We start from the raw sequence: 57411 nt of genomic DNA on the forward strand, positions 1-57411 counted from the left end.
CGATATGCAAGCTCCAGCAGTAGCAGAAGAAAAACTTAATTCACTGTCCGGAATTAGTTGACCACTACAGTTAAATTTACTTTAAACAAAGTTCAGCCATTTGACGTCAGAATTTATAGTTCTCAGTGGAAACTTGTGTTCAACCCATTTTCTTAACCGTTCTTACTGCACCATATTCGATGATTACTTCTCGCTCATTGTCCGAAGCATCAAAGTAGATAACTTTGTCTCTTGAAACAACAGTTTTAACAACTATGCCTTTAATCTTATCTTTATATATTTCATGAGCAAATCGTCTAGCTGTTTCTAAGTCTATAGTCCAAGACTGTGCGAAGTTTTTACTTGCAAACTCATCTGGTGATAAACCACGATATATTGTTACTTCTTCTTCAAGCATTTCAATATCTGAGTTAGGAGGTACGTCTTCGCGTTTAATTCTGATTGGTGGTGCTCCCCACTCAACCTGCTTGGTTTTGAATAGTTCAAATACACCTCCTGAGTAAAACCGTTTTAAATTGTTAAAAAGCTCAAAAGCCGAATTACACAGTTCTGATTCTATGGGGTAAGAAGCGTACTTTTGTTGCCAAAAATCTCCAAAAGCGGATTTTGGCTCCGTTTTTGACTTGCAATCAAAGTTATCTAAAATGTCCGCGAATACCTTATAGTCATCACCAAACTTTTTATGTAAGCTATTAAAGTATTCATCAGAGTCAATTCTCATTTGTTCAAGAAGTTTTTTTGATTTGTCGCTAATCATATTGTTTGCCTTAACCAATTTTAATAAGTTGACCGCAAGATGGGCATGTCGTTTCATCAACTGAGTAAGGAGCTTCTGTACTTGAGCGTTGCCACATATTCGTACAGTATTCACATCTAAACCACCTTGTTTCGTATTGTTTTGGTGCGGGGTTTAGATCAATAATTTCCCTAAAAGCACGTGTCGGTTTTCTTTTATAGCGAGGGCTTTGCTGAAACCCAAAAACAGGGTCATATAACGGCTCGGTCTCTGCTGCCAATTGCTGTTGTTCCTCCCACTTACGTTGTGCTTGTTCCTTTTTAGCGAGTTGTATTTTTTGATTTTTACTACGATAAAACTCTGTAAACCTTTGTGTTTGCTGTGGGTGGAAATGCCAATGCTTGATGCTTAACTTCTCAAGTAATTCAGATTCAACTTGATTTCTGTAGCCATTTACTTTGCCTTCAACATACTTTCTAAAATCCTCAACGTCGACAACTACAATGGCGGACTTTTGGTTGTATGTTGAGCTAAATTGGTAAGCACTACTTTCTAGTGTTAAAACAAGGGTGATGTCGAAGTCATTGGTGTGTAGGATAGCAATTTCGTTTTGCGCGCTTTCAATGGCTGGATTCAATGTTACTTTAGATTGATATTCGTATACCTTTTCTTCAGTGATCAACACGCCCTCATCGGATTTATCACTGTTTGGATAACCGATATATCTAGGAAGACGAATGCTAGAATTGGTAGCAAGTATATTACGGCACAACCAAAAAATAGCGCGTTTATAACTTATCTCACATGGCTTATCTTTGGAGTTTACCTTCGGTGCATGTTTGAAGTGATCGCGTCTTATGTTCGTTTTATACTTGTGCGCGGAAAGAGGCATATCGCAGCTGATGCAAAAACAATTGCACTCTAAACCGTTTTCTACTTCATCGACAAATGCGAGAGAGCCATTTTTATCTTTAGCAAATGGTATCAATACTTCCACTGTTATTCCTTTTCACAAGCAGATAGCAAAGCTCAATATGTTATACCTAGTTAATTCATTTGTTAATATCTTGATTGATAACTTTATAAACCGTGTTTCTTGAAACGTTCACCGTGCTTGCTATTTGGCTGACTGGTGTAGCTTTTGCGCGTAGCGATAAAATGCTTTGTTTGGTGTTGTCGGATATTGGCTTGCGGCCTTTGTATTTACCCGCTTTTTTAGCGGCTTCGATCCCTTCAAGCTGGCGCTCTTTTCTGATATTGAGTTCAAATTCAGCAAATACGGCGAGCATATCTAAAAAGGCTTTACCTGAAGCTGATTCGGTTGAGATGGGTTGCTCTAGCGCTTGTAGTTGAATATCGTTGGATTTTAGGTGGTTCACTAAGGTTTGTAAGTCGAGTACGGAGCGAGCGATGCGGTCGACTCGAGTCACTATTAAGGTGTCGCCAACACGAAGGTAGCTAAGTAGGGCTTGAAACCCATCGCGTTTGGTATTCGACGCTGATGCCATATCGGTAAACACCTTGTCACAGCCCGCTTTTTCAAGTTTGGCTATCTGTATTTCTAAAGATTGATCAGTAGTCGAAACTCGCGCATATCCAATCTTACTCATGGCAATTGTTCATTTAGCATCTAGACTGAATAATCATAGTGCGTACTAACGCCTTAAACCACCCTAAATGAACACTTTTAATCGGTATTGGTGATGTTCAACTAGGGTATACGCTATTTGAACTTATGCTTTACCGTCGTTTTAGGAAACGCCACCACAATGGACTTGCAAAACCCCGACCTGATTTTAGTAAAACGCCTATCGGAGCATTCATGCTCCTACTTTGCGGTTGAGAGTATTGTGGGGAGTGATGTGGTGTTGACGGATATTGAAAGCGGTGGGAGGTTCAATTTTGAAAAGCCAAAGCTTGAACAACTGCTTTCAAACGGCCAGCTCAGAACCATCGCGCGGCGTGAGCTACCGACCAAGTTAACCTTTAAACCACTCAGTAACGTTAAAACGCCAAAAGCTGAAACTACGGAAGATGTTGAATCCAAAAAAGAAATGCAGCGACGCTACAAGTATGTGCAAGGCGCAATTGAGCAAAGCGTTCCAGCTTATACTGAGAAATGGTTAACCCCATTTATTACTCAAAAGGCGGGGGAGATAAACGACAGCAGCCCACCGTCATGGCGCACGCTAGCCTATTGGAACAAAACCTTTGTGGAAAGCGGCTGGGATAAACAAGCACTGGTGCCCAAACATAAAGCCAAAGGCAATCGAACCAAGCAACTGCCTCAAGAAGTACATGACTTAATTGATGAAGTGATCAATGAATACCTGCGCACGCATACGGTGGTGAGGTATCAGAAGGTGTATGATCTGTTTTTAGGGCAGCTTGAGAAGCTTAATGCTGAAAGGCGTGAAGCTGATTTAAGTGAGCTAAAACCATGCAGCTATAGATGGATAGTGAATAGGCTTCAAAATAGATAGAAATGTAGTCAGGGGGCGGAATGTGGAACTTACGTTACTATGTTATGAATCAGGAAGTTCATTCTTTTTTTTCTATTTCGAAAGAGTTTTAAGTGTATATATGCTTTACAAAATCAATGAATTATACTGCTTTTGATATAGTGTTGATGCGAGGTTTGAAAAATTTGCTCATTAAACATTAATTAGTTGTAATAGAAAAATAAAAAGCAAATACCCACAGCATGAAACAATCCAAGTGTGTATAGCGTCAGTCCAATAAACTATTGTGTGGAAGACAATATAACCTAGAAATACTAAATTGTTACGTTTTCTCCTTGCTGAATCATAATGATAAACGAATTATTTAGGCTGCAGCAGGGGGCTATCAATGCCCGTTTGTAGCGAGACAAAAAACATGAATTTTGAAAATAGAATCAAAGGAAATATCACTGAAACTATAGTAAAAGCTCTATTGGTGGATGAGGGGTATCGCGTCGTTGATAGTGGTATTGAGCATATGATTAGAGAAGTATCTTGTCTTGGCCGTCAAGAGTATTTGAACTTATCTTTTGCAGATGCTCTTAGAAAGTTACCTGATCTGGTCGTGATGAATAAAGATCAAACGAAATCTCATTTAGTCGAAGTTAAATACAGGCAAACATGGAATGGTAATCTAATTAAAGATCTTCGTGAACAGGTTATATTTTTCAATCAAATCGTGCTCATTTGTGTGAATGGTTCTCCAGTCACAGAGTCCAAGGAGGTGTCAGGCGCAACTCATTTGCGAGCTATAGAGTTGAAATATGAGGATGGTGAATACCTTGCCAATAAATACACTTCTAAAAATTCGGACACTCAAGAGTCATTTGAATGGGTCTCTATTACTAATGGCTCTGAAATAGATTGGTGGAACTTGGCTCCACTACAGTTTGTTTTTAATGAAATGACTTCAGCAGCTCATCCTAAAGAGCATCCCAAACACGGTACAAACATAAATACGTTATTGGCATGTAGAGCTGTTAAGTCTCTAATGGATAAAACTATTTGGGACGTGAGTTAGTAGTTATAAATTTAAAAAAACAGGCACTAAGCTATTTTCCAATAAGATTTTTAGTGTAATTATACTTTGATAGAGTTAAAGGGTTTATGTGAGTAACGAAGAAAGTTTGAAAGGTGTAAAGAATATAAATATTCAGGTAAGTGGAAGTTATCCTGTAATTAGCGCATATGAATTTGAAATTCTTAAAGAACTTCCAGAAGTTCACCATTTATGGCGTGAAAGTACCATTTACTTAATAGTTCAGCGACCATTGATGTACTTTAATAACCTTAGGATAAATGACCAAGGCGTTGTAAACTTTGAAATATCCGATATGAGGGGAAATGAGCCTCTGACTGGAACACTTGATCCTTATGAAAGCGGGCTGGCTAAGGAAGGAGAAAGTTATTCATTTAGCTTTCATCTTTATAAAGGTGAGGTCAAAGAAAATAAGTCTGTAGATTACGCGGCTTGCTTTTTTATAGAAACGGAGTCCTCAGAGCATTTAGCCAGTATTACCCCTCAGAAAGTAATTCACTTGTCATCTTTAAATAGTCCAGGTTATAAAATATCAGGAAACTTATACGACTATATTGACTATAGAGTCCATTATGTCGGCCAAGCTTTTAGTCAGGACATCTGGTCGAGATTAACAGGCCACGAAAAAATGCAATCAATTTTAACTAGGGAGGCTGCGATTGATAGCCTGAGCAACAGAAATTCGCTCGAAATATCACTTATTTTGCTCGAAATCGTTGGCTTTAGTGAAGCACAATTTCTTCCTTTTCAACCTTGGCAACTTAGCTCGAATACAACCCCTATTTTACATGATCTAGGGGATGACGATGATGTTGAGTCATATATGAACTTCCATAAGCCACTGGTGGAATTTAGTGATCAAGAGCTAACGAATGAAGTTGAAGCCATGTTGATTAATAGGTTTGATCCAGACTATAACAAAATCAAGTTCAAAAATTATCCGAACATCAAAAATGGAACTAGATCAAAAGGCTACTCAGAATCAAGTCTAGTGCTTGAGTCCAACCCAACTATTCTAGAGTCAGACAAGTTTAAGTTAAATGCTATTTTTAGAAAAGGCAGCATATAACAAGCCAATGTAGCTGGGCCGCCGAATGTTCGTTTTGGTACATCGGAAAGTCAGTATGGCCAATATAGTCGAAGGCCATGTTTTTAACCTGTTAATTCAGGTTATTAAAATTTTATGATTGTACTTTATTGTTTTCTTTGTTTTTTCTAGATTTAGTACACTTTTCACTATAAATTTAACTTACACTACAAACTCCACCATTGTTGTTGTTTGAAGTGTAAGTCTTATTAATAGTTACCAAAACTATACTAATCTGTACTAATTCCTTTATAAATCCAATTAAAAACTAATTCTCAGTTCATTAGATCAATAGTACTTCTTATATTAATCTACTAAAACTAATCAGCACTAATTGGTTTAGTTACCGTGTTAGTCAAAGTTCTTGCGCAAGTTAAAACAGATAATTCAGGCTTNATTGATTGAAGTACCTGTGTTGCTTAGCGAATATGGTGTATTCGATCCCTTACTTGATTACGTTATAAGNCCAGTCGCACATTAAAAGTTTGCCATGGATGAATCGCATTACGTTTGCTTGCCAACTGTTACTCGAGTACATGGAAGCCAACACAGGGTTATTTTCAGACGCCAGTAAATTATTTCAATCATTTGTTATGCGTTTGTCACTGGGTAAAAATATGGCAAATCCCATCAGTACTTTTTGTAATGCGCTGTAATGTCCTTACTCATTTTTCGTTTCTATACTTTGTGCGCAGCTTGAGGGAAGGCCTTCAAGCACAAGTTCGAAAGAAGGAGTTTGTTTATGTCCAGTCCAGCGAATGTCACAATTAAGAATAGAACAAATCAATCAATTACTACGAAAGTCACTCGAGACTCTTGGGTTGAGGGTGATGGCAGTTCAATTGATGGTAAAGTCATCCCTCGAGGTGAACATGGCGTCTTTCAGGTGGTCGCCAAAACAGGCCACCATGGTGAGTTAGATATTGACTTTATTGGCGGAGACAGTGGTAACGTACTCGGTACTTTGGAAATATTGAGTATTAAAGATCCTCAAGAAGGCGTAAAGAGCCTTGCAGTAAATGCAAACCAAAGCGAAATAGATGTGTCAGCAATGGGATATAGAAGTTCGCCCAATGATGACGAATTACGAAGAATTAATTTCTTAATTGTCTAGCCGTTAATATTGAAAAGAGTAAGGTAGTTTTTTGTCACCAAAATCTGGTTTGTGTAGTGAAAATATCATAACTGACCTATACCTTAACTTCCTCATTAAAGTGGCATAGAGTTAGCTTTCTCTATGCCAATATGTTTTATACAGTATTTTAGTCTTTTAAAGGCGGTTACAAATGTTGTTTTCTTTTCTCCTTGAGAAAATCAGCACAAATGTTAATGTTTTCTAAATTAGGTATTTACCGCTATCAAGGACTGAAATAGTGAAGATTAATTCACCACTAGTTAATTCACAGGTCAATTTAACCAGTAACTTAACCGCTAAAAAGGAGGCTAAGACGCATAACATCGAACCTCAAGCACCAGAGAAGGAGATGAACGCTGCGGCATTGTCAGCCGAAAATACGCCAGTATTAACTGAAGAAGAAATCCAAAAATTAAAACAAGAAACTTTTGAGATTAGTAAACAAAATTATAAAGTGATGGGAGAGACGCAAGAGGCGTTTGCAACCACCTTAAGCGAGTTTGAAAAATTTAAAAAAGAACAAATTAGCTTAAATCCAGGAATTGATTTGAGTTCTTTAGATTTATCGCAAGAGGAAGATGGCACACTAAAGCTCGTTGGTGGAAGTGTAGACGATAAATTGCGTGAGGATCTTGAGTCTATAATTAACGAAAACAATAAGCTAAAAAATGCCTATGAACAGGTACATGAAGGACTTGCACAAATTGTTCGATTCTCTGGTGCAGATCGGCAAGGCATCGAAGCAAAGGACCTTTATGGCAATATTAGGTTGAATGAGTTAAGTAAAAGCTTCGAAAACCAATTCCATGATACGGGCTTTGGTCAGGATTATCATACACTTGAGGAAAAAGTGAATAGCCACCCAATGCTGTTTGCAATGAAAATGAACGAGGCAATATATCCTAGAATTAACATAAATGTGTAATTGAGTATCGAATAGGTTGGGTAAGTCTAACCGTTTGCACAACGCTCAGTGTTAAGCATGAATGTCAGGCCTTACCCCATCAAAATTGTTATCTTGCTTGCTTAAATGTATCTAATTGCGGAGAAAATAAAGTTCAGACTGTTTTTACTCGCTGGCAGGGTGGGTGTTTTTCTATCCATCAACCCCAAAGCTTGTAACTACTGTATATAGTCATCAATTAGCTGGCGCCAAGCATCGGGCTTACCGTAATAGGCAGTATGCGGAAGCTTTATCTGTTTCTCATGCTTTTCAAGGATAAGGGTGGGGTAGCCAGTAACTTGAAGCTTTTGCATTAATAGACGGCTTTGCACGATTTTTGTTTGCTCAGCACCTTGATTTGCCAGCATAGCTCGTTGCCAGTGGTTTTTATCTAGCCCAAGCTCAACGGCTAGCTCCTCTATAGCCTCAGCTCGGTTAACCTGTTTGCCCTCTACATAGTGTGCGTGCTGAATAGTTTTAAGCATGTTAAGTGGCGCTATGCCCAATTGCTCAGCGGTTATGATGGCACGAGCGGTGATGTATGAGTCAAGGATCATCGACTCGTTACTATTCACCCTTTGGATGTAACCTTTGCCAAACTGCGCGCCTGTTATGCTGGCTATACGCGTATCGCTTGTGAGAATGTGGTTGCGGAACGCTTTCTCTATAGATTGGTTGGCAATCATACCTCCAGGATGCAGTTCAAGCTTGAGGTCACTGTTGGCTGCAATCGCATCCAACAGTGAAGTCGCACCGTAACACCAGCCACACATGGGGTCGAAGAAGCAGTGCACTTTTACCATTTCATCTCTCCCATATGTACCTTAGCACCAATACCCAACGCCATAGGTAATCCTGCATCAGGGTAGCGAGCAGAGATACTATCAATCAGTTCAGCGCTATTTTTGCTGCTGCTTTTTGCCTGACTAAAGTCGCTTAAATACTGCTGCGAGTAGCTTATGGTACTTGAATCAAGTTTGGTGCCTGCTTTCATGTGACCAGGTATTACAACCTCTGGCTTCAGTGCTTTTAACTCTTTTAATTGGCGACTCCACGCTTGCTGACTGCGTTGGGATTGCGCATCGGCCATCCATAAGTGCACATTACCGTAGACTGCAACATTGCCCAGAACCGCTTTACTTGACGGGATCCATAAGTAGGGGCGGTGTGCCAGCTCAGATTGCGTGCCGTGGATCTCTATTTTGTGCCCATCTACAAAGAGTGTGTTTCCCTCTACAACTGTTGGGATGTATGGCTTAACAGGTGCATTTTCCCCCATTTTTGGTGTCCAGAATGCTAATTTACCCGCGAGTTTTTCTTCAATCACTGCTTTTACGGCAGCTGTGGTTAGGATCTTAGCTTCTGGGAACAAAGCATGTAGCACTTCTGCGCCAAAATAATAGTCCGGATCGGCTTGGCTGATAAAAATCGTCTTTAAGGTTTTGCCGCTGTCGAGTACTTTGGCTGCTATGCGTAGAGCATCCGCTTTGGTAAAACCTGTATCTACGACCATTACTTCACTCTCACCAATCACCAGTGTTGAGTTAACGTGGAAGCTGTTTTTGTCAGCGTTATAAACATCCAGTGTAAGTGGGGCGGTGTTTGCTGCCATCGCATTGCTTGCTAATAAAATCGATGCTGCTATCAACGTTAGGTGTTTCATATCTTTTGCCTCAATAGGTTTAGTACGGAGCAGATGATATGAAATTGATAGGCTCAGAAAAACATGCCAAACTAAACATCATTGTTTCATAAATCGAACAAATAAATGGATAGACTCATCGCTGCTAAGGTCTTTGCCGACGTTGCAATCACGGGCAGTTTTACCGCGACGGCTGATAGGCTAGATATGTCTCGCCCTATGGTAACTCGGTACATTGAAGCAATGGAGAGCTGGCTAAACATTCGTTTATTACATCGCACCACGAGAAAAGTGTCTTTAACGACAGCAGGGGAGTCCTGCTTGGAAGAAGTAAGACAGTGGCTGAGGCAAGCTGACACCATAACCGGCTTGGCGAATACTAGCGGAAAACTGTCTGGTACGGTTCGACTAGCAACCAGTATGTCTTTTGGCTTTTCTCAACTTGTGCCCGCTATTCAACAGTTTATGTCAGCACATCCTGACGTAAATATTGACATTGATTTGCAAGATTCTGTGGCCGATCTCACTGAGAGTCAGATAGATCTGGCTATCCGTATTGCCTCTGTACCGGACCCTTCTTTGATTGGTAAATCAATTGCAGTATGTAGCTCAGTAATCGTGGCGTCGCCGCAATACCTTGCGAATGCAAGTGAAATCAAAAAACCAGATGACCTAGCTGAGCACTCGTGCCTTGGGTATAAGAATTTTCAGCAGCATATTTGGCATTTGCGCAAAGGTAACTCACAGCAGTCGGTAGCCGTAAACTGCCGTTTAACTGCGAACGAAGCAACGGCCTTATTGCACGCAGCGTTAAATGGGGCTGGTCTGGCAATTCAACCCACTTATTTGGTTAACCGCTACATCAAATCTGGTGAGCTTAAGTCGGTATTGCCTGATTGGAAGCCAAGCGATATGAATATATACGTGCTCTATTCTTCGAGAAAGTATATGTCTCCAACCGTGAGGGCATTGATAGACTATTTGTCTCACTATTTTGCCAAAACGCCATGGTGAAACTGCAAGTATCTTATAGAGTTACATCTTAATGTTGTTGCGTTACTAGCTCGTTTGATCAGGGGAGTAGCTAACACGATTAATGTTTTATTATCGCTATATTTTTCTCAATTACTTTTTACTTAAAACTAAGCCCAGCTAGTTGCTGAGCTTGACATACTTAACCTGAGGTTTGGATAAGGAATGTTCCAACTCATTGTTTCTAAAGAACAGCTTAGTTTTTTCCTTTTCTAGCCAGAGAGTTTTAGGGGAAAACACCGCTTCCGCGTCCTGCTCTCGCTAAGGTACCTACACCCTTTAGGCAAGGCGAATTTACGCACCAATAGCTGGCTATTGGAAGTGAATTCAACGCAGTTAGCGTTAAAACTGGCTGCTAGAAAGGCATTAATTATCCGCAGCTCAGGTTACTTAGCAAATGTAAACTGTTGGGCAAAATTCAGGAGCGGTATAACATGCGCCGTAGTTTTTACTGTAAGCGCCGGTTCCACCTGCTATTTCTTTCGTTTGTTTAGCATCTATCGCTTTATTTGCGTTAAGGCTTTTTAATTTTACTTTTTTCAGTTTCACGTTGTATCCAGTTATTTTGTTATCTTTGATTATTCGGTAATGTAGATAAATACCTATTTTTAAGTACTTATCTGTTAAATAATGCGTTTCAATTTTTGTGCATATCAATTTTGTTGATTGTGCAACCTATATTCGATCAATTGTTGCAGCAATAGCTGCGTGCGCCTTACACATTAAAAGAAGTAATGCTAGTATCCAAGTTAGAATCACAATCGAGTTGATAAAAAGTAGAGGAGATAATGGCATTATCATTTCAGACCTTAAGGTTGCATATTATTGAGGTTAACGACGATTTTCCGGCACTCGATCGTGAACGGCTGATAGAGCAAATTCCCCATATCCTGAGTTCTAACGTGGTTGAAAACCTTCCCCCTTATTTTCATGGTATTGATTCAACAAAACAGGCCGAAAACTGGTTTCAGCGCATGTGTTCAGAGAGCCGCTTACTGCAAGTTAAGCTTGGGCAGCATGAGACAATTGGCTTTTTGTTTGTTTACGTTGAAAACGAAAGTGATGCGCATATCGGTTACTTATTGGCTGAAGAACACTGGGGCAAAGGTTACGCCAGTGAATTGCTGCAAGGGTTTATCCATGCAGTTACCAATGTAGAGCTTTGGAGTACCCTAATTGCGGGAGTGGATCAATCCAACCATGCGTCCATTCAGTTGCTCAAAAAGCTGGGATTTTCACAGCATTTGCATGATGAAAGCAGTCCACTTTTCTTTGAGTATGAGATCCATCGTACCTGTTGACCTCAGCGGTTTGACTTTTATTTCCCTGAGTGTGCTTTGGTCGCAGCGCTCGATTTGTCGTTAGTCCATCAATTGATAAAAGTAAAAAATATTACAGTTGTCGTTATTTTCTTGTTGATATAAGCGCTCAAATTTCTGTGGTTTATGAAGTGATTAAAGGGATCTGTGTTTTAGTGGTTGAACACTGGGGCTGTTTAATGATAAATCAACCGTGTTGGCATTTTTAAGCTCACTGTAAATTTGTAAGTTTTCAATATCGTATATTTTGGCCAGATACAGCTACAGGCAGAATGTTGAAATCAATTTGTGCATCAAAGATCACGAAAGCCATGAGCTTTGATGCACTTGAAGTTGTTATTACAGTGCTTAGTCTTACAGTGTGTAATGGAAACCGATGGCGATACCGTCGTCTTCGGTTTGTGACATTTGTGCTTCTTGCACTGCATCGGCGCTAGAGAAGTCGCTAAAGTCCTTACGCGCTTCAATGTACAAAATGGTGTCTTCAGACATAAAATAGTGTGTACCTATAACGGCAAACTGACGCTTAAAAACATCATTAGGATCAGCATTAAAGTTTGGTTGGATCACATAATCATCGCCCGCATCAAATACGTTGTAAGCGATAAATGTACGCACGTCATTGTCAAAACGGTAGCTAACAAGCGACTCTAATCCAACGGCATCCTTGATTAAGCGGCCTAAGTTATCTGTATCGTGGTTTTCGTTTTTATTGATGTTTGCAGCTGCATACCAACCTGGCTTAGAGAAATCGCCATAGGTAATACCGACGCCATAAATTAAATCTTTAACCGATTGATTTCGGCCACCAGCGTACACAATATCAAACGCGCCGCGGTTAATGCCGGCTGTGAGGGTTAAGTCTTCGGTCGCAGCATAGGTAAGTGAGGCACCATAAGTTGAATTAAACTCTACTTTTTGTGCCGCGTTGTTCCCTTGATTAAACTGGGTTTCGCAGGAGCTGTTCGAAATATCAACGACATCACAAGTATAAAAATCATCAGATTTTAGCTGAGCTTGTACCGCAAAGCTGAGCTTGCCAAATTGATTACGGTATTGCAGCACTTTATCACCACGACCAGTACCATTGATCGCGCCGTCGTCTTTGTTATAGGTGTAAACACCAGCAGCATTACCATCCCAAACTAGGCTGTAGTTGGTGCTGTATACCACGTCGTACCATGCGCCCCATTGTTTTCCTAGGGTAATTTGGCCGTATTTATCATGCTTAACCCCAACATAACCGAGTCGGTTATATAAAAACTCATCTTGTATTGATTCGAAGCGGTTGCTGTAAACAATATCACTACTACCAACAGGGTTTACACCCCATTCAAGGAGTGCGAAAGCCTGCCAGTTGTTTTTCAACTGACGTTTAAAGTCAAAGTTAATACGCGATGCACCGTTTACTAACTCAGTCTCGTCTTGAGTGTTAATAACTCGAGCATCGATAAAGCCGCCAACCGTAACACTATTCTTTTCATCTTTGAATATCTCGATAGCGCTTACCGTTGGAATAGTAGTCACGCTAGCAATAAGAGTGGCAGCAAGTGTTCTTTTCATGAATTACCTTGTTTCAATGTTGTTGCTAAATAGGGTTAAGTTAGCTAAAAAATTCAGATTATCAAAGCTAAAATACAGGCAAAAGTGAAAAAACATCAAGAAAATAACGTGGTTTTTGGTAAATTTATTCATGAATGGTTCATTAACTATGAATATCAATGAGTTATGATAAGGTGGTTTTTGGGGTGATTGATTTGTTTTACGCAATAAATGGAAGGGTTTATGGCAACAACTGCATTCTGTTACAGCAAGATAGCACAAAAGGTGTAATTCAGTGAAAAGTCAATAAAACATCATGCTTTTGGTAGATAGACTTTTGTAGTCTTCCAATTAGATACACAACTACAAAAAAGGAAACGGATTAATGCTTGTTAAAAAAATTGGTGTCTTAAAGCTGGCTTGTTTATCCACCATTATGTTGCTTTTTATTCATGAAGCTCAATCATATAGCGAATCATCAGCAGAGTCGTATGGTATTACATATAGTTTTAAAGGTGGTAATAGCAAAGCGATTTACCTAAGTGACCAAGATGGTAAATCGCCAGTAAAGATCGTGAAAGCCACGTCAAGTGATGGCTATCCTGCTGTCTCACCATCAGGAGACAAAGTAACCTTTTACGGTAAATACGATAACTTTAAAACATGGTCAATTCATACCGTTGATATTACAGGCCTAAATCTGAAAAGATTAACCAGTAAAAAATATGTTTGGGATAGTGCACCTGCTTGGTCTTTGGATGGAATGACGATAGCGTTTGCTAGAGAATATGAAAATAAGGAAGGTGTTTGGCAGGAAGAAATTTGGTTAATGAATGCTGATGGTAGTGAACAGCGCCAAATTAAAAATCTCGAAGGTCGTGCTCCAGAATTTATGCCAGATGGTCGATTACTATATCAATCTAAAGCCAGCCCAAGCCAAATTAGCATTGCCAATTTGGATGGCAGTGAGGTTATTCAACTCACTCAAGACGACACTGATAACATGTCTCCTCAAATTTCCCCAGATGGCACAAAAATAGCCTATCTATCTAATAGAGATGGGAATCAGGAAGTATATGTCATGGATATTGATGGAACCAATAAGAAGCGACTGACTCGTAATGACATTCAAGAGTGGGATCCATCTTGGTCTCCAGACGGCACAAAGGTGTATTTCGCTTCAGAGAATGTGTTTGGCTTTTATGATGTCTTTTCTATAAATGTGGATGGCACGTCTATCAAAAAAATACTTCAAAACAGCTCGCAAGCGACAGTTGTGCCAGGCCTTGACCAAGAAACGCTAAAAAAGTTAAAGAAAACAAGTGAGCGCCAGTAGGCCTGTGCGCTGACAGTAAATGGCATAGATGTTCAGATAAAGCGGTATTGAGACTATTTCAATGACCATTATACGATTCATATTTAATATAACGAATATTGCTGGCTGACTTAAAGATTAGGAGGTATTAATGACAGCGCCAAAAGGATTGAAAACCCTTGTTCTTTATGCTTTTTTATTTTTCCCAGCTTGTGGTAGTACAGCTGTGACGGTGACGCAGCAAGACCCTGTGGTGATAGGTAATACACTGGTATTGAAGTCTGAAATTTTAAATAATGAAATCCCACTCAATATTGCGCTTCCTAGCAACTTTGATCTTTCTTCGAAACTTCATACTTATCCCGTGATCTTTTTAGTTGGTAAACATGGTAGTGAGTTCTTCCATGCGCTCAGTGGTATCGTAAAACACTTAGCTGATGTAGAGCGGATGCCTGAAACCATTGTTGTTAGTATCAATGGAGGAAGCCCTTCACCAGATATTTACCATAATGACATGTTTGGTGGTCAGTCGAATAAAAAGTGGCCATCATGGGGGGAGCCTAAAAAATATCATGATTTTTATCAAAATGAGCTGTTTCCGTTTTTAAAAGCACATTATCGGGCTAATGAAAAACGTACAGTGATTGCAATTTCAACGAGTAGTTTCTTTCCATTAAATAATCTCATCCATGAAAAACAGTTATTTGATACATACGTGTTTTTAGCTGCGGCTGATATCATAGGGATGGGATACACGCCAAATAAAACTATGGTAGATAGTCTAGTTGAAAGAGTATCTGAAGACCCTAAAAATGGCCCCCTTATTTACTTTGCTGTAGCTGGAGACGACCTAAAAAAGGAAAAGAAGTATCAAAGCAATGTGAATAAACTCAAGAGCCGCCTGAAGAGTATAAAAGACCTACCTTTTGTCCTCAAAATTTATGATAACGAGGGACATTATGATGCATTGCTAAAAACGATGCTGGATGTGATAGAAATAAAATACCCGAAGTCACTTTGGTCAGCAAAGTATCGCGATATTGTGACTAAACCTGGTAATGCTCTACAAAATATTGATAACTACTACGACCAACTAAGTGAGCGTTATGGTTTTACTATATTGCCAAGATCAACGCGTTGGAATAGTGTTAATAGGCTCGGCTTCATTAGTACGTATTTGATTAGACAAGGCCGAGTCATAGAAGCGATAGAAGTCGCAGAACGTTACACCGAATATCAACCTAAGTCTTGGCAAGCCTATGAGTCATTAGCAAAGGCATTTGAGGCGAATGAGGATAACTTACAAGCACTGAAAAACGCCAAAATAGCCGTGCGATTGGTTGATAATGAAGTAAATAAAAGCCTTCTATTGGCATACATCAATCAATTAACCGAGGCGCCAGAGTAAATATGTTGCTACGTTCAGTGAAATCATTAACCCTACTTTGTTTGATGCTCTTAACCGCCTGCAACAACGATAGCAAACTAGACTTTGACGCGTTTGTTGAGAAAAAACTAACAGATTTTCTGATTGAGGAAAATGCACAAATTGCTTCCATCGCTATTGTGAATGATAGGCTTAACTATCAAAAGCAATTTGGCGAGTTTCCTGATGGTACAAAGCCACACCATGATACCGTGTATGAAATTGCATCCATCACTAAAACTTATACCGGGTTGTTGCTTGCCAAGGCGGTAGTAGATAAAAAAGTGCAATTAGATGCAGATATTAGGGTGTACTTGCAGGGGGGGGGATTATCAAAACCTGCAACATCTAGGCAAACCTATCACTTTGCGTCATCTCGCGACTCACAGAAGTGGTTTACCGCAAGATTTTGCATATACAAGCGCAGATATAAAGTCTGGCAAGGCTTTTGAGCTGTTCTCTAACTATTCAAAAGCGAAGTTTTTTGAAGATTTAGCTCAGTACCAACTTACCTCAACGCCTGGTCAGACATTTCAATACTCCAATGTTGGCGCAAATCTAACTGGGTATATTTTGGAAAACGTGTATAACCGACCATTATCTACACTTGTTGCGCAATTGATCACGGAACAATCGGGTGAAGAACACACAAGGTTTCGTTTAGAGCCCAGTGAGATAAGTAAAATAACGAGAGGGGTAGATAGAAACGGCAAAATTGCACCGTTACTCAGTCCACACTCGTTCGCTGAAGGTGGACTAACATCCACTGCAGCTTCGATTGCCGATTATATGCAGTATTTATTCAGCACCCAAGCAGAAGAAGTGCTGTTGTCGCGCACCTTATTAACAGAAACCAGCAGTGAACATGGCCATGCATTTTTTTGGAATACATACGAGTATCACTCAGCTAATCCTATGTTCTATCACAGTGGAGGCTCTATAGGTACTTCCACTTGGCTTGCGCTTTATCCAAAGCAGAAGTTAGGAATATTTATTGCCAATGCGATTGTTGAAAAGTATGAGCACGCTAAGCGGTAAAAAGACAATGAAAATTCCGGATTCAAGAAGTTAAAAAATATGCAATTGATTAAAGTGGTTTAATATCAGCTTCATTAGCTTACTTTCTGAAGCGAAAGCTGGATCGGGTACGAACTTAGAGACAAGGAGTTAGGTATGAGTTTACTTACATGGATACTCTCTCATGTCACACTTGCGGCATTTTGGCTTTGGATTTTGAATTTTGGCGGAGCTGCAAAAATGGAAGGATGGAAGTCGTTCTTTATCATAGGGTGGTTTGCTGCGCTATGGACTGCTGAGCAGTTGCGTTTGTATGCACTGTGTATTCTCGTACTACAAGTTCCTTGGTTTATTGCAGGCCTTTTGATGCCGCAATGGCGAGGCTTTGCGGTGTAACATCAATTTGCTTAATTAAGTGCTCTATTTTGAGGCGAGAAAATCTTGTCGATAACAAGACAAAGATTTTGCTATTTAACCTGAGGTTTGGATAAGGAATGTTCCAACTCATTGTTGCTAAAGCACAACTTAGTTTTTTCCTTGTCTAGCCAGCAAGTTTTAGGGAAAACACCGCTTCCGCGTCCTGCTCTCGCTAAGGTACCTACATCCTGTAGGCAAGGCGAATTTACGCACCAATAGCTGACTATTGGAAGTGAATTCAACGCAGTTAGCGCTAAAACTTGCTGCTAGAAAGGCATTAATTATCCGCAGCTCAGGTTATTTAGTTATTCTAAATAAGAAATCTTTAACACAGTTAGCGTCAGATTTGCTCCTTCAAATTGAGCAAGTATAAAGACAAACTGGTGTTATTGTCAGGTTTTGTAAAGGTGCTTGGATTTGTCTGTTTCCTAGTGCAATTATATTTACTTGAAAACTAAAGGCTCTAATAAAAGGATAGTTTATGAAGCAGATGAGCATTCTAATTGCTATGTTTTGTAGTTTAATAATTTGCGATAAAAGTTATGCCCAAAACAATTACGGTTTAGGACAAAAGCCACCGGGATTAACACCCGAATTATTTGCTCCAGGTGTTGTTTCTACGGATGAGCACCGCGAGACTGAAGTGTTGTTTTTGCCAGATATGTCAGAGCTTTCTTTTACTCGCTCTGGTGGAGAATATCAAAAACCAACATGGATTGTGATGCAATATAAAAACAATCAATGGATTGAAAAATCAATACCCGAAGCAGACATAAATGCATATCAGGAGCAATTTAGCCCACCGGTTTCACACATAAAAAACATCGAGCCTTTTAAAGATATTCCAATCAGAGGTTATACCACCTCAGCAAAAGGGACACACTACTTTTATGTCTTAGATTTGAAAGACGGCAGTGGGCATTTGAGTTATTCACGGCTTGTTGATGGCAAATATGAAACACCGCACAAAATGAGTAAGGCAATTAACCAAGGAAAGTACATTGCTCACCCCTACATCGCGCCAGATGAGTCTTATATTATGTGGGATGCTGAAAAGGAAGGTGAAAACACGCCTGATATCTACATTAGTTTTCGTAACCAAGATGGCACATGGACAAACGCAATAAACATGGGAGATACGATTAATACGGCTGCGTACGAGCAACGACCTAAAGTATCACCAGACGGAAAGTATTTATTCTTTTGGCGAGGTGACAAAAAAGTCAGAAAAGACGGCTCCAGTTACAGGGAAGGTAATCCATACTGGATGGATGCGAAGGTTATTGAAACGCTGAGACCAACACGCTAGCACTCAATTATTCTCGGTTATACTACCACTAAAAACCTAGACTAAACGGCATGCATGCAAGCATGCCTTTTTCTACATCACTGAATTTTTTTATTAATGGTCTAATAAAATTACCTTGAAAAAAGGAACAAAGGTGATTTAATAAAAAAGCATGGGTACTGCCAGGAATTGCTGAGAATAGTATCGTATTTAGAAGCATGATATGGATATCGCAAAATAAATCCAAAAATCTAGTGCGTCTATTTATCTCCCTTACAACCGTCAGCATAAGTACGAACACATTCGAACCGACAATTACGCAGTACGTCTTACATGATTGAGGCTTAAATTCTTATGAAGGTCTTTTTAATACTGTTATTGGTAGCTGCGTTTTCGGGAGATGTTGTTGCAGACATGCCAATAGAAACTACTTTACCAAACAACTTAGATAAGGAAATAGCAATGGACTTAAAGGATAGAACAATTTATCCCATTATTAAGGCAGGAGATTGGCCTGGTATTCAATACGGTGCGGTTTATTCAGTATTAATTGGCCCAGAAGATGACCCAGAAGTCGTGATTGGTTTTGGTTATGATACCCCAGATAACTTCGTTTTTTTAACACATCAAGATGGTCAAGAGATCGATTTAAATGTGGTAGTTCCACAGGCTTTTCAAAATATTGATGCTTTAGATGTAACCTTTGTCCCGTCCGCAGTGCTAAACAACCAAGTATTAACTGCCAGCGGAGAGTCTTTTAGTAGTGAAGCGATTTTATCTCAAACGCAAATGCTGAAAGCGCACGAAATGCTAGATGCCGAACAGCTACTTGTCTCAATAGCGAGACGTACCGGATTAATGGTGGTATCCAGAGATGCATCGCACGATTTATTGGATAAGTTTATTTATTTACATAGCGAAGCTTGGAACGATGATAGTTACGGTAACGCACCTATCGCAAATAGGCTCTTTTTAATCGAAAATGGCAAAATAGTTGGGTCGATGTCATTAGCAGATAAATAAGCCTGCGGATCTGTTTGGTGTGTTATCCAGAGTGTAGTGTATGGAGGTTGTGCCATGTCAGATTTGATTGACTTTGATAAGTTGAAAAGTCTCGTCAAAGATGCCGTAAAAACTACTTTTACAAACCTCCAACGTATACACCAGCCAGATGAGTTGCTCGGTTATGCCTTATGTACTGATGACAGTGTAATGACGCTCTATCACGTTGCCATGACACAACAATGGCTTTCACAAGATGATAATACTGAGTTTGAGTTCTCTCCCGTTGAGTGGGATTTAAGCGATAGGGATGTGCATTTTAAAGGTGTTGCTACTTTACTCGCAGCTCGCCTTGAACTGGAAGATGCAAAGCTCTATGAAAATTATCTTGAAGAAATTATCAACCCCACTTTCAACGCTTTTGTATTGGCGCTTTTAGAGTTGAGGCAAGAAGGCGTCTTTGCCAAAAATGTTTTTCTGTCAGTGCTAAGTACAGATCCAAGCGAGCATATGTTGGAACTTGAAAGCGCAGCAAATCGTAAGCTAAATAGCGCAGAGTTGCTGAACCGATTCAATGATTGGCATGCTCGGTTTGGTTGAAGGCGGATGAGCAAACACGCGTATTTTAGATATCAATGGAATTAACTCTTAGATTTAAGTGATAAGGAAGTAATTAAAATGAACTTGATGGAATGGGTACAGGCAACATTGCCTGAGCTCATGTGTGATCTTAATCAGCCGGCGACAGCGAGTGAAATAGCAAGTCTAGAGAATAAGCTCGGTGTTGAACTGCCTGAGCGATTGAAAGCGATGTATCTCGAACATAACGGCCAGAAAGATGAGATCAATACTGGTTTATTTTACGGACTCAATTTTTTACCTTTGAACAGAGTTTATGAAGAATGGTGTTCGTGGGCTGAAATCATCGATTCACAAGGTGAAGAGGGAATGAAAGAGCTGAGCATGTTTTCAACTTCTCACGTTCCTGGGTTTATCAAAGAAGTTTATGCCAATAAAAAGTGGGTACCGTTTGCCCATGATTGGGCTGGCAACTACCTTGGTTTAGATTTTGATCCGGCCGAAAATGGCACTGTTGGACAAGTGATAAACTTTGGTCGTGATGAAGACGAAAAGTTTGTGATTGCTAAGTCGTTCTCTGAGTTTATGCAGTGGTATACCGCTGAACTTGAGTCAGGTAATTACAGTATTGTGGTCGAAGACGATGGTGGTAGAAGTTTTAATACTAAACAACCGCAATCCGGTCATTTTTTAGATGCGGTCAAAGTGCTATTTCGCGCAGTATAAATAACCTTCACCATACCATTTATCGCGATTTGAAGTTATCTCTGTGTTGCGCTTTGAATGTTAAGGAGATCAATATGCAATTTCCAGAATTTGAAACACCACGCTTGAAGCTTACGGCGCTATCCAAATGCGACAGTAATGCTATTTTTGAACTATTTTCAAACCGAGAGGTAGTGAAATACTACGATTTAGAGGCGTTTAGTGAGCGATTACAAGCTGAAAAACTCATAGATTTCTTTCATTCTCGATTTGATAGTGGTGTTGGGATCCGTTGGGCTATCCGATTAAAAGACACTGAGCAGCTTATAGGTACGTGTGGTTTTAACTCATGGAACTCAGCGATGAAAAATGCAGTTATCGGTTATGATTTGATGCCGAAATTTTGGGGAAAGGGTTATACCACTGAAGCATTACACCAAATTATCTCCGCCGCGTTTGGTGGTTTACTAGCATGTGGCGCACTGAATCGAATTCAAGGAGATACGGTGCCGGGAAATCATGCGTCAGAGACTGTGTTAGAAAAGCTAGGTTTTAAAGCTGAGGGGGTTAGACGACAAAGTGGATATTGGAAAGAACAATTTCACGACCTAACGTGCTTTGGGTTATTAAAGTCAGAATTTAATCGCTGAGCCAATATTTTTTAGAGGAAAGACTATGGACATCTGGACACTACTTTTATTTATCCCAGCGTGCTTTGCCTTGAATATGGCTCCAGGGCCAAATAATCTTTTAGCGCTAAATAATGCTCGTCGCTATGGTTTTCGTATAGCTCTACTTGCAGGGTTTGGAAGGCTCGCCGCATTTTGTGTGATGATAGCGCTTGCCGCTTCAGGCCTTGCAGTTGTGCTGTATACGTCGGAAATATTGTTTCTAGCCATTAAGATTTGTGGCGCGCTCTATTTATTATGGATTGCTTATAATTTATGGCGCTCAGATGTTAGTCCAGTTTCAGATGATGTCCGCAATCTGAGCATTATCGGACTGATGAAACAAGAGTTCGCCCTTGCAGCGGGTAATCCAAAAGCAATTTTGATATTTACCGCTTTTCTCCCTCAGTTTGTCGACGTTGCAAAAAATGTGACAGAGCAATTTTCACTATTGGGAGCTACTTTTCTCGTTCTGGAAATAGTGGCTATCGCTATGTACGCTGTTATTGGGCTATATCTAAGGCAGTGGTTTAGTAAACCTAAATTGGTTAAACGTTTTAATCGTGCATGTGCTTCATTTTTGGCGCTATCTGGCGGCAACTTACTGTTGAGTCGACAGTAGCGATGCCAAAGTTAGTGACTCGCCAGCCCACAAAGTGATGCTACTTCTCAATTCACTCATCTGGCCTTGCGCGTGCTTGACAATAATTAATCATTGCGTGAAAGTATCGGTATGAATATAAAACTATTTCTCACAAGTACACGAATTATTACCATTCCTTAGGAGTGGTGGTTTTGTGCGCTTTTTTAATGAACCCACCAAAGTAAGGTGGGTTTTTTGTATCTGCCTTGTGGGGTCACATCAAGGAGGTTATATGAAGAAAATAGCAGTTTTTGGTAAGCCGGGAAGTGGTAAGTCTACGATAAGTAAAGGACTGGCCGCAGCAGTACACATCCCGTTATATCAATTAGACTCAATACTCTACCAAGCAAATGGCGAGTTTGTTGACAGAGTTGCTTTTGACGAGGCACATCAAAACATATTGAATACTGATGCGTGGATCATTGACGGCTTTGGTCCGTTAGGAGCATTTAAGCAGCGCTTAGATGCGGCAGATACCTTAATCTACATCGACTTACCATATCGAGTGAGTTATTGGTTTGTGATAAAACGTCTTTTAAAAAGCATGCTCACTAAGCCTGAAGGCTGGCCAGATGGTAGCTCAGTGTTTAAAGGGACAATTGCCAGTATTAAAACGTTAAGGCGTTGTCCGCAATTTTGGAATGAAGAGTTCTTATCGCAGTTAGAGCAAAGCTCGCAAACCAAAACACTCTATGTGATTAAGTCGGTTGCGGCGCTTGATAGCTTTGTACGCCAACATGCAAAGTAATATCACAAAGAGTACATGTGAGTAATGTGATTTGCCTTCTTTGGTATTACGTCTGTTGCGCTGTAAATGATGAATAACAAAACTTGTAGCAGTCTTATCCACACTAAAACAGTGATAAATCATCATATAATCGCAGCCATTACTTGCCTTTGTACTTTTTTGTTGTGCTGTGTACTTAGTCGGTTTGATAATTGCGTATGGAGGATGCATGAGAAGAGTTGTAATATTTAATAAGAAAAAGCATTTTTGTGGCCACGACCAGACGTTAACTCACTCAACCAAGAGATTGAGCAGATAGAGCAAGGTGGTTGGAAGGTGCGGTCTGTCACGGCTAACTGCGATTTTTTAGGTTATATTAGGACCTAGTTCTTTTACAATTTTAATTTATGTGCCGTGAAGCTTGAATTAGCTTCACGGGCGTGCTAATTTTCTCTCGCTCTGGTGGACGACCTCCAGAGCTTTCTTTTACTGGCGGGGACGACCCCATTTTGGAGTTGTCATGAGCTGGTTGCTACTTGTTTTTGCAGGTTTATTGGAAGTCGTTTGGGCTATTGGTTTGAAATTTACCAACGGTTTTACGAAGCCTGTTCCCTCAATTATTACTTTAGTGGCGATGGCCGCAAGTTTCTACTTTCTCAGTGTTGCACTACGAACTTTACCGCTTAGCGTTGCTTATTCTGTCTGGGTTGGGATTGGTATGCTAGGGTCGATTATTGTTGGCTTTGTCTATTTTAAAGAGCCGTTGTCATCACTTAAGCTACTCAGTTTGCTGTTGATAGTGATCGGGATTATTGGTCTAAAATTATCCTCTCAGGGTTAAATTACAGCTATAGTTAATCGGCGCTTAGGTTAGATAATTCCACTTCAGATGAAAAGGAAATTCGATGACGATTGAACTGAATATGACGGGCTTACAAACGCTTGTCGAGACTACCCTCACACCACTTAAAGACTATCATGGTGATTTGTTACCTTGGCGCGGGGAAATGGTAGAAAGCCATAGCTTCGCATTGGAGGGGATAATCGCAAGTGTTACTGGTGACGCTAAGGTAGAGCTCATAAACGCGAGCACTGTCATCAATGAAGACGGTATTATTGGTGAGCAAAAAGAGGTTAATGCAGATCTCGAACCTACCACAACACTTACCTATAGTGATGAGGTGTGCTGGATAAAATACAGCACACAGATTGATTTTGATCTCACCGATGCCTCCAAAGCGGGGCTGCTTGGCATCAATACAGATGGGCAGGCACAATGTAAACTAGCAGCCTACCTTTGCCATCAACCACATGAAGCTGTGGGTCTTGCCTTAGGCCGCGACCTTGCGACTATGCCAGTTATTTTCGATGTTGAGGATGTTAAGTCACTTGCACCTAACAATGCATTAATGATGGAAACGGCAGGGGCGTTAACGGTGAGCGCCAATTTTAGGTGGTCAGATATAATCGCGCAAAATCTCGATATGTTTAGCCGCTGGTTGGACCAAGGAGAATTACTTGATGTTAACCTTGATTCGGCTTTGAATGCGGACCTTAATATCGAGATCCGTGGTGGCTTTCGTGTTGTCTTTTCTAAACGCTTGGATAAACCACACCATACTTTCCTCGCAATTAAAAAATCGACATTGTCGAATACCGCTTTAACCATCACTGGGGGAGTGAACGCCAAGTTTGCCGACCAAGCCGGATTTAAGCAAGCTTATTCGAGTATTTTGACGGGGATATTTAATGCACCTTTGGATAAGGTGGAAGAAGTCCTTTCGCTTGTCGCAACAGACTCTCCCGATGAAGCACAAAACGACTTGATCTTAGGGTTAAAAGATCGCTTACAGCTTGATCCACTAACAGACGGTTTAGAACGACTTCAGAGCGAGCTGCTGACCATTAAAAAAACGGTGCTAGCAAATATTGAAACGGCTGCAAAGTTAAAAGCCGAGCTAAGTGTTAAGTTTGAATATACGCGTTTATCCAGTCATCAATCGCTGCTTGAAGCGAAATTAACTACCAAAGGCCTAGAGCAGGTGCATCTTGATGCGTTATTTGGGCGGGTTGGTACTATCACTCAGCCTAGTTACCAAGATGAAATCGAGATAGAGCGCTTCTTCTTTCAAACCAGTACTGAAATCAAGCAAGCCTATGGGTTCAATTTAGGCTTTGGTGCTTGGTCGGCCATGAGCCGTAACAGCTATTCATTTAAATCCATTGAAACGAGAGACAAGCTAAATAGAGTGCAACTTGCTACGCTTGGAATGCGTGGTTATCAAGATGATATTAATGGCGATAAACGTCATTACTATCTCAGCTTTGATGCTCAGATGGTGGCCTTTTCAACATCAACGCCGCCTAAGCTAAACGAGTTTACGTTGGGTCTGACGCTCGTACATAAACAGCAAGAGGCGAGTGTGACCAGTAACGAGCTGGACCACTTGGTCGATGATTTATCGGTATGGGGTATGATCCCAGAGTTTGACTCTGAGGATACAAAACACCGATTGAGCGAGATACTCAAAGATGCCGATAATGTGCGAATCGTTAAGTCCTTACACCTTGACCATGACGCGTTTGTTCAGCTACTACCTTTATTAGGTCAGTTTGATAGTCGAAGACTGGCCATCTCGCTTGCCGCTGCATTACCCATTAATCACAAGATACTTCCTGAGCGGGCAACTATAGAAAATCGAGTGAAATTATACGATGCGATTTTTGGGGCATTGTTAAATTCGCAACTTAACACTCACAACGAAGTGGCTCTGGCGACATATCAATATCTCAAAGCAAAGGGATGTCGAAAACTTGCACGTAAAGAGCGGGATTGGCGCAGGCTAGGTGCGAGTAAATTCCAAACCCTTGCAGGAATAGTCGAGTTGCATCCGCGGATTTTGCACGACATTAAAAACCTATGCGATGGTTTTGCACAACTTAACCTCGCTTATCACCAAGAAGGGGATTATTCTGTGCTTGAAAAAGCATTTAATCTTTTTGATGACATGGGCGAACATGGATTTTATAACCGCTTTTTCGCTCATTATGTATTGCAATGTACGCGCACTTTTCCTCAGGCACAAAATGGTACCAAAGTGACGGTGAAGCTAGAGTTTGTTAAAGACGGTAAAGAAATTGATGTGCTTTGGGGCAAACGTTAGCATGCCACTTTGTGTCTCAGAGCGCCCTGTTCCCAAGTTGTTTACGTTATATATAAAACCGAAATTTGGAGGCAAAGGTAAATTGGATTACTTACGATGGATAAGGAATAATTTCACGAAAATCGAGCTGATAGACGATCAGATATTGCATGAGGTAATTACAGCAGCGAAAGCAGATTCGGCAACCTTAAATGAGCTGTTCAAAGTGCTTGGTGTATTGTTTATTGTAGTACCGTTTAACGTCTACCTTGCCGTTTCTGGGTTATTGTCTTACGACAATTTGTCCTTTTGGTTAGTGATGCTTATCACCGCTATGATAGGAGTGGGAGTCTCTTTATATATTGAACAGGAAATTATAAAAAGAAAGATCGCACAGTCGATCTCAAAGCTAAAATTAGCTGGTGATTAACCACTTTGTTTTCTATAGGTCGTCGCTTAATTTTCTCTTCAGTTTCGCTACTGCATCATGTTGGCAATCTAAGCCCATATACAAGTAACACATTGTAATTGTGGGTAACTTTTATTTGCTGGACTTACGGTCGGTTAGATAAAACGAGATCAGTCCATGTAAAGGCGGTTTGTATCCATATGAATGATTTAGTTACTGACAAAGTACGGTTTACTTTTAAAAACCATCCTCAAGGATGTGCTGAAGAATTTATTATTGCTATGGCAGTAGGCGATAACATTTATCAGATAAAAGGTGCACCGCTTTTTGCTTTTGGTGTTAACTATGACGACCACGTTTTGGTTGCACCAGATACCGAAGGTTCTTTAGAAGTTATCGATATAGTGGCTCGAAGTGAGTATCACTCTTTGCGGATCCGCTTTACAAACGAGTTAGAAAGTGCCAAAAACATAGAGCTACTTCAAGAGCTTACCCTATCTGGTGTGGAGAGCGAGCAATTTGATCATGGGTGCTTTGCGTTGACGGTTTCACCGCAAAGAGAATACGAATCTTTTATCGATATCCTGCATTATTATCAGGAGCTTGGAGTATTGAAGTATGAACTTACCGGCGAGCCCCACGATAACTTCGATAGTAAAAATGCCTAACTACGAGACACCTAACTAATGCTTCATAAATTCAGTGGTTTAGTGTTCAGTTTTGTGTTTCACTTGGAACTTCAATGGGCACGGTAATTAGCTATCGTACTTAATTTAGATAATTGCGAAATACTAAGGAAACACAAGGATGGCTGTCAATTTTGTTGGAGGATGTTTATGTGGACAGATCCGTTTTACTGCAACCGGAGTACCTCATAACCCCCATACCTGCTCATGTAAAATATGCCAAAGACATAGCGGTGCACTAACCGTTGCTTGGGTAGAGTTCGCAAGTGAAGAGGTAAGCTGGGATGGGCCTGGCGGTGCTCCTAAGGTGTGGCGTTCATCGGATTATTCATCGCGCGCTTTTTGCCCTGAGTGTGGTAGCACATTAGGTGCAATAGATGACGCACCTGTCATTGCATTAGTGCTCGGCGTTTTTGATGCTAATAGTCGTAAAACCCTAGAACCCAAATCCCATTCTTATATTTCAAGAAGGCCAAAATGGTGGTGTATAGGATGCAATTAGTCTCTGTGCTGTATGTGAGTAAATTATGACTTATTATGCTATCGAAGATGCGTCGTGGCCTGAGATCCTAACGCTACAAAATCAGGCGTATCATGATGTTGCGCCGGAAACTGTGGATATCCTAAAAAGTAAATGGATACGCTCGCCAAAAAGTTGTTTTGTTTTTAAACAGCATCGAGCCGTGGATGCCTATTTACTGGCGCACCCTTGGTACGATGAAAAACCGCCGAGTCTGTTTACATTATACCAATCTACCTAAATACTTGCTCAATTTGAAGGAGCAAATCTGACGCTAACTGTGTTAAAAACTTCTTATTTAGAACAACTAAATAGCAAAATTTTTGCCTTGTTATCGACAAGATTTTCTTGCCTCAAAATAGAGCACTTAATTCAGCAAATTGGTATTACTTCCTGAACAACCGGCTAGTTCGTCGTTGTTTCTACATGACCTAGTTGTTTCACAAGCCTTATCAGGGCAGGGGATTGGTGCCTTGATGATTAAACGCTTAGTTGAGTTGGCGACCCAAATGGGGTACTGTCGCATTCGACTCGTGGCTGTTCAAAATAGCGTAGGGTTTTGGTTGATGTTCCAAAGCCAATTAAGGTATGCAAAAGTTATGGTGAAGATGCGCAGCTGATGGAAATGAAAGTGTAAGGTGCGCCAGCTAAGCTTGGAAGTCATGAAAGTAGCCATACGGTAATCTAAGATGATTAAAAAAAGAGTAATTATATTCTCGCTGCTGTTTGCATCTAGTCACGGCAGTGCCGATGAATTAAAGCCATTCACAAGCGATGGTTGCAGTGTATTTCCTGATGGTACTTTGTCGCAAAATGAACTGTGGTTAAGTTGTTGCACGGCACACGACCTTGCCTACTGGAAAGGTGGTACCGCTATAGAGCGCGAAAATGCCGACATTGCCTTGCAAAAATGTGTTGCTGCGGTAGGTCAAGAAGAAGTGGCAACCTTGATGTTAGTGGGGGTGCGACTTGGTGGGCTTCCTTATTTACCTACGCCATTTCGTTGGGGGTACGGGTGGTCTTATCCTAGACGTTACGCCGAATTGACCGCTGAAGAGATAGAGCAAGTAAATAAGCACATGGCAAAACTAGCATTAGACAAAAAATAAATTGACGCAAAGTCAAATTCTGTATATTTTCTCCGCGATGTTTCAATGAGGGCCATACAGTCAACTCGTCAACCCAATATTAGGCAGATCCTCACACGCATTAAGTGCCTGTGATTTTAACCTTTTGTTCTGAATTTGGGAAACGGACAAGACTGCATCAACCGCTGTTTACAGCCGATGTTGCGTCCCTTTTTTCCGCTGCTCAAATTCCTTTGATTTGGGAAATTCGCATGGCTGAGCCAAGTGCAATTAGCATCATTCCTCCAGTCGTCGTATTGACACTTGCAATTATCTTACGTCGTCCAATCTTGTCCCTTGTTTTAGGGGCGCTTGTAGGACTCACATTGTTAGACCCTGCCACCGTATTGGCAAATTTTGCTGATGCTTCGCTAAAAGTGATGGGCGATGAAACCATCGGCTGGCTTATTCTGGTATGTGGTACGTTTGGTGCCTTGATAGCGCTGCTAGTGCATACGGGCGGTGCCTTAGCATTTGGCCGCAATGCACTGAAAATGGCAAAAGGGCCAAAGTCGTCTTTGCTTATGACTTATTTTTTGGGTGTGATCATTTTTATTGATGACTATCTTAATGCGCTGACGGTTGGTGAGACGATGCGTCGTGTTACCGATAAGTTTAAGATTTCTAGGGAAATGCTTGCCTATGTAGTGGATTCAACCGCTGCGCCTATCTGTGTTTTAGTACCGCTTTCGACTTGGGCGGTGTTCTTCGGCGGTTTGTTGGTTGATAACGGTGTCGCGGGTGAAGGACAGGGGATCAGCACGTATATTCAGGCCATTCCTTACATGCTGTATGCTTGGGTGGCTGTAATTATGGTGCCAATGGTGATATTTGGTATTGTTCCACTATTCGGCCCAATGAAAAAAGCAGAGCTTGCAGCTAAACAAGGACAGCCTGCGCTTGAGCAGGTTGACTTGGAAGAAGTACATACGCCGGATCACTATGCTGCAAAAGCCATTGAGCAGGAATTTGAACAAGCCGACACGCAAGGCAAGCTGGTTAACTTTTTGGTGCCCATTGGTTTGTTGGTGGCGTTTACGGTGTATTTTGACATTGATGTATGGAAAGGCTTGTTAGCGACTTTGGCTGTGACTATCCCATTTTATATGGTGCAAAGGTTGATGCCGCTTGCAGACATGCTTGAGCAAATGATCAATGGTTTTAAATGCATGCTACCCGCGATAGGAACGGTTATCGCCGCATTTATCTTTAAGGATGTGTGCGATCAGCTGCTATTGCCACAATATGTGATAAATGCGCTGAGTCCTTATATGACGGCCGGTTTGCTGCCTGCGATGGTGTTTTTATCTATGGCTATTTTGGCCTTTGCAACAGGCTCTAGTTGGGGAATTTTCGCTGTGACTATTCCTATCGTGATGCCATTGGCCGTTGCTGTAGATGCTAATATTCCTCTGGTGATAGGTGCATTGTTGTCGGCATCATCATTTGGTAGTCAAGCGTGTTTCTACTCGGATTCTACAGTATTGGCAGCTCAAGGCTCAGATTGTAACTTAGTCAGTCACGCCATCACTCAGCTACCTTATGCGTTGATTGCGGCTGCTATCGCCTTTGTTGGCTTCTTGTTCATTGCATAATCGCAAGTAAGTTTTTGGGGTTAGTTTTGCTAACCCTTCGAAGCTAACTTTCTAAAATACATTACTCTATTGCTCAAGTCTTGCTAGGCTATATAATCAGATTCTCAAAGTGTAAGGATAGCAATGTTCACACCTCGCAAGTTGGCCGAAAATTATCGCGAACTGATAAGTAGTATCGGTTTCTACCCCTCTTTACTTGCAGTTGCATTTTTTATTTTCGCGCTCATAACCACGGCACTTGAATATGCAGCTCCTATCAGCAACTTTAAGGAGCTTATAGCGATTGTACTGGTCGACAGTGAAGAGAACGCACGAACCATCTTAAGCACGCTCGTGGGTAGTATCATCTCATTGACGGTATTTAGTTTTTCAATGGTGATGATTGTGCTGAATAATGCCAGCGCTGGGTTGTCACCTAGAGTGCTGCCGGGTCTTATCACCAGAAAGTCACACCAGCTGGTATTGGGGTTTTATCTCGGCAGTATCATTTATGCCATCATTATGCTGATAAACATTCGTGGTGTGGGCAATGGTGAAACTGGGATCCCGGCGTTAGGGGTTTTATTTTCGCTGGTGTTTGGACTGATCTCATTAGGCTTTTTTGTATTTTTTATCCATTCAATCTCCCGCGCCATACAGGTCGATAATGTGCTAAATGACCTGTTTAACAACACCAAAAATGAGATGAAGAATATTATCACCAAACAGCAAGAGCAGCCTTTTGATAACTTTCCCGACTTCTCGAGTTGGCATAACCTACCCAGCACAGAAGAGGGATATTTTAAGGGAGTATACAGTGACAAACTGTGCGGGTTGTGCGAGCAACATGACTTAAAAATATATATTGCAGTTAAACAAGGGTTTTTTACCGTTAGAGGCTATCCATTTCTTAAGTGTAATAAGGATCTTAGTGAAGATGAGGCGCTACAGGATGCGTTACTTAGCTGTTTTATTTTTTATGTTGAAGAGTACATCAGCGACCATTATCGCTATGGCTTAACACAAATCTCGGAGATTGCAGTGAAGGCCATGAGCCCAGGGATTAATGACCCCGGTACTGCGGTAAAGGCGATTGATATGCTGAGTATTTTACTTATCCAGCGTTTGGATATTTGCGATGTGAACTACTCCTTTAAACACGCTAAAAATGAGCCGCTTTTATATATTCACGAAGCGTCTTTTGATGAATTACTGCATGATAATTTTACTCCGATAAGAAACTATGCAAAGACCGATGGCTATGTCATGGTTAATGTGTTGGAAGCGTTTAAAAATATACTGTTTCGCTCAAGTGCGGATCAACAAGCGACGGCAAGTTTGTTTAATTACCTAGAGGCCATCATCGACGATGTGCGCAATACCATCACTAACCCATTTGACCGTCAACGGATCATTGAAATGCTCGAGGCTATTGAGAAAATTAATGGCGACAAAGGAGAAGCGCTTATTACTCAATTTACACGAGAATAAGCGCGAACTTTTTTAATTCAGCGCAAGCTTAGCAAGACCGGCGGCAATAGCAGAAAGGGAGAGTAACCTGAGTAAAATGATGGCAATATCAGAGCTGCCGCCTGCAGACGTATTTCGATAAACTAAGGGATAGTCAAAGAATATAAGTAAGTAGAGTAAGTCAAAAAAACCGATCCGAGTGCCATTGAGTTCTACTTTTGTACCATCTTTTAATAAGATTTCGGCAAAGCATAAATTGGCCGTGGTTTTTATTCTTCCGCCTTTGCGGTCTTTTAATAGTAAGTAATGAAAGGTGATTTCAGTAATGTCTTCTCTAGCAATTTTTTGCGTACCAGTTACCTTTGTTTTTATTGCTTTGGGCGAAATGGTTAATTGGTTTTTCGACACGTCCATCACCCATTGAGAGCCAAAGCCAAATTTTTTGTACAGCATGACTCTTTTAGTGAAAAAGATAATTAAAAATGCGATTAAACAAGCAGGAAAAGCGATATAGCGTGGGTACTCGCCATCAATAAACGACGCTGTGATAGCTAAGGCGAAGACTAATAATGCAAATAAAAACTCAGCGCCACCGGAAAGCATGCCCAGCGCTGCGATAGATTTGAGTGATACTTGAGAGTTATCGTTCAATTCATTTTTGTTTTTTAGAGTCACATATTTGAACCACACTTTATCCGTGAGTGATAAATCGAGTGTGTGTTTAGCTAACGACATAGGGCACCTCCTTGATATTAATAAAAGCAATGATCCTGATCCATTTATATCGTATTTCCGTGAAATTTGGAAATTTTTCAATTGGTTGCGTTGTGTTTTGACCAATAGATTGGTACTTTTTTGATTACCAATTGGTAAAATTGTGGGAACGCTTTTAGGAAGCGGAATATATGATCCAAAAATTAAACAATTGCGATGCGTTGGTGGCGAGAGAGATTTTCAATGTATTTCAACGCTCATACAAAGTAGAAGCAGAGTTAATTGGGGCGAGTTATTTTCCGCCTTTATCTCGAACGATAGAAGATATATGCGGTGCGACGAGTCACTTTTATGGATATTTTGAAAATCAAAATCTTGCCGCTGTCATTGAAATTGTCATTGTTGAGAAAACGCTAGAAATAGATAGCCTGACCGTTGATCCCAGTTATTTTCGCAAAGGGATTGCGGGTAAATTACTACATTTTGCTTTAACGGAGTTTGATGCTGGAAAAGTGATTGTTGAAACTGCGACCGCAAATGTACCTGCGATAAAATTGTATAATAAGCATGGTTTTGTTGAGTACAAACGCTGGCTGCCCGCACATGGTATTGAGAAATTAGCGCTGGCGGTGGATGTTTGTAGCTAATTGGATAATTAATGCCTTTCTAGCTGCCAGTTTTAGCGCTAACTGCGTTGAATTTACTTCCAATAGCCAAATAGCCAGCTATTGGAAGTAAATTCGCCTCACCTCAGCCATTGAACAAGAAAACCAAGTGAAAATAGTGACCGAGATTTACAGCTTATCTTCTGAGGGTCAAGTTCTTATCGCTTCCCCTAGTGTTACGGTTCAACATCAAAAACAGGCTGAAGTACACTTTGATGATTATCAACTCTCGTTGTCACCAAATCTGTAATACAAAAAGCTCAGTAAGTTAAAGCAAACTTACTGAATTTTTTCTGATTATTGAGGCAAAGAAATAACCACACTAAACAAGTCAGTATAAATTGTCATGTAAACTTGATGTTACTTAATTTCTGGTATGTTATATTGTATCTAAAATGGTGCAAGGTTTATTTTATGATCACAATAACGGATGGACCACTTCATCTTTACCAAGTGGAGCAAGGTGGTATTTTGGTTACTGGCATTTTGGCCGAGCTTGACGTTTCAGCGTTACCTGAGCAAGCGATTCTGCCTCACGAGTCGGTTTCGGTTACCCATGCTATGGCGCTGAAAAAGCGTGTTCAGCTCGAGAAGTTGCTCTTACCCCCGTGTCTTTTGGTCGGAAAACTTAATTTGGACAAGGTGCGATGGCAAGCGGAATGTGTTGAAACTGCGCAGTGGCACAGTGATTGCGGTGAGTGTACTCATCGCCTCTATGTTGTTGAAAATCGTCACGTGCTACAAGAATTCAGACAGCAGATCTCAATGCACCAACAATGGCTAATTGCTGATGGACATCACAGGATGTTTGCTGCCAGCCAACGTCACGCGCCTCAATCTCGGATGATGGCATGGTTAGTTCCACAGCAAGATGCGGTGATAACGAGTTTCGCGGTGCAGGCATCTTACACACAAGCTGTAGATGTTACTAAATTCAAACAGCACCTTAGCGATTTTGATATCTGTGAATCCTCGGAGACTGAGGGCGATTATACTATTTGGTTGGGGAAAGCTGCTTTATGTTTTGCTCTCCAACGCGCGACAAGCGATTCTTATCTTATTCAGACCCAGTTGCGTAGAGCACTGCAGGCAATGCCAGCGTTTGAGGAGCTGTGGTCTAAAAATAAAGTTGAGCTAAGTGATGACGCTCATATTGTAACCGCCATCTGTCGCGCCCCCATAATTGAAGACATCTTTGCTGCTGCCAAAGCAGGCAAGTACTTTCCAGAAAAGTCGACCTTATTTACGCATAAGGCCGACAGCCAAGTACTTTACCATTTAAATCAGCAGGCAGCTTGTGCTTAAAAGCCCTCGTAGAGGGCGATACTTACAACTGTTTAAAGGCTTCAAGCACCCTAAGGTTTTGCTCCGGCAGTCCGATGCTTACTCTTACAAAATGATCAAAACCTGATTCTAGCCAAGGTTTTATCATTATTCCTTGTTGCAGCAGCAAAGATGCGACATGCGCAGACGGCTGCTTGACATCAATAAATAAAAAGTTGGCTAGACTTGGCGCGACAAAATAACCCAGCTCGGTGAGAGCGGCGCTGAGTTTTTCCCTTTCGCGATTCGTTTGCGTGACCGTGTCTGCCAAATAGGAGGGATCTTGTAGTACCGCGATCGCTGCAAGTTGTGCTAGTCGATTTACATTGTACGGTGTACGTACGCGGTGCAGATAATCCGCCAATTGTGCATTTGCCATTACGCCGTAGCCCACTCTAAGCCCTGCAAGACCATAGGCTTTGGAAAAAGTCCGTAATACCGCGTAGGGACGAGGCTGTGTTTGAAGTAGTGTTAAGCTATCGACAAACTGTTTATGGCCTTGGGCATATTCGCAGTACGCTTCATCAATGACGATAACCGTATTGAGCGGACAGGCATCAATGAGGCGCTGCAAATTATTGGCATCAAACGTACAACCTATGGGGTTGGATGGGTTAGCAAGCATAAGCATTTTTAAGTCTGGGTGATGTGCGATAGCATCGAGCCAATCATCAATTCGATAGGACAAATCGCTTTGCATCGGCACTTCTAGGACCTTTGCCCCCATCATATTGGCGTAAATCCCATGAAGCGCAAAGGTAGGCTTGGCCACTAACACTTTATCGCCTTGACTGAGGAAGGCTTTACAGAGCATTGAGAGTACATCCTCAGAGCCATTGCCGAGTACAATTTGTTCTCTGGCAATGTTAAGTTTAGTTGCCAGCTGCTCGTTTAGCTCTGTGCATTGGCTGTCTGGATAGCAGCTAGCGGTATGCAGTTGTGCTTTAAAAGCATTAAGCGCTGCAGGACTTGGCCCTAAAGGGTTTTCATTCACTGAGAGGTTTATCATATTGGGGTGGAGATTACGCGCTGTTGCTTGCTCAATGGTTTGTCCTGCACCATAGGACGGCAGTGCAATGACTTCTTTGCGGGCTGGGTTTGGCATTGTCGTTGTCATGCGTTTTGCTCCTTGAGTGATGTGGGCTCAAGCAAACGGTTAGCCCTATGATTAAAAAGCCAAATCTCAGATAGCGCTGTGACCGCAAGTCCTAACATTAAGGCGTACCAAACACCCAAAATCCCCAAAGAGAAAAACTCTTGAAATAACCACGCACCGGGAAGACCAATGCACCAATAACCAATTAAAGACAGCATTAGGGTGCTTTTAACATCGCCAAGTCCACGCAAGATACCGAGCCCGATATTTTGCCATGCGTCAAAAAATTGCAAAAAGGCGGCAATAACGAGTAGCTCTATAGCGATAACAACGACGTCGGAGTTTTGTAATTCTTCTGCACTTAAAAATGGCAGCAGCACAAATTCGGGTGTGAATAAATAGATTAAGGCGAAAACAGACATGACCGCTGCACCGCAAATAATGCCCAAATTGCCGATGCGTTTCGCATGGTGAAAGTCCCCCGCAGCATTGGCTTCGCTGATGTAAATAGAACAAGCAGATGAAATGCCGGCAGATACCATAAATACGATGTACACCATTTGGCTTACCACGTTGTGGGCGGCTAAGGCATTTACGCCGAGTGTTGCCACAAATAACGCAAGCACGGTGAAAAAACCAGCTTCAAGCCCGTAAGTTGCGCCAATTGGCACGCCCATTTTCCATGTTTTACTAAGTGCTTCACGGTCGGTTTGCCAAAACTTTATAGTGAGGTAGGGGCTTAGTACGTCATCGCGCTTGGCAAATAGTACAAACAGTAAAAACGATAAATACAGCACGATACACGTGGCGGCTGCAACCCCCACAAAGCCGAGTTGTGGTAGGCCAAACTGACCAAAAATTAGACCGTAATTGAGCACGATAGTGAGTACAACAGATACACCCGTTATTAACATCAATGGCCCTGGTCTTTTCAATCCAACACTAAAATGCCGCACGCTTTGAAACCAAAAACAGGGTAATAAGCCCAAAGCGACAACGGTTAAATATTGGGTCGTCAAATTGGCAATCGCCTCGGATGTACCGATAAACCTTAAAAATGGCTCTATGGCAAACATCGCGGCGGCGAATAGCAGACCCAAAAATGTTCCGATAAGCATGCTGGCGTTAAAAAGAGGAGTGATCAGATCTAGTTTAGCCTTGCCGATTGCATCAGACACCAAATTACCCGTTGCCGTGACTACGCCCGTTCCCATGGTTCTAAATTGATTAAAAATACCAATGGCGAGGCCGCCAGCAGCCAGCTCTAACGGGCTCAACATACCGAGCATGATAAGATCTATCGTTGCAATTGCCACGTAGAGTAGATTGGTCAGAATAAGTGGCCCTGCGAGCTGGCTTACTTTAAAAATATCGGCGCGCGCTGAAGCTACCATAACGTTACTTCCTCCACGCTTTCTTGTGTGATGGCAAAGTCTGCAACCGCTCGTCCTAGTGCCACGTCAGTAATGATCATGCCGCTGTTATAGACAAAGATAATTTCATCAGGGTGGGTTCGTGCCGGCTTTTCACCATTTAGTATTTCCGTCAATGTCGCATCAACGGCGGGTAGTTTACCGTTCTCGTCTAATAAATCGTCTCCGGTGACCTTCATTTGTTCTGCATCCGTTGTGAGCAATCTATCAGCTCGGTGTAGCACTGGCTTTTCGATCCCATAACCAACTAAAATCACCACAGCGCCGGGTTTTAACCATTCATATTTAATGTTCTCTTTGGCGGACAACCCAGTAACGGCAAGGATCACATCGGCTTGTCTTACTGAAGCTTCTAAGTCTTGTGATACCGCAACTTGTCGCTGTGGGTGATGCTCCTTTAGTTTTTGCTGAACCGCTTCCAAACCTGTTTGATAGCTGCCGTGGACGGTTAGATGTGTGAGTTGTGGTAATGCCGTGACGAGCATAGGTAAAGCGATTTGCCCTTGAACACCTGTGCCTACAACCAACGCATTTTTAGCATCTGAATGAACGGCATATTTTGCAAACAAAGCGGAGGTGGCTGACGTGCGCATAGGACCTAGTTCTTTTACATCCATGAGGGCCACAGGGTGGCCTGTGGCATCATCGCAAAGGAAGATAAAAGAGTAAAACTGATATTGGTTACGGCTTCTGTCAGGATCGTATTCGTAGACCACCTTAAACCCTACGGTATTACTTGCAGCATCGCGGCCAGCCATACTATAGGCAATGGAGCGGCCATCTTGTGGCGTCATAATCACTTTGAGTGGGTTGGCAGAGTCAGGGTGATGCAGTGAGCGAAAGGCATTTTCCACCACCTCAATGACTTTACTATAGGGAAAATCAAGTTGCGCCAATTGGGCTTCATTTAGTATCGGCAGAACAGTTTGTTGGGTCATGGTTAGGCTCTCGCGGCAGGTTTATATTGCGTTAATAGGTCATCGAGCTCTTGCTCGATGTTAATGTCGATAAGGTCGTGTTTTGCCATCCAATCATCATTGAATACGGTATCGAGATATTTCTCGCCACCGTCACAAACGAGCACTACAAATAAGCTATCGGCGGGGGCGGTTTTTAACGCCTGTAGCGCTTCGTATATAACCCCACCTGCCGAGCCACCGACCATTAGGGCGTAGTGCTTGGCAAGGTACCTGGCGGTATTAAACGCTTTTTTGTCAGATACCTTCACGCCTTTGTCGATAAGTTCATACTCAATTACAGGACCTATCTCAGCGCCTTCCGGCGTCCCCGTTCCTGACTGATGATAATTCAGTCCTGGTCCACCAAAAATCACAGACCCTACAGGTTCAACTCCAATCGTTGTGAGGTGATGACAACCTAAGTCGCGCAAAGCCCTTGTTGTGCCGCATAGCGACCCACCTGTGCCAACCGCACCGACAAGGTGAGTAATGTGTTCACCAAGTTCATGAAAGACCTCTTGCGCAAGTCCTGTATAACCGCGGCTATTGGCAAAATTATTGTGTTGGGCGGTCCAAAATGCGCCTTGCTCTTGTGCCAGCTTCGCGGCCATTGCATCGCGAATATCAGTAGATAGGCTGTCGTCTCCAGCTTCGCTAACGCAGATCACTTCCGCGCCAAAGGCTTTCATATTACTAATTTTCTCTTTTGCCGCATGGTTATCCACAAGTGCGGTAAAGCGATAGCCACGCTCAGCTGCAAGCAGCGCAAGGCCAACGCCGGTATTGCCAGAGGTTGACTCAACGACCCAGCCCCCCGGCTTCAGTTGGCCACTGGCTTCTGCTTCATCTAACATAGACTTCGCCATTCGGATCTTAGTGCTACCAGTGGGGTTAAATTGCTCAAGTTTAAGGAACAGTTTGCTACCGTTTGGTAGACTTAAAAACTGCATTAGCGGGGTATTACCAATACTTTGCGAAACCCTTAAATAGGGGGTTAGGGATAATGTCGAGGCGAGTGAATGCTGCACATTTATGTTCATAAATAGGCTCCTTTACGTTGTGTTGTTGGGGTTTTTCTAGCTAAGTAGTTGCCAAGAAAGTCTGTTGTGCTCCCACGTTACGGCGATTTTTCGTGGCAATGGCATAGAGTGAAATTCAGATTCATTTGAATCCATTTGATATCCTGCAGTGTTGAGGTAAACCATTAGGTCATCGCGCTGCGGTAGTTGCGACAAGGGGATAAACCGCCAGCTTATCATGTCGTTATCTAGGCAGGTTGCGCCGCCAAAAGCAACGCGATACGTTCCTTGTTTGCGGTTTGAATGTGCCGTGAGTAACAGCGGACTCGGCAAGTATTCGCTTTCAAACCACTGTTCTGACAGTGATAAGCTTGAGCCCGAAAGTGTGGCGATATGGCAGTCTGATGTGCCTAGGTGCGGCTTTGTCCCTTGCACTTTAAACAAGCTAATGCCAGCCTCGTCGAGCAGTGCGCGCCCAGGTTCAAGCATCAATGTAAGGTTCCTTTGGCGTAATGCCGCTAATGCGGTTTGTCCATGCGCGTTCTTCACTGCCAAAATAGCGTGTAAGGTGTCCGCAGGGCTTTGTTTGTTATGGTAGGGATAAAATCCTGCAAAGGTTTTATCTGCAAAAAAGCATTCAAAGTCCAAGGCTTGTTGCCACTGCTCATTCTGTAAGTAGGAGACGGGCAGGCCACCGCCAATATTCACTTTTGATGGCGACAGTCCCATTTGCTTGGCCTCGTCTATTGCACCGACTAAAGTATGGATACTCTCGCCACGTGCTTGTGGGCAGTACCCGCTTAAGTGGCAGCTAAATCCTTCTAAGCTTACCCATTCCTTGTATTCTCGGCACTGTGCTAATAGCGGCATAAGCTGGCACAGTGAACTACCAAAGCGTGAGGCTTTAGTTGGTTGTGTTTGTAAACGCAGTAGCACTCGCGCTGGGCGCTTTCGCTGGCGGGCCAGTGTAATGATGGAGCTTAACTCAGCACTTGAATCTATGGCGACAAGTGCTTGATGCACAAGCGCCAAGCTAAGTAGTGCATCTGATTTATGCGGACCAGATACACCAATTTTTACACCTTGAATACCACCGCTTAGGGCAAGTTCAAACTCTTGCACACTAGCCACGTCTATTCCTATATCGTGATTGGACGCGACTTGAGTAAAACATTGGGCTTTGTTGGCTTTTTTTGCAAAATAAATCTCATGCTCAAGCCCGAGCTTTATAAAGTTGGCTTGCAATGTTTCGATATTTTCCGCAAAACGCTGAGGAAACACTAAATGTAGCGGCGCTCCCAATGCAGCCGCCCATTCAAATAACTTGGCTTGGTGCTCCGATAGCAGGCTCTGCGTTTGCGGATGCAATTTTGCAGTGAAGGCATCACTCATACGACTAACACCTCTTTGTTGTTTGCACTGTCTATCTTGTTGACACGGCGTTTTGCTATAAGAAGCAGGCCGACTGCTAGTAGCAGCAACCAGATTAATGGCGTGTAGTTGTTCTCTGGTGTGACAAAGTCACTGCTAAATTGAGGAATATCAGCTAAGTCCGTGAGCGTTGGCTTTGCGCTACAACCCTCACAAGGAGCAAAGTCTCCTCGTTGGTTGGCTTTGGCAATTTCGTTGGCAAAGAAACCTTGTAGTGCTTGATGATGAGCTTCAACTTCTTCCATAAAGGCGTGATGACGTGCTAATCCATTGCCCGCTAAATCAACCAGCAGTGTTTGTGCGATGAGTGCGGGGGAGAGATACTGTAGCTTTTGTGCATTATGTTGCTGTGCTTGTTGCGCAGTTAAAAAGCGTAAATCTTCAGCCGCCATTGCGCGTTCAACAGAATTAATGGTGGCGATTTTTTTGGTTGCGTAATCGCTGGAACCACTGCCATTCTTCGCAAGTTCTGGATGATCTTGAAAATACTGAGCTAAGGTCTTTTCACTCGCTTTTTGGGCATCGTCGCTAGCGGCACGGAGGCTATCTATATAGTGAATTCGTGAAGGGGTTGGGTCAAGCAAAGCGATGCTGGTATTGACCAAAGCTGGAACCACAATCACCAAGGCAAGCCAACAGGTGACTAAGGTAGCTGCGTTGTTTGCTGCACTTTTAGCTCTGCTATTTACCCAAGCGGTTAAGGCAATCCAAAACCCAGAATAACATAGTGCGATAAGGTTATAGCTCAGCAGTTCAATCACCCCTAGCTGCTCTCGTATTGTGACTAAAAGCAGGCTACTAATACTTAAAAATGGCAGCACAAGTAACGCGCTTCGCAGCAATAATTGATAGGTTAGAAGACGGGTTGCACTGCCTCCTTGAAGCATCAGTAGTCTTAGCTGTCCACCTTGGCGTTCACTTGCCAAGGCATTAAAGCAAATGCCAATAATGAGCAATGGCAGTAAGTAGACAATCACAAAACTTAAATCGAACTGACCTAACAACAGAGATAGTGGGTGAACATAATCATATTGATGAACGATGTGCTGTTTTTCTTTGATTAGCATCTTAAAATAGTAAGGTAATACGTCGGCTTGCCCTGTTGCGATTGGTGACGTTGCAAGCGGGGCTTTGGTGGCGTAATTCTGCATCAAGTAAAAAGCCTGTCCGCGCAGGTCGTATGGGTCTTCCCACCACTTATAGTCTGCTGTGCTGGCGAGTCTTTCGGGTAATCCAGCTTTGGCATCTTGGATGGCCTGTTGCTGCATTTGCTGTGCGGCAAGTACCACGTCATGCTGTTTTTTAGCAAAGTAATGGGCGTTAAAAAATGCCACTAGTGCAAGCATGGTAGTGGTCACAAACAGCGCGAGTACGAGTTTTTCTCGCCAGAGGTTTTTAAACTCGGTAGCTAACATTAAGCGTTTCATCTTTGCTCCTCCAAGCGCAGTTTTTTAATCGCGAAGAAACTCAATAACACCAGCGCAATCAACCAAAAGCTCAGGCTAAACAGGCTGATAACGTAGTGAGGCAGGTAACGAATGAAATTGGGGTATTGGAATGCGAACTTTGGGATCTGCTGCCATAATTCCTCGCCCGCGGTGTAATGTCCGTCCGCCTTGTGACCGTGATCTCTTTGATTAAAGTTAAGCACCTCTTGCATCAGGCGGCGGTGCTGCTCTGCCGCATTCTCAAATGCTTGCTGGTGAGTAAAGTCGCTGGCGGCGGTGGCCATCGACAGCGTTTGTATCGCGATAAACGGCGTTAACATTCCTGCAAGTTGATAGCTTTGTGATTGCGCTTCTAGTTGAGCTAAACGCGCTGAAAATAAGCGGTCAAAGATTTTATCTGCGTATTGTTCACCAAATTGGAGTTGCGCTCCGGCATAGTCAAAGGGCAAGTCTTCCACATTGCTAACACCATATTGAGTCAATGTTTGTTGTTTGAACTTTGCGATTGCTTCAACTCGTGCCTCGGTATAAACCTCACTTTCAAGCTTAGCTTGAAACGCTTGACCTGAACCTTGCGGATGAATGGTGGTTGCGATATTCATCGCCAGTTTTGGTAGTAAAAGTGTTGTAAGGGCCCAAATGGTTAATAGCGCTACCAATGCGCGCCTTGCCGTTGGCAGTAAACTTGAAAGCGTGGTGGTGAGTAACGACCAAAGTAATAGGTAAACCAAATAAAATAGTAAAAATAGTCCACTTCTGAGTGTATGAGGCTCCGTGCTTGTTACTTGGCTATAAAGTAAAAAAAGCGCGACAGGCAATAAAAATAAGCAAGAAATAGCAAAAAGCAGCGCACATTTGGCAATAAACAACTTTGCAGGGCTTGCGCCCGATGCGAGCAGTTGTTTTAGGGTGCCTTGCTCACGCTCTCGGGCAAGTAGTGGGTAGCCAATTAATATAATCAATAGCGGTAGTAACACTTGCAGCACAAAGGCGGGCGATAAGCTGCCAAAACGTGACATCGGTAAGATATCTTGCGCACTTCGAAACATGCTATCGTTACGAATATGGGCCTCAAGTCTCAACACATTCCCTTGATATGCTTGTAATCCCGCGTCGAGTGCAGCCAATGGGGTGGTGGGTTTGACCACATAAATACCGTAGTGGGCGGCGGAATGGGGACCTTTTTCACCTTGATTTAGCCAGCGTAATTGCTCTGATTGGGACACTTCCGTGACGGCTTGCTGATAGTTTTGGTGGCTTTTAAAACCGGTCAAGCAGGCAAGCAAGAGTAGTAATATTGCAATGCCCCCAAGCCAAAGCGCTTGTCCCTGCCGCTGGGTATCGAGCCATTCCTTTTTTAATGTCGTTTGAAACATCAGACACCCACCTTGATATGTTTGAGGTAAACGGATTCAAGTTGAACTTCTTGCAGTTGTTCATAGACTAAGGTATCGACTAATTGCCCTTGATTAATAATTGCCACGCGATGAGCATCTTCTTGAGCGCGGTATAAGTCGTGGGTCGCCATTAAAATCGCAACGCCTTGCTTTGCTAATGACTGAATGAGCTGGCTAAATTCATGGCTGGCTGAAGGATCAAGACCTGATGTAGGCTCATCTAAGATCAATGCCTTGGCTTGTTTTGCGAGGGCAATGGCTATGCCCACTTTTTGCCGCATCCCTTTTGAATAGGTTGCAACGGGTTTGTCTACAGCGTGACTTGGCAGTTTTACTTCACTGAGCAGTGTGCGAAAGGCTTCGTCGGTCTTTTCTATGCTGGCCATTTTGCTGAAATACGCGAGATTCTCAAGTCCGCTAAGTCGCGGATAGAGCGCGACTTGTTCAGGAATATAAGCCAGTTGCTGCCTTGCCGTTACTACGTCATGTTGTGGATTAATTCCAGCGATGGTGATTTCCCCAGCATCCGGTTGTAAAAAACCCAGTAAGCAATTAATCGTGGTGGTTTTACCTGCACCATTTGGGCCTAGCAGCGCTAGAATTTCACCTTGATGTACGCTCAAGTTTAATCCCTGTAACGCTTGGTATTCACCAAAGCGCTTTTGCAGGTTATTGATTTGAATAACAGGTGTAGTCATGAATTATCCTTAAAAGCTCACGCTTAATGAGGCGATAAAGGTGCGGCCGCGACCAGGAGCGACTCCCCAATCTATGCCTTTGGCACCGCCAGATAGCCAATATTCTTTGTCGAACAGGTTTTCGGCTTTGAGTCGTAGCGTGGTGTTAATGTCAGTAAAGTGGTATTTAGCGCCTAAATCGAAGCGCGTGTAGGCTGGTAATTTTAGGGTGTTATTGACGTTTTGTTCGCGCTCACCAACATGGAAAATACCCGCATTGATGCTTAACGCCTCCCAAAATGGCAGCTGATAGTCGACATAGAGATTTGCTTGAAATTCAGGCACATTGGCTGGGGTGTTGCCATTAAGCGCGGGCTCGCCGTCGAGTTTATCTAAGCTGGGGTCCATCAAGGTGATGGATGCTACGGTTGCAAGACCGTGAGCTAATGAACCACTAGCATTGAGCTCAATACCTTTATGTGACTGGACACCGTCTTGCACGAAATAGTTAGTAATGTGATTGTGGTACTCCAACATTTTTTCTATTTCGAAAACGGCTATCGAGTAGTTCATGGTGTCCGTTTGGTATTTTATGCCAGCTTCAATTTGTTCGCTTTCTTGTGGGCCGAGTGATTCGCCCTCGTTTATTGCACCGCTGCCGATGACTGCAACGCCGCCTTCCCCCGCACCTTCTGAGTAACTGGCATAAAACGCGAGTTGATCGCTTGGGTTGTAGTTAAGACCTATGATGGGAGTATTAAAAGTTCGGTCGTCTAGCGTGGTTTTAGTTTGGCTAGGTAGAGTTTGCTCTTTTTTGTATTGAATATGACGCAGCCCTAAGGTGGCATAGAATACATCGTTAAAGTGCAAGGTATCTGTGATAAAAAAAGCGCTTTCAGAGGCTTCAGTTTTGGTTGGTTCTGGATAATCAGGGAACTGCGGTTTACTGCTATGAATTGGATTGAAAATATTGCCAACGGGGTTGGTTAACTCAAACCAACGCCCATCCTTTGACTCATAATCACGAATGCTAACGCCGACGACTAGCTCATGTTCAATCGCAGCGGTGGTAAGTTGACCGCTGACAAAACTATGTGCGGAGAGTGTGTCATACGTTTCGTCTGGGGTAATGTGGATAGCGGCAGACAGCACATTACCTTGTGTATCAACCGAGTAGATATCAGGAAAAACGGTAAACCTATCATTACCAGAAAGTGCAGCTTGGTTTACCCATTGCCAGGTGTCGTTCAACCAAAAATCAGCACGTGCGGCAAGGTTATATGACTCGGTTTGATACTTTGCCCAAGGTTGTCCGAGCAAGACATCACTGGTGTCGACATAGGGCGGTAAGATTTTATGGTCAGGATCATTGGGGTCGCTGGCAAGTCCTATCAAAGGCTGTGATACAGTGCTTTTGTCTTGGTAATCGCCGTCTAATCGGATAAATAGGCGGTCTGAGACTTGCCAATCTAGTGCTGCACTAAAGAAATAGCGCTCTAAGTCATCACCACCGGTAAAGTCACCGTTTTTCTCTGCTGCGGCATTAATACGATAGCCGAGTGTTTGCTCTTCGGAAATTGGCCCACCGAGGTCGATGTGTAAATACTTTCCTCCACGGCTACGTACTTCTGTAGTGACATCCAAAAAGGCGTCCATGGTTGGGCGCTTTGTCACATAGTTGATGGTACCGCCGGGGTTGTTAAAGCCTGATACTAGACTTGACGGGCCTTTAACGATATCAATGCGCTGAATATTCTCTAGCGGTACATCTTGGTAGGGGGCAAGCGCTAAACCGTCGCGTCTTAGACCGTTAGTCCAATCTAGTTGAAAGCCACGCAGACTCACAAAGTCGAAAACCGTACCAATTGAGGTATTTTGAACAGAAGCATCGTTGGCAAGGACTTCGCCTAGCGTTTTTACTCTTTGATTGCTGATCAGTTCTTCAGAAAATGATTGAATGGAAATAGGGAGAAGCTGCGGATCTTTCATCCCCAATGCCGAAGCGTTCACGTCTCTTGTGCTGTAAAGAGGCGCGCGAGTGCCTTGTACGTTAATTGTTTCAATGGATTGTTCGGCAACACTAAGTGAAGAATATAAACTGCTAAGCACGCTAACTGTCAGGAGTGACCTTGTCATTTTGTTATTCCAACTGCAAAAACGAATGTGAAAAGAACCATCATTTGTTCGATACAAATGATTATTTTTAAAAATGTTATAACGTAACGATCTTAATCATGTTTTTGCGTGCTTGAAAAGAGGGGAGTTATTGCCAAAAGGTTATCCTTGGTGATTTTTGTTGTGAAAAGTGTAATTAATGTAGGTCGTTCAAAGTACCGGCTTTACGTGTTGAAAAAGTATAAATCTCAACAAGTATTATGTTTACAAATAAAAATCGTTCTCATTAATTTGTTTTTAAAGCGGGTGAGTTGATTTTTTGTTGTGAATTTTTGTATAAAAAACAATGTGAAAGTTTGTAAATGGTTTGCGTGTTATTCAGTACATCGAGCTTAATCTCACTGAATAACGCCGAACATATGCTTAGAGAAGTGTTTGCTGCTTGATAAAGGTAACGAGTTTCTCGGCAATGTCTTGATGTTCCGAAGCGGTTGGATGCCACACACAGCCTTCTAATGGTGAGTTGAATGTATGACTGTATAGTTTACTGATATCTTGCTGATTAAGCCTTGCAATTGCATCGTGAGTTGCTGGAATAATGAAGTTATATGGATATGCCGGACGAGGCATATAAATAATGGGAACCGCAGGATATCTTGCACGCAGCTGTTTGGTGAAACCGACCATCGTTTTTACCCACTGCGTTTTGACTTCATCAATAGTTTGCCAAGGCTCTGCAGGGGTTGGATCGGTACTAAAGTCATTGGTGCCTACTTCAATGACGATAAGCTGTGGAAACTTGTCTTCAAAGTCAGTATTGTCGGTAAATACTGCTGACATTTTATCGTAGTAACTACGCAACGTATGATGTGGTTGATTGCCGCCCCAATTTCGAATTAAGCCTAAACCTGAGTATGAAACTTGGGTAAAACTGGCTCCCAGCTGTTGCGCGCTCATATACGGAAATGCTTTACGCGCGTTACTTAAATCAAGAATTTCACTCCATTCACACTGTCTTTGGGTAGACTCACTGCCAAAGCCTGCGCTAATTGAATCGCCAATAAATAAGATATGGGGCTGTGGCTGCTGGATTGAGTCTAATTTTCCGTCCACATTAACACTTAGGATCTGGGTATTGTGTTCGTAGTGCTCCCAGCGTTTCACGAGTTCAATTGTGACGGTTTCTGCCTTTGTACTTTCAAATAGTGTGAAGGTCTCTGCGACTCCATTGGCGTTGGTCTTTAGCTTTTTTGTAAATTTGCCATCAATCAATACATCGAATTGATCGCCATAGCCCATCAACTCGATATGAAAGGCACGGCCGGTGAGCTTGGTATGCAGCTGGCTACCCGGCCAATTAAAACTCACACTGCCATCGGCATAGTTTTTACTGACGCGTCCTTCATAATGAATTGCATGATGGGTCGCTGCGTGATTTGCGGCACTGGCTACGCTTCCAAAAGCTAATAAAGCCACCGTAACTAACGTTTTTAACATGTTGTATTCCTTGTAGGGTTATTCATTGAATAATGTAACTGGTTCAAATGGGTTGTGAGTGAATTTGGGCTTGAAAATTATTCACTTAACAAAGGAGAAAATAGAATATATCACTGGCAGGAAGAGAGTCGCTCAGGTACATTACTCTATGTAATCAGGTTAAGGAGAAGTAGCTGATGACGATTGTAGAACAGATAGTTGCTAGAGATATTGAAGCGGTTATTGTATATGAATCAGAGCAGGTGATTGCGTTCGCCGATCACGACCCCATAAACTTTGGTCATATCTTAATTTGCCCCAAATCCCCTTATGAAACGCTTCTTCAGGTCCCTGAATCCATACTGGCTGAAATCCACCGCGTTGCGCGTGACCTTTATGTGCGAATTGAGCGTAAATTTTCCCCAGATGGGATTACGCTGGTGCAAAACAACGGGCACTTTAACGAATTGAGCCACTATCACCTGCATATTTTCCCCCGCTATAAGCGAGATAGTTTTGCGTTTGGACGCGATGGGCTCAATATTAAACCTCAAGAGGTTTTGCGTACCTCACTTGAGGGGTTATAGATGCTCGGGGAGGTATTAATTAAGGTTGTTGTAACGCTGTTGCTTTGTATGTCACTCGTCTGGACTTTGTTGCCTTGGGCGTTTGGGTTATTAAATTTCCAAAACAAACATGGCGACCCACTCTACAACATTGGCCGCGTGTGCTGGTGGGTAATGGTTGCTATGCATCCTGTATTTGCTATTGGCATTTGGTTTTTCGATGCCAGTTTAAGTAAGTTAATATTTAGCCTAGCTGCAATGCATTGCTTTTTTGGGATAACGTTTGCCAGAAATGTAAGCACGCAATAAATCAAAAGGTCATAAGTGAAGATTACCATCAATGCGATTCAGGGCGAGGATGCGGATGCCATCGAAAGGTTAATGCGTGAAGTCTCAGAGGCTGACGTCTTACCAAATTTTTCGCAGCTTGGCAAAGAGACTTATCTAAACGGAATAATACCTGAAGTGACTCAGGTGATGTGCAATGCTAACTTTGTCGGTGCCAAGGCGTTATTAAACGGTGAGCTGATTGGATTTGCTTTATTAAGAGATGGTAACTACCTCACCCATTTATTTGTTGCCAAGTCAGCTCAAGGTAAAGGGGTTGGTCGGCAGTTATTAGATACTGTGTTAGCGAGTACATCCGCAGCTCAAATCTCGCTATGTTCATCGCTTAATGCAGTATCGTTTTATCTTGCGCTAGGTTTTCAGGCGACAGGGCAAGAAGCACAGAAAAACGGTATTAGATTTGTTCCAATGAAGTTAGACCGAACTTAAGCAAGGATATTTTATGACATTTCCAATTAATGGCTCATGCCAATGTGGTGAAGTAAGCTACACGTTAAAAGCAGCACCTAAAATGGTGGTCGCCTGTCATTGTAAGGCTTGCCAAAAACTGTCAACCAGCGCATTTAGCATTACAGCCATTGTTGATAAAGACGATATTGAATTTTCGGGTCCGATGAAGGAATGGCGACGCCCAGCTGACAGCGGTAACGTTAGCGGAGCTAAGTTTTGCCCAACTTGCGGCAATCGCATTTACCACTTTAATCCAGCAGAGCCGAATTCAATTAAACTCAAACCAAGTAATTTGGACGATACTCGCCTTATTCAACCGACGGCCCATGCATGGGTTAGTGAAAAGCAAGACTGGTATACCATCCCAGAGGGCGTCATCGTATTTGATAAACAGCCTTAGCCAGTTTTGGTGTAACGCATTGAAAGCACGTCCACCAGTTTATTTTAGTGCTGTTTTTACTACATAGGTTGGGTTGTAAAAAAATTACAAAAGTAAATTTTAAGTAATTAAAAATGCGACTACACTAAATCGACATAAGAAGAATATCTGCTAGATTTAAGATCTAAGGAACGAGTATGCCAACACCTCAACCGGGCACTGTAGTGAGCAATGCACAAACCAGAGCCGCTAATTTAACGACGACAAACAGCAATGAAGTGCCAGCGACTAAACAATTTGTAGTGAATGCCACCGGCAACTTATTTATCGCAAGTACGCTAAATAGTACCGCAGGTGGAAGTGTATTGCCGCAAGAAGCTGAAAATGCGTTTGGTGAAGTGAGTGTATTTTTTGCTGCTTTAACCAAGGCGATGGCAGAGTCAGGCACGAGTTTATATGACTATGACGCGCTCAATAAATTAGTCTCAAGCTCAGGTCTTTTTGTCAAAGTGACAGAGAGTAATATTCAGTTTGAGAGTAAACAGACAGGGGTCACACTATCGAGCCAGTTGATTCAAACTTTACTAGGGCTCAGTGGTAATTTAGCCTCCATAGGAAAATCATTGATGGATATGATCGCTGGTATGGGGCAAGCCTCGGTAAGTATTAGTGCGAGTTCCGACAGCCAAGACAAAAAGGTCGGCACCATCATTTTTGTTTGCGAATATTTACTCGGTGCTATTTCTATTGCGCCAATTGTTATCTCAGCGGATGCCAATGATGTCAAATCGGTGTGGCAAGCAGGCCCTTGTTTAAAAGGGGGTCATACGGAGATACAACTTACACTTTGTAAGTCTGTTTATTTATTCGTTCCTCCTGCTTTTGTTAAGCAAGCAGCGTCGCTCAATGAGGCGATGTCAGATCCAGAGTTTAATAATCTGATTGAATCAATGCGAAGTGTCATAGCCGCACCGCCGCAAACCACAGCGGCCAGTAAAACGACTAAAAAGGACAGTTAATGTTGGGAGTAAACAATGTTCTCAACTTGGTTTAGCAAGCAAGATAAACCGTCAAAACTGCAATCACAGCCAATATATACCCCAATTACTAAACATTATGTGTTTAATGAAACGGGTAATATCATGTTGTGTGCTACGGCGGATAGCATTCAGAGCTTCGACACTGACTTAAAAAGTGCATTCGTTGATATTAGTGTGTTTTTTGCTGCGATGACAAAAGCGGTGACATCGACAATAAATCCGGTGACGGGGAAGCCGTTTTCAATATTTAACTACCAAGCCGTGAAAAATATTTTGGTAGAGTCAGGGCTTTTCATTGAAACCAATGTGGAAGAAGGCACTTTTAGTCACGATGGCGTAGGTAATACGCTCGGTAAAGCGCTGTTTCAGCATGTCTTAAATCGAGAGTTTTCTGAAAAGCAGCTGCCTTTTGCCAAGTCTATGTTTAATGGGATGCAATATCAAAGGGCGAAGATGGCAGAGCAATCTGAGATGACGGAAGCGCAGCAGCAGTTGTGCCGCAGTGGTAGCATCTTTTTTATTGGTGAGCTGTTGATGGGTGTGCCACAAACGTCGGCAATTTTGCTCAGTATTGAACCACAAAGCGTTGCCCAGTCGACGGGCGATACAGAGAGTGATTGGCGAGATTTATTTTCGTTGGCTGGGTTAGATGAAGACAAGCATCAGCCCAAGCACATCGTGCGTCATTGGAAATTTAAAAAACGTACTTATCTATTTGTACCACCGCAGTTTATTTCTCATGCGGTGGCTGGACTTGGTGAGCAAAGCAATATCGATTTTGAGGAATACAGTCGCAAATTGGCGCAAAGTATTACTCCTAATAACAGCGTTAGCTAACTTCAAGTATTATAATCTTAAAGCGCCTTAGCTAATTCGGTTAATGCGCTTTTTGCTATGTCTAAATCAACTTGCTCCGTTTGCCAATTACTGAGCGCAGCACGGATCACTTTCTGTCCTTGCCAACTCCCAGGGCTGACAAATATACGGCCGTCTGCATTAATGGCATGAAGGAGGGCGGTTGTTGCTGCGTCGTCTTTGCCACTTGGCTTGAAAAGTACTACGTTCAGCTCTCCGTAGTAGACTAAATCATAGTCTGGAGAATCAGTAAACCAGTCTGCAAGCTGTTTAGTTTGCGCAATATTTTTGCTTACCCATTGACGGATCCCGTCTTTACCATAGGCAAGTAATGACATCCAAACGGGTAGTGCCCTAAATCGACGAGAGTTTTCTACACCCATCGAAAAAAAGTCGGGGTCGGCTTTTGATGTGACTAAGTAAGGCGCTGGAACGTCGCAGCTTTCAACCAAGTAGTGCAAATGACGAGTGAGAAAGATCCCACAGTCGTATGGCACATTGAGCCATTTGTGTGCATCCAAGGTGATACTATCGGCTAACTCTAGCCCCTTAGTGCGACCTTGAGAACCGGAAACCAGACGCTCGAAAATGCCAAATGCAGCATCAACATGCAACCAAGCTTGGTGTTTATCGCATAAATGGCGGATCTGAATTAAATCATCAAAATTAGTGCCAGTAACCGTGGCGGCACTGGCGATGACAATTTTTCCTTTGGCGTTACTTGTTGTAAGCGCTGACTCAAGCGCTGCAATATCCGTAGCTTCATTGCCTACTTGCGTTGCGATTCTAGTGATTTGGTTGCGGCCAAGGCCTGCAAGACCAAGCGCCTTAATCATACTCGCGTGGGGCGTCGCGCAAAAAACTTCAACTTCCAGACCGAAGGCTCCATCCTCTGCCACATTGATCCCTTGTTGATGTCCTGCAAACTGGCGTGCTATGACTGCACCTAAGTAATTTGCCGCTGTGGCCCCTGTAGTAAAAAGACCATCAAAGCTTGCTGGTAGGTCGAATAATTCGGTTAGCCAGCGAATGGTCTGCCGCTCTATACTGGTCGCAATGGAGCCATCGCCCTTTGAGACATTTTGGTCATAGGTTGACACGAGCCAATCGGCAAAAGTGGCAACAGGCGTTGCGCCGCCGGTGACAAATCCCCAATACCTAGGTCCAATACTGGTGCTTAAGTTAGGCACTACTTGTTTACTAAAGATCTCTATCAGTGATTCAAATTCAACCCCTGATTCTGAGAGTGTTAGGTTGGGCGGAGCAACATCTCGACCTGCGACTGGGCGGCTATTGCTAGACTGTATAAACGCCTCGGTAAGTTTAGAAAATTCAGTGAGCAATTGGGGTAATGCTTGCCATTGGTTGTGTGTCATGGTCATGTGCCAATCCTATTTGTGAACGAATACTGGAATTACAGTGTAACTTCGGTAAAAATGCAGTACAGATACAGAATTGTTGGTTGTTAAGGGTACAGATGGCGAGGAAGTTTATTACATTAAGTGAGCAGGTGATTGCAGAGATAAACGCCGGTGAACGTCAATACGGTGAAAAAATGACTTCACTTAGGATCTTTGCCAAGCAGCATGGCGTAAGCATGAGTACTGCAATTAGAACCTACGAGGAATTACAGGATAATGGCTTTTTAGCTTCTCAAGAGAAATCTGGTTTTTATATTTGTAAACCGAAAGCGAAAAATAGTGACATTGACTTTGCTACGTTTACGAGTGAAGTGAAATCTCCTAAAAGTGCGTTAAGACCCTCTGTCGCAGGGCTCAATACGATGTTATCGACGGTGCAAGTAGCACCTGAGTTGATGCCCATAAGTCGCCTGACTAAGTTTATAAAGCAAGCGTTCGACTCTCCTCAGTATCACCATTTTCATTATCCAAGCGCGATGGGACTGAGGTCGCTTAGAGAGAATCTAACCAAGCACTTTAAACAGAAGGGGTTGGCGCTGAATCCTGATAATCTCGCGGTGACGGGCGGTTGTATTCAAGCCGTGATGGCGGGACTGCAGGCTGTTACAAAAGCGGGAGATTGTGTGGTGGTGCCGTCACCATGTTATCAAGGTTTATTGCAACTGCTTGCGACGCTACAGCTCAAGGTGATTGAAATCCCAACGATGCCCGAAGGACTTGACCTAGAAGCCTTAGAACAGGTAGTGACAACGCAAAGGGTATCAGTGTGTTTGCTTACGGCAAACCATCAAAATCCAACAGGGCACAGTCTATCTGTGCAACAAAAAGCGTGGCTTGCGGATTTTGCTGCGCAGTATCAAGTGGCGATTATTGAAGACGACGTCTTTGGGGAGCTGAGCCATAATCACACGATGCCTTTACCGATAAAGGCGTGGGATAAAACCGGATATGTAATTTGGTGTAGCTCAGTGTCTAAGACGTTAGCGCCGGGCTTGCAAGTTGGATGGTGTGAAGCTGGGCGTTATCAAAGCCAAGTGGCCGCGCTCATGCAGGCATTTCACGGCATGCCAAACCAATGTTTACAAATGGCGGTATCACGCTTTATTGAGACAGGACATTACCAGCGCCATTTACGGACACTTAATCGCACCTTAGCGGCACACTGCTTCGCTTACCAAAGCTATTTGAAAGCGCGTTTACCAAAGGGCTGTAAAATATCTTCCCCTCAGGGCGGAATGGCATTATGGCTGAAACTGCCTAATATTGACTGTGATGCACTCGCTTTACGGCTCGCTGAACTTGGGGTTGAGATTCGCCAAGGCAGCTTATTTACAAGTCGTGAGTTGTATCAAGATCATCTGCGGATCAATTGCGGTTGGCCGCTTGAAGCGGCAAAACCTTGGTTAGATAAGCTATGTAATTGGGTACTTCATAATTGCGCCAAATTATAGTGTTAAGCTCGGTTCATATAATACAACAAGGAATTAAAAAATGACTGTATTACTCAACGCAGAAACCCAAGTAAATAGCGAAGCGCTCAATGCCATTGCACATATGCCAACCAAGAGTCTTGGCGTATTACTCGATAGCAACTTTACGCGTAAGCTTTGCGATAAAGACTTTATGCGCATTGCTGTATTGCTGGCAAAAAAGGGTTATGAAGAGGGCGGTTGCCCAATTGGTGCGGTTATTGTTGATAACGAAACCAACCAAATTGTAGGTAAAGGACATAATACGTTAGTACAAGAGAGCCACCCATATAACCACGGTGAAACCTCTGCGATTCGAGATGCGGGACGGATTGATTTTAGTAAAACCACTTTGTATACCAGCCTAAGTCCTTGCGACGTATGCGCAACATTACTCTACATGCGTGGTTTTCAGCGAGTCGTGGTGGGGGATATCACTAATGCTTCAGGCAATGAGCCGTTACTTGAAAGCAAGGGCGTACAGGTCGATATTTTAGAAGACGAGCAAGGTATCGTATTGTATCAACAATTTCGTACTGAAAAGCCAGAACAAGATTTAGAAGATTGGCAAGGTCTGGCAGCGGTAAACGCAGATAATAAGTAGCTAACTGTACCCATGGCGAGGTAACACCATTACTACATGATGTACTTGATTATCAAATGAAATACTTTTGAGGCAATATAGCCATTGCTGCGGATTGAATTGCAATGCAAGTACGGGCACACTGACCGAATGATTATTTAATTTATTGAGATAAAATGATTTGGAAAATTTTATTCCTTATAGCGCTACTTGCATCAACTAAAATAATTGCTTCGCCGCAAGAAACGGTGCATTTTGTTGCGGAAGATTTGCCTCCCTATCATTTTATTAATGGCCAAGGTGAAGTGAATGGTGGCCTGGTTGAGCTTGCCCAAGCGGTAGCAGATAAAGCAAATGTTGCTGCTAAAATTGAAATAATGCCGATGGCACGGGTGTTACACGAATTAGAAACTAAACCTAATGTGGTGCTGTTATCTTGGCTAAAAACACCAACTCGGGAAGTCTATTTCCGCTTTTTGGGGACTATGTGCCATACGTCCGCATCACTCATTGGCTTGAAACAATCTCAAATGGCAATAAACAATCTTGACGCTGCAAAGCGCTATCGCACCGGAACCATACGCGGTTATTATAGTGAAACCTTTCTCAAACAAGCTGGCTTTTCTGAAGGCTATGAGTTGGTATTAGTGTCAAACTACCAAAGTCTTTGGAATTTATTGTTTAAGGGTCGGATTGAATTTGTACTAACCAATACGCTAACACTTGAGAAAGAACTAAATGCGCTTAAGCTGGACCCAAAAGCAATTGAGCACAAGTTACTTCTTGAACATTTCCCAAGTGAGCTGGCTCTGGCGGTGAATGCAGAATTTCCCAATGAGCTTGCGAACCGGCTGCAGCATGCACTAGCGGAATTAAGTCAAAGTGGTCAGCAACAAGCTATTTTGGAGCGCTGGAAAATACACTAAATTGAATACAGAAGCTTGGTTTCGTATGTTCCTGAATTAGTATAAAGTGTATACACATAAATTTAGCGCATTAAGGATAGGCATGATGTTGCAAGAGTTGGTGAGTTATTTTGGCATACTAGCAAGTATATGGATGCTGGTGGGAGTATATGTTGTTGCCAAGCGTTATCCAAATTATAGTCACAAAAATCAATTTTGTAGTGAGTTAGGTGCCAGTGGTAGCCCAACAGAGCGATTGTCTCCTGCTGTTAATAATTACCCCTTAGCCCTGCTATTTTGTTGTTTTGGTTTTTATATCATCTTGGTACCCGAAGGGAACTGGGCGTTAGGTGTTATTGGCAGTTTGATTGTTTGTCATGGTCTAGCAACCGCTGTTGCAGGTTTCTTTCCTATGGATCCCGATCCATACACAACCTCGCCAAGTCGAGCCTGTAATATTCATTCTTTCGCGGGCATGGTAATGCTATTAAGTTTACTTATCGCTCCTTTATTGGTTTGGTTTGTAAGCCCCTTAAGCTCGCTATTTGCTTGGTTTTCTACTGCTTGTGTACTTGTTTGTATCGGTTTTAGCTATCAGCTTGCCAATGCTTACAAGCAAAAGCGTAACAGTGGGCTCTATCAACGATTAAGTTATGGCGCTCAGCTAGTCTGGCTGAGTGCGCTGAGTTTTATAGTGTAAGGTGTTGATAAGCAGATAAAATGGCTTGCGCTTCGGGTTTGCCTTTGGCAACTCGTGCATAATGATCCAGCGTTTTCTCTAAATAGCGTTTGGACAGCGTGCCTTGTTGCCAAATCGCTTCGCCCAACGGGGTTATGGCAGTACCAGCCTTACTTGAAGTAAGATAGAGTACTTCATAAATACGTCGATTTTCTTCAACCAGTGATTCATGGATCAGCTTAAGTGGTAAAGATTGCAAGGTTTGCCTCAAGGTATAATGATGATGAACTGGGCAAAGCAAGAAATCGACCTCGTCAGGTAAATTGCAGCAAAGACTTGTCATCAGTTCTGCGGTTAAGTCGCCACCAACACCTGCGATGATCACTAACTGCCTGCCTGAGTATTGTGCAAGCGGGAGCTTCGCAACGTCTTGAGTGTAAAGGCTATAGCGCGTTTCGGCTTCTGGAAAGAAGCGTGAGAGATCCAGTTTCACTTTCGCGATAAGCGCTGGGACTACATCAACAAAGTGTATGTGCGCTTGGCTCGAATCTAAAAACTGTGCGCCAAGCTGGCCATGATCGCAGCAGCAGTCCCAAATATGTTGATAGTCTTCAGTAACAACATCATGCAAAGTCTGTAAGCGTTTTCCAAGCTTCAAGTGGATTCCTTTTATTCAGGCGTAGGTATGGTGGCGCGTTGCACTAAAGTGGTTAAGTAGGCGATGAATAAGGTAGATTGCACAGAGACTTACCGTAATTGCAACACTCACTGAACTGAAGCGATACAGTGCGCTGTAGATCAAATCTTGATTTGGTGCGAGAGACTGGCCAAACAAGATCCCAAAAGTGGTAATAATACCAAAGCCAATCCCAGGAGCACCACCACTTAACAAGTGGTAGCGACTAAAAATGAAGACTAAGATCCATAAAATAAAAATTGGAAAAAGTAAAATTTGGCTATAGGTTTGCAGTAGAATTTGCGCTGCTAATGCCAAGTTACAACCTATAAGCGTGCCAACTGCACGTTGCCAGCCTGCTGTGCCCGCCGCTTTCCAGCTCAGTGGAAAGAGGATTAGTATTGATGCCGCTTGGGCGGAAACAGAATCTTGTAAATCTAGGATTTGGAATACCATAAATGAGAGTGTGGCTACGGTGGCGCACAGTAGGACTTCATGGCGAATACTTGCCGCGTCTTTCGCTGGCCGCGGCGGTAATTGACGCACAGTAACATCCGGAAATAACCAATGCATTACATATGCGGTTGCGATACTA

The 57411-nt window shown here is 42.6% G+C and carries 63 protein-coding genes (1 of these 63 only partly in view); 42 read left to right on the plus strand and 21 right to left on the minus strand.

Annotated features, from left to right (window positions below):
- Positions 1-139: 139 nt before the first annotated feature.
- Genes CKO50_RS12580 through CKO50_RS12590 form a run of 3 tightly spaced genes read right to left on the minus strand, consistent with a single transcriptional unit; the run spans position 140 to position 2346 of the window.
- Positions 140-757, minus strand: coding sequence for a hypothetical protein (locus tag CKO50_RS12580; protein ID WP_095728436.1), 618 nt, complete (start codon positions 755-757; stop codon positions 140-142).
- 10 nt (positions 758-767) lie between these two features.
- Positions 768-1733, minus strand: a complete 966-nt coding sequence (locus CKO50_RS12585; protein ID WP_095728437.1) for a hypothetical protein — start codon at positions 1731-1733, stop codon at positions 768-770.
- 55 nt (positions 1734-1788) lie between these two features.
- Positions 1789-2346, minus strand: coding sequence for a recombinase family protein (locus CKO50_RS12590; protein WP_095728438.1), 558 nt, complete (start codon positions 2344-2346; stop codon positions 1789-1791).
- A gap of 159 nt (positions 2347-2505) precedes the next feature.
- On the opposite strand from CKO50_RS12590, the gene CKO50_RS12595 reads away from it, so the two are divergent.
- From CKO50_RS12595 to CKO50_RS12615, 6 genes are all read left to right on the plus strand, one after another.
- Entirely contained in the window at positions 2506-3219 is a 714-nt protein-coding gene (locus tag CKO50_RS12595) for a hypothetical protein (protein ID WP_095728439.1), read from the plus strand.
- 394 nt (positions 3220-3613) lie between these two features.
- Positions 3614-4258, plus strand: coding sequence for a hypothetical protein (locus CKO50_RS12600; protein ID WP_141240145.1), 645 nt, complete (start codon positions 3614-3616; stop codon positions 4256-4258).
- Positions 4259-4346: 88 nt separating this feature from the next.
- A complete protein-coding gene (locus CKO50_RS12605) occupies positions 4347-5345 on the plus strand; it encodes a hypothetical protein (protein ID WP_095728441.1) in 999 nt (332 codons plus the stop codon).
- Between the two features lie 512 nt (positions 5346-5857).
- Positions 5858-6019 carry a hypothetical protein gene (locus CKO50_RS23985; protein ID WP_176474657.1) on the plus strand — a complete coding sequence of 54 codons (162 nt, stop codon included), beginning with the start codon at positions 5858-5860 and terminating at the stop codon, positions 6017-6019.
- Positions 6020-6105: 86 nt separating this feature from the next.
- Positions 6106-6477, plus strand: coding sequence for a hypothetical protein (locus CKO50_RS12610; RefSeq protein ID WP_017216059.1), 372 nt, complete (start codon positions 6106-6108; stop codon positions 6475-6477).
- A 259-nt stretch (positions 6478-6736) separates the two neighbouring features.
- Positions 6737-7423, plus strand: a complete 687-nt coding sequence (locus tag CKO50_RS12615) for a hypothetical protein (RefSeq protein ID WP_095728442.1) — start codon at positions 6737-6739, stop codon at positions 7421-7423.
- A 197-nt stretch (positions 7424-7620) separates the two neighbouring features.
- Here CKO50_RS12615 and CKO50_RS12620 read toward each other — a convergent pair whose 3' ends face one another.
- Both CKO50_RS12620 and CKO50_RS12625 read right to left on the minus strand, forming a co-directional pair.
- The gene (locus tag CKO50_RS12620) at positions 7621-8244 is read right to left on the minus strand and encodes a DsbA family protein (protein ID WP_095728443.1); all 624 of its coding nucleotides are present in this window, start codon (positions 8242-8244) and stop codon (positions 7621-7623) included.
- Positions 8238-9104, minus strand: a complete 867-nt coding sequence (locus tag CKO50_RS12625) for an MBL fold metallo-hydrolase (protein ID WP_095728444.1) — start codon at positions 9102-9104, stop codon at positions 8238-8240. The genes CKO50_RS12620 and CKO50_RS12625 overlap by 7 nt, the downstream gene beginning before the upstream one ends.
- Before the next feature lie 105 nt (positions 9105-9209).
- Between CKO50_RS12625 and CKO50_RS12630 the strand changes: the two genes are divergently transcribed.
- Positions 9210-10097: a LysR family transcriptional regulator gene (locus CKO50_RS12630; protein WP_095728445.1), complete on the plus strand. Its 888-nt coding sequence runs from the start codon at positions 9210-9212 to the stop codon at positions 10095-10097.
- Between the two features lie 408 nt (positions 10098-10505).
- Here the strand turns inward: CKO50_RS12630 and CKO50_RS23990 are convergent, their stop codons facing one another.
- The gene (locus CKO50_RS23990; protein ID WP_176474658.1) at positions 10506-10664 is read right to left on the minus strand and encodes a hypothetical protein; all 159 of its coding nucleotides are present in this window, start codon (positions 10662-10664) and stop codon (positions 10506-10508) included.
- Between the two features lie 239 nt (positions 10665-10903).
- Between CKO50_RS23990 and CKO50_RS12640 the strand changes: the two genes are divergently transcribed.
- The gene (locus tag CKO50_RS12640) at positions 10904-11416 is read left to right on the plus strand and encodes a GNAT family N-acetyltransferase (RefSeq protein ID WP_095728447.1); all 513 of its coding nucleotides are present in this window, start codon (positions 10904-10906) and stop codon (positions 11414-11416) included.
- Between the two features lie 372 nt (positions 11417-11788).
- On the opposite strand, the gene CKO50_RS12645 is transcribed toward CKO50_RS12640, so the two are convergent.
- A complete protein-coding gene (locus tag CKO50_RS12645) occupies positions 11789-12997 on the minus strand; it encodes a porin (protein ID WP_095728448.1) in 1209 nt (402 codons plus the stop codon).
- Positions 12998-13361: 364 nt separating this feature from the next.
- On the opposite strand from CKO50_RS12645, the gene CKO50_RS12650 reads away from it, so the two are divergent.
- The 22 genes from CKO50_RS12650 to CKO50_RS12755 all read left to right on the plus strand — a co-directional run bounded on the left by CKO50_RS12650 (position 13362) and on the right by CKO50_RS12755 (position 31713).
- Entirely contained in the window at positions 13362-14312 is a 951-nt protein-coding gene (locus CKO50_RS12650) for a DUF5050 domain-containing protein (protein ID WP_095728449.1), read from the plus strand.
- Between the two features lie 130 nt (positions 14313-14442).
- Entirely contained in the window at positions 14443-15699 is a 1257-nt protein-coding gene (locus CKO50_RS24675; protein ID WP_255229698.1) for an alpha/beta hydrolase-fold protein, read from the plus strand.
- Positions 15700-15701: 2 nt separating this feature from the next.
- Entirely contained in the window at positions 15702-16169 is a 468-nt protein-coding gene (locus CKO50_RS24680; RefSeq protein ID WP_255229701.1) for a serine hydrolase domain-containing protein, read from the plus strand.
- Complete coding sequence (locus CKO50_RS24685) at positions 16084-16755, plus strand: serine hydrolase (RefSeq protein WP_255229703.1); 672 nt, start codon at positions 16084-16086, stop codon at positions 16753-16755. The genes CKO50_RS24680 and CKO50_RS24685 overlap by 86 nt, the downstream gene beginning before the upstream one ends.
- A gap of 135 nt (positions 16756-16890) precedes the next feature.
- Positions 16891-17130 carry a hypothetical protein gene (locus CKO50_RS12665; RefSeq protein ID WP_095728450.1) on the plus strand — a complete coding sequence of 80 codons (240 nt, stop codon included), beginning with the start codon at positions 16891-16893 and terminating at the stop codon, positions 17128-17130.
- A gap of 502 nt (positions 17131-17632) precedes the next feature.
- The gene (locus CKO50_RS12670) at positions 17633-18460 is read left to right on the plus strand and encodes a PD40 domain-containing protein (protein ID WP_095728451.1); all 828 of its coding nucleotides are present in this window, start codon (positions 17633-17635) and stop codon (positions 18458-18460) included.
- Between the two features lie 333 nt (positions 18461-18793).
- The gene (locus tag CKO50_RS12675) at positions 18794-19462 is read left to right on the plus strand and encodes a hypothetical protein (RefSeq protein ID WP_227387014.1); all 669 of its coding nucleotides are present in this window, start codon (positions 18794-18796) and stop codon (positions 19460-19462) included.
- A 54-nt stretch (positions 19463-19516) separates the two neighbouring features.
- The gene (locus tag CKO50_RS12680) at positions 19517-20041 is read left to right on the plus strand and encodes a DUF4303 domain-containing protein (protein WP_095728452.1); all 525 of its coding nucleotides are present in this window, start codon (positions 19517-19519) and stop codon (positions 20039-20041) included.
- 78 nt (positions 20042-20119) lie between these two features.
- A complete protein-coding gene (locus CKO50_RS12685; RefSeq protein ID WP_095728453.1) occupies positions 20120-20746 on the plus strand; it encodes an SMI1/KNR4 family protein in 627 nt (208 codons plus the stop codon).
- A gap of 74 nt (positions 20747-20820) precedes the next feature.
- Positions 20821-21375, plus strand: coding sequence for a GNAT family N-acetyltransferase (locus CKO50_RS12690; RefSeq protein ID WP_095728454.1), 555 nt, complete (start codon positions 20821-20823; stop codon positions 21373-21375).
- Positions 21376-21400: 25 nt separating this feature from the next.
- Entirely contained in the window at positions 21401-22015 is a 615-nt protein-coding gene (locus CKO50_RS12695) for a LysE family translocator (protein ID WP_095728455.1), read from the plus strand.
- A gap of 253 nt (positions 22016-22268) precedes the next feature.
- The gene (locus CKO50_RS12700) at positions 22269-22784 is read left to right on the plus strand and encodes an adenylate kinase (RefSeq protein WP_095728456.1); all 516 of its coding nucleotides are present in this window, start codon (positions 22269-22271) and stop codon (positions 22782-22784) included.
- A 499-nt stretch (positions 22785-23283) separates the two neighbouring features.
- Complete coding sequence (locus CKO50_RS12710) at positions 23284-23604, plus strand: multidrug efflux SMR transporter (protein WP_017216036.1); 321 nt, start codon at positions 23284-23286, stop codon at positions 23602-23604.
- A 64-nt stretch (positions 23605-23668) separates the two neighbouring features.
- Complete coding sequence (locus CKO50_RS12715; RefSeq protein WP_095728457.1) at positions 23669-25927, plus strand: hypothetical protein; 2259 nt, start codon at positions 23669-23671, stop codon at positions 25925-25927.
- A gap of 82 nt (positions 25928-26009) precedes the next feature.
- Positions 26010-26336 carry a hypothetical protein gene (locus CKO50_RS12720; protein ID WP_141240146.1) on the plus strand — a complete coding sequence of 109 codons (327 nt, stop codon included), beginning with the start codon at positions 26010-26012 and terminating at the stop codon, positions 26334-26336.
- A 179-nt stretch (positions 26337-26515) separates the two neighbouring features.
- Complete coding sequence (locus CKO50_RS12725) at positions 26516-26983, plus strand: DUF4265 domain-containing protein (RefSeq protein ID WP_095728459.1); 468 nt, start codon at positions 26516-26518, stop codon at positions 26981-26983.
- A gap of 139 nt (positions 26984-27122) precedes the next feature.
- Entirely contained in the window at positions 27123-27503 is a 381-nt protein-coding gene (locus CKO50_RS12730; protein ID WP_095728460.1) for a GFA family protein, read from the plus strand.
- Positions 27504-27528: 25 nt separating this feature from the next.
- Positions 27529-27762 (plus strand): hypothetical protein, encoded by a 234-nt coding sequence (locus CKO50_RS12735; protein ID WP_255229709.1) that lies wholly within the window; start codon positions 27529-27531, stop codon positions 27760-27762.
- Positions 27763-27937: 175 nt separating this feature from the next.
- Complete coding sequence (locus tag CKO50_RS12740; RefSeq protein WP_255229711.1) at positions 27938-28141, plus strand: GNAT family N-acetyltransferase; 204 nt, start codon at positions 27938-27940, stop codon at positions 28139-28141.
- 69 nt (positions 28142-28210) lie between these two features.
- Complete coding sequence (locus CKO50_RS12745) at positions 28211-28630, plus strand: hypothetical protein (RefSeq protein WP_095728461.1); 420 nt, start codon at positions 28211-28213, stop codon at positions 28628-28630.
- A gap of 230 nt (positions 28631-28860) precedes the next feature.
- Positions 28861-30243, plus strand: coding sequence for a Na+/H+ antiporter NhaC family protein (locus CKO50_RS12750; RefSeq protein WP_095728462.1), 1383 nt, complete (start codon positions 28861-28863; stop codon positions 30241-30243).
- 123 nt (positions 30244-30366) lie between these two features.
- Complete coding sequence (locus CKO50_RS12755; RefSeq protein WP_095728463.1) at positions 30367-31713, plus strand: DUF2254 domain-containing protein; 1347 nt, start codon at positions 30367-30369, stop codon at positions 31711-31713.
- 12 nt (positions 31714-31725) lie between these two features.
- Here CKO50_RS12755 and CKO50_RS12760 read toward each other — a convergent pair whose 3' ends face one another.
- The gene (locus tag CKO50_RS12760; RefSeq protein WP_095728464.1) at positions 31726-32427 is read right to left on the minus strand and encodes a hypothetical protein; all 702 of its coding nucleotides are present in this window, start codon (positions 32425-32427) and stop codon (positions 31726-31728) included.
- Positions 32428-32597: 170 nt separating this feature from the next.
- Here CKO50_RS12760 and CKO50_RS12765 point away from each other — a divergent pair, with 170 nt between their 5' ends.
- Positions 32598-33053, plus strand: a complete 456-nt coding sequence (locus tag CKO50_RS12765) for an N-acetyltransferase (protein WP_095728465.1) — start codon at positions 32598-32600, stop codon at positions 33051-33053.
- 432 nt (positions 33054-33485) lie between these two features.
- Complete coding sequence (locus tag CKO50_RS12775) at positions 33486-34376, plus strand: DUF1015 family protein (RefSeq protein ID WP_095728466.1); 891 nt, start codon at positions 33486-33488, stop codon at positions 34374-34376.
- Between the two features lie 22 nt (positions 34377-34398).
- On the opposite strand, the gene hisC is transcribed toward CKO50_RS12775, so the two are convergent.
- The 10 genes from hisC to CKO50_RS12825 all read right to left on the minus strand — a co-directional run bounded on the left by hisC (position 34399) and on the right by CKO50_RS12825 (position 47466).
- Positions 34399-35511 (minus strand): histidinol-phosphate transaminase, encoded by a 1113-nt coding sequence (gene hisC, locus CKO50_RS12780; protein ID WP_095728467.1) that lies wholly within the window; start codon positions 35509-35511, stop codon positions 34399-34401.
- Positions 35508-36884: an MATE family efflux transporter gene (locus tag CKO50_RS12785; protein WP_095728468.1), complete on the minus strand. Its 1377-nt coding sequence runs from the start codon at positions 36882-36884 to the stop codon at positions 35508-35510. The genes hisC and CKO50_RS12785 overlap by 4 nt, the downstream gene beginning before the upstream one ends.
- On the minus strand, positions 36878-37861 hold the full coding sequence (locus tag CKO50_RS12790) for an ornithine cyclodeaminase (protein WP_095728469.1): 984 nt from the start codon (positions 37859-37861) through the stop codon (positions 36878-36880). Before CKO50_RS12790 ends, CKO50_RS12785 begins: the two co-directional genes overlap by 7 nt.
- 2 nt (positions 37862-37863) lie before the next feature.
- Positions 37864-38922: a cysteine synthase family protein gene (locus CKO50_RS12795; RefSeq protein ID WP_095728470.1), complete on the minus strand. Its 1059-nt coding sequence runs from the start codon at positions 38920-38922 to the stop codon at positions 37864-37866.
- A 36-nt stretch (positions 38923-38958) separates the two neighbouring features.
- A complete protein-coding gene (locus tag CKO50_RS12800) occupies positions 38959-40293 on the minus strand; it encodes an alanine racemase (RefSeq protein WP_095728471.1) in 1335 nt (444 codons plus the stop codon).
- Entirely contained in the window at positions 40290-41759 is a 1470-nt protein-coding gene (locus CKO50_RS12805) for a DUF3526 domain-containing protein (RefSeq protein ID WP_095728472.1), read from the minus strand. The genes CKO50_RS12800 and CKO50_RS12805 overlap by 4 nt, the downstream gene beginning before the upstream one ends.
- Positions 41756-43156, minus strand: a complete 1401-nt coding sequence (locus tag CKO50_RS12810) for a DUF3526 domain-containing protein (RefSeq protein WP_095728473.1) — start codon at positions 43154-43156, stop codon at positions 41756-41758. The genes CKO50_RS12805 and CKO50_RS12810 overlap by 4 nt, the downstream gene beginning before the upstream one ends.
- A complete protein-coding gene (locus tag CKO50_RS12815) occupies positions 43156-43875 on the minus strand; it encodes an ABC transporter ATP-binding protein (protein ID WP_039497249.1) in 720 nt (239 codons plus the stop codon). The genes CKO50_RS12810 and CKO50_RS12815 overlap by 1 nt, the downstream gene beginning before the upstream one ends.
- Before the next feature lie 9 nt (positions 43876-43884).
- A complete protein-coding gene (locus tag CKO50_RS12820) occupies positions 43885-45990 on the minus strand; it encodes a TonB-dependent siderophore receptor (RefSeq protein WP_095728474.1) in 2106 nt (701 codons plus the stop codon).
- Positions 45991-46392: 402 nt separating this feature from the next.
- Positions 46393-47466, minus strand: a complete 1074-nt coding sequence (locus tag CKO50_RS12825; protein WP_095728475.1) for an SGNH/GDSL hydrolase family protein — start codon at positions 47464-47466, stop codon at positions 46393-46395.
- A 176-nt stretch (positions 47467-47642) separates the two neighbouring features.
- Here CKO50_RS12825 and CKO50_RS12830 point away from each other — a divergent pair, with 176 nt between their 5' ends.
- The 6 genes from CKO50_RS12830 (at position 47643) to CKO50_RS12855 (ending at position 51065) form a co-directional block, all read left to right on the plus strand.
- Complete coding sequence (locus tag CKO50_RS12830; RefSeq protein WP_010605155.1) at positions 47643-48032, plus strand: HIT family protein; 390 nt, start codon at positions 47643-47645, stop codon at positions 48030-48032.
- On the plus strand, positions 48033-48320 hold the full coding sequence (locus CKO50_RS12835; protein ID WP_095728476.1) for a hypothetical protein: 288 nt from the start codon (positions 48033-48035) through the stop codon (positions 48318-48320).
- Between the two features lie 15 nt (positions 48321-48335).
- Positions 48336-48788 carry a GNAT family N-acetyltransferase gene (locus tag CKO50_RS12840; protein ID WP_095728477.1) on the plus strand — a complete coding sequence of 151 codons (453 nt, stop codon included), beginning with the start codon at positions 48336-48338 and terminating at the stop codon, positions 48786-48788.
- A gap of 13 nt (positions 48789-48801) precedes the next feature.
- The gene (locus tag CKO50_RS12845; protein WP_010605152.1) at positions 48802-49209 is read left to right on the plus strand and encodes a GFA family protein; all 408 of its coding nucleotides are present in this window, start codon (positions 48802-48804) and stop codon (positions 49207-49209) included.
- A 176-nt stretch (positions 49210-49385) separates the two neighbouring features.
- On the plus strand, positions 49386-50207 hold the full coding sequence (locus CKO50_RS12850) for a hypothetical protein (protein ID WP_095728478.1): 822 nt from the start codon (positions 49386-49388) through the stop codon (positions 50205-50207).
- A 15-nt stretch (positions 50208-50222) separates the two neighbouring features.
- The gene (locus tag CKO50_RS12855; protein ID WP_095728479.1) at positions 50223-51065 is read left to right on the plus strand and encodes a hypothetical protein; all 843 of its coding nucleotides are present in this window, start codon (positions 50223-50225) and stop codon (positions 51063-51065) included.
- 17 nt (positions 51066-51082) lie between these two features.
- Here CKO50_RS12855 and CKO50_RS12860 read toward each other — a convergent pair whose 3' ends face one another.
- Complete coding sequence (locus CKO50_RS12860; RefSeq protein WP_095728480.1) at positions 51083-52465, minus strand: pyridoxal-dependent decarboxylase; 1383 nt, start codon at positions 52463-52465, stop codon at positions 51083-51085.
- A 95-nt stretch (positions 52466-52560) separates the two neighbouring features.
- On the opposite strand from CKO50_RS12860, the gene CKO50_RS12865 reads away from it, so the two are divergent.
- From CKO50_RS12865 to CKO50_RS12880, 4 genes are all read left to right on the plus strand, one after another.
- Entirely contained in the window at positions 52561-53955 is a 1395-nt protein-coding gene (locus tag CKO50_RS12865) for a PLP-dependent aminotransferase family protein (protein ID WP_095728481.1), read from the plus strand.
- Between the two features lie 40 nt (positions 53956-53995).
- Positions 53996-54577, plus strand: coding sequence for a nucleoside deaminase (locus tag CKO50_RS12870; RefSeq protein WP_095728482.1), 582 nt, complete (start codon positions 53996-53998; stop codon positions 54575-54577).
- 155 nt (positions 54578-54732) lie between these two features.
- The gene (locus tag CKO50_RS12875) at positions 54733-55482 is read left to right on the plus strand and encodes an ABC transporter substrate-binding protein (RefSeq protein WP_255229725.1); all 750 of its coding nucleotides are present in this window, start codon (positions 54733-54735) and stop codon (positions 55480-55482) included.
- A gap of 85 nt (positions 55483-55567) precedes the next feature.
- Positions 55568-56161, plus strand: coding sequence for a DUF998 domain-containing protein (locus CKO50_RS12880; RefSeq protein WP_095728483.1), 594 nt, complete (start codon positions 55568-55570; stop codon positions 56159-56161).
- On the opposite strand, the gene CKO50_RS12885 is transcribed toward CKO50_RS12880, so the two are convergent.
- Together CKO50_RS12885 and CKO50_RS12890 are read right to left on the minus strand one after the other, a co-directional pair.
- Positions 56151-56798: a tRNA (adenine(22)-N(1))-methyltransferase TrmK gene (locus tag CKO50_RS12885; RefSeq protein WP_095728484.1), complete on the minus strand. Its 648-nt coding sequence runs from the start codon at positions 56796-56798 to the stop codon at positions 56151-56153. The genes CKO50_RS12880 and CKO50_RS12885 overlap by 11 nt on opposite strands.
- 15 nt (positions 56799-56813) lie before the next feature.
- A protein-coding gene (locus CKO50_RS12890) for a DUF2955 domain-containing protein (RefSeq protein WP_095728485.1) crosses the window boundary here: on the minus strand, positions 56814-57411 show its 3' portion. Its footprint extends 434 nt past the window's final position; 598 of the gene's 1032 nt are visible here — the last part of the coding sequence; its start codon lies off the right edge, out of view — the gene reads right to left on this strand; the stop codon is at positions 56814-56816.

The sequence above is a fragment of the Pseudoalteromonas sp. HM-SA03 genome, assembly GCF_002289345.1.
GTDB lineage: Bacteria > Pseudomonadota > Gammaproteobacteria > Enterobacterales > Alteromonadaceae > Pseudoalteromonas.

Coding starts and splice junctions, on each gene's coding strand:
- CKO50_RS12590 (WP_095728438.1), bottom strand. CDS start 2,346: ATGAGTAAGATTGGATATGCGCGAGTTTCGACTACTGATCAATCTTTA.
- CKO50_RS12830 (WP_010605155.1), top strand. CDS start 47,643: ATGACGATTGTAGAACAGATAGTTGCTAGAGATATTGAAGCGGTTATT.
- CKO50_RS12670 (WP_095728451.1), top strand. CDS start 17,633: ATGAAGCAGATGAGCATTCTAATTGCTATGTTTTGTAGTTTAATAATT.
- CKO50_RS12870 (WP_095728482.1), top strand. CDS start 53,996: ATGACTGTATTACTCAACGCAGAAACCCAAGTAAATAGCGAAGCGCTC.
- CKO50_RS12610 (WP_017216059.1), top strand. CDS start 6,106: ATGTCCAGTCCAGCGAATGTCACAATTAAGAATAGAACAAATCAATCA.
- CKO50_RS12835 (WP_095728476.1), top strand. CDS start 48,033: ATGCTCGGGGAGGTATTAATTAAGGTTGTTGTAACGCTGTTGCTTTGT.
- CKO50_RS12620 (WP_095728443.1), bottom strand. CDS start 8,244: ATGGTAAAAGTGCACTGCTTCTTCGACCCCATGTGTGGCTGGTGTTAC.
- CKO50_RS24675 (WP_255229698.1), top strand. CDS start 14,443: ATGACAGCGCCAAAAGGATTGAAAACCCTTGTTCTTTATGCTTTTTTA.
- CKO50_RS12695 (WP_095728455.1), top strand. CDS start 21,401: ATGGACATCTGGACACTACTTTTATTTATCCCAGCGTGCTTTGCCTTG.
- CKO50_RS12600 (WP_141240145.1), top strand. CDS start 3,614: ATGAATTTTGAAAATAGAATCAAAGGAAATATCACTGAAACTATAGTA.
- CKO50_RS12745 (WP_095728461.1), top strand. CDS start 28,211: ATGATTAAAAAAAGAGTAATTATATTCTCGCTGCTGTTTGCATCTAGT.
- CKO50_RS12625 (WP_095728444.1), bottom strand. CDS start 9,104: ATGAAACACCTAACGTTGATAGCAGCATCGATTTTATTAGCAAGCAAT.
- CKO50_RS12850 (WP_095728478.1), top strand. CDS start 49,386: ATGCCAACACCTCAACCGGGCACTGTAGTGAGCAATGCACAAACCAGA.
- CKO50_RS12630 (WP_095728445.1), top strand. CDS start 9,210: ATGGATAGACTCATCGCTGCTAAGGTCTTTGCCGACGTTGCAATCACG.
- CKO50_RS12875 (WP_255229725.1), top strand. CDS start 54,733: ATGATTTGGAAAATTTTATTCCTTATAGCGCTACTTGCATCAACTAAA.
- CKO50_RS12860 (WP_095728480.1), bottom strand. CDS start 52,465: ATGACCATGACACACAACCAATGGCAAGCATTACCCCAATTGCTCACT.
- CKO50_RS12680 (WP_095728452.1), top strand. CDS start 19,517: ATGTCAGATTTGATTGACTTTGATAAGTTGAAAAGTCTCGTCAAAGAT.
- CKO50_RS12580 (WP_095728436.1), bottom strand. CDS start 757: ATGATTAGCGACAAATCAAAAAAACTTCTTGAACAAATGAGAATTGAC.
- CKO50_RS24680 (WP_255229701.1), top strand. CDS start 15,702: ATGTTGCTACGTTCAGTGAAATCATTAACCCTACTTTGTTTGATGCTC.
- CKO50_RS12800 (WP_095728471.1), bottom strand. CDS start 40,293: ATGAGTGATGCCTTCACTGCAAAATTGCATCCGCAAACGCAGAGCCTG.
- CKO50_RS12650 (WP_095728449.1), top strand. CDS start 13,362: ATGCTTGTTAAAAAAATTGGTGTCTTAAAGCTGGCTTGTTTATCCACC.
- CKO50_RS12845 (WP_010605152.1), top strand. CDS start 48,802: ATGACATTTCCAATTAATGGCTCATGCCAATGTGGTGAAGTAAGCTAC.
- CKO50_RS12750 (WP_095728462.1), top strand. CDS start 28,861: ATGGCTGAGCCAAGTGCAATTAGCATCATTCCTCCAGTCGTCGTATTG.
- CKO50_RS23985 (WP_176474657.1), top strand. CDS start 5,858: ATGAATCGCATTACGTTTGCTTGCCAACTGTTACTCGAGTACATGGAA.
- CKO50_RS12760 (WP_095728464.1), bottom strand. CDS start 32,427: ATGTCGTTAGCTAAACACACACTCGATTTATCACTCACGGATAAAGTG.
- CKO50_RS12765 (WP_095728465.1), top strand. CDS start 32,598: ATGATCCAAAAATTAAACAATTGCGATGCGTTGGTGGCGAGAGAGATT.
- CKO50_RS12865 (WP_095728481.1), top strand. CDS start 52,561: ATGGCGAGGAAGTTTATTACATTAAGTGAGCAGGTGATTGCAGAGATA.
- CKO50_RS12735 (WP_255229709.1), top strand. CDS start 27,529: ATGACTTATTATGCTATCGAAGATGCGTCGTGGCCTGAGATCCTAACG.
- CKO50_RS12725 (WP_095728459.1), top strand. CDS start 26,516: ATGAATGATTTAGTTACTGACAAAGTACGGTTTACTTTTAAAAACCAT.
- CKO50_RS12665 (WP_095728450.1), top strand. CDS start 16,891: ATGAGTTTACTTACATGGATACTCTCTCATGTCACACTTGCGGCATTT.
- CKO50_RS12810 (WP_095728473.1), bottom strand. CDS start 43,156: ATGTTTCAAACGACATTAAAAAAGGAATGGCTCGATACCCAGCGGCAG.
- CKO50_RS12690 (WP_095728454.1), top strand. CDS start 20,821: ATGCAATTTCCAGAATTTGAAACACCACGCTTGAAGCTTACGGCGCTA.
- hisC (WP_095728467.1), bottom strand. CDS start 35,511: ATGACAACGACAATGCCAAACCCAGCCCGCAAAGAAGTCATTGCACTG.
- CKO50_RS12645 (WP_095728448.1), bottom strand. CDS start 12,997: ATGAAAAGAACACTTGCTGCCACTCTTATTGCTAGCGTGACTACTATT.
- CKO50_RS12685 (WP_095728453.1), top strand. CDS start 20,120: ATGAACTTGATGGAATGGGTACAGGCAACATTGCCTGAGCTCATGTGT.
- CKO50_RS12675 (WP_227387014.1), top strand. CDS start 18,794: ATGAAGGTCTTTTTAATACTGTTATTGGTAGCTGCGTTTTCGGGAGAT.
- CKO50_RS12805 (WP_095728472.1), bottom strand. CDS start 41,759: ATGAAACGCTTAATGTTAGCTACCGAGTTTAAAAACCTCTGGCGAGAA.
- CKO50_RS12820 (WP_095728474.1), bottom strand. CDS start 45,990: ATGACAAGGTCACTCCTGACAGTTAGCGTGCTTAGCAGTTTATATTCT.
- CKO50_RS12785 (WP_095728468.1), bottom strand. CDS start 36,884: ATGGTAGCTTCAGCGCGCGCCGATATTTTTAAAGTAAGCCAGCTCGCA.
- CKO50_RS12795 (WP_095728470.1), bottom strand. CDS start 38,922: ATGAACATAAATGTGCAGCATTCACTCGCCTCGACATTATCCCTAACC.
- CKO50_RS12755 (WP_095728463.1), top strand. CDS start 30,367: ATGTTCACACCTCGCAAGTTGGCCGAAAATTATCGCGAACTGATAAGT.
- CKO50_RS12700 (WP_095728456.1), top strand. CDS start 22,269: ATGAAGAAAATAGCAGTTTTTGGTAAGCCGGGAAGTGGTAAGTCTACG.
- CKO50_RS12730 (WP_095728460.1), top strand. CDS start 27,123: ATGGCTGTCAATTTTGTTGGAGGATGTTTATGTGGACAGATCCGTTTT.
- CKO50_RS12640 (WP_095728447.1), top strand. CDS start 10,904: ATGGCATTATCATTTCAGACCTTAAGGTTGCATATTATTGAGGTTAAC.
- CKO50_RS12775 (WP_095728466.1), top strand. CDS start 33,486: ATGATCACAATAACGGATGGACCACTTCATCTTTACCAAGTGGAGCAA.
- CKO50_RS12855 (WP_095728479.1), top strand. CDS start 50,223: ATGTTCTCAACTTGGTTTAGCAAGCAAGATAAACCGTCAAAACTGCAA.
- CKO50_RS12595 (WP_095728439.1), top strand. CDS start 2,506: ATGGACTTGCAAAACCCCGACCTGATTTTAGTAAAACGCCTATCGGAG.
- CKO50_RS12710 (WP_017216036.1), top strand. CDS start 23,284: ATGAGCTGGTTGCTACTTGTTTTTGCAGGTTTATTGGAAGTCGTTTGG.
- CKO50_RS12825 (WP_095728475.1), bottom strand. CDS start 47,466: ATGTTAAAAACGTTAGTTACGGTGGCTTTATTAGCTTTTGGAAGCGTA.
- CKO50_RS12815 (WP_039497249.1), bottom strand. CDS start 43,875: ATGACTACACCTGTTATTCAAATCAATAACCTGCAAAAGCGCTTTGGT.
- CKO50_RS12790 (WP_095728469.1), bottom strand. CDS start 37,861: ATGACCCAACAAACTGTTCTGCCGATACTAAATGAAGCCCAATTGGCG.
- CKO50_RS12880 (WP_095728483.1), top strand. CDS start 55,568: ATGTTGCAAGAGTTGGTGAGTTATTTTGGCATACTAGCAAGTATATGG.
- CKO50_RS12715 (WP_095728457.1), top strand. CDS start 23,669: ATGACGATTGAACTGAATATGACGGGCTTACAAACGCTTGTCGAGACT.